58 protein-coding genes and 1 pseudogene (2 of these 59 only partly in view) are annotated in these 53,659 nt (G+C 69.4%); 27 read left to right on the top strand and 32 right to left on the bottom strand.

Annotated elements, in window-relative coordinates; all coding sequences use genetic code 11:
• Positions 1-1,979, top strand: the 3' portion of a protein-coding gene (locus DES41_RS33770; protein WP_114472008.1) for a catalase. The gene continues 457 nt to the left of window position 1, outside the view; only the last 1,979 of its 2,436 coding nucleotides appear in the window; its start codon lies off the left edge, out of view; the stop codon is at positions 1,977-1,979.
• A 42-nt stretch (positions 1,980-2,021) separates the two neighbouring features.
• Here DES41_RS33770 and DES41_RS33765 read toward each other — a convergent pair whose 3' ends face one another.
• Both DES41_RS33765 and DES41_RS33760 read right to left on the bottom strand, forming a co-directional pair.
• A complete protein-coding gene (locus DES41_RS33765; protein WP_114472007.1) occupies positions 2,022-2,552 on the bottom strand; it encodes a DUF1003 domain-containing protein in 531 nt (176 codons plus the stop codon).
• 23 nt (positions 2,553-2,575) lie between these two features.
• Positions 2,576-2,815, bottom strand: coding sequence for a hypothetical protein (locus DES41_RS33760; RefSeq protein ID WP_114472006.1), 240 nt, complete (start codon positions 2,813-2,815; stop codon positions 2,576-2,578).
• 385 nt (positions 2,816-3,200) lie between these two features.
• Between DES41_RS33760 and DES41_RS33755 the strand changes: the two genes are divergently transcribed.
• Entirely contained in the window at positions 3,201-3,887 is a 687-nt protein-coding gene (locus DES41_RS33755; RefSeq protein ID WP_147283042.1) for an alpha/beta hydrolase, read from the top strand.
• A gap of 45 nt (positions 3,888-3,932) precedes the next feature.
• Here the strand turns inward: DES41_RS33755 and DES41_RS33750 are convergent, their stop codons facing one another.
• The 3 genes from DES41_RS33750 to DES41_RS33740 are packed head-to-tail and all read right to left on the bottom strand — an operon-like array spanning position 3,933 to position 5,668.
• Entirely contained in the window at positions 3,933-4,601 is a 669-nt protein-coding gene (locus DES41_RS33750; protein ID WP_114472004.1) for a ChrR family anti-sigma-E factor, read from the bottom strand.
• Positions 4,598-5,245, bottom strand: a complete 648-nt coding sequence (locus tag DES41_RS33745; protein WP_211333139.1) for a sigma-70 family RNA polymerase sigma factor — start codon at positions 5,243-5,245, stop codon at positions 4,598-4,600. The genes DES41_RS33750 and DES41_RS33745 overlap by 4 nt, the downstream gene beginning before the upstream one ends.
• Before the next feature lie 36 nt (positions 5,246-5,281).
• A complete protein-coding gene (locus tag DES41_RS33740) occupies positions 5,282-5,668 on the bottom strand; it encodes a hypothetical protein (RefSeq protein ID WP_147283041.1) in 387 nt (128 codons plus the stop codon).
• Positions 5,669-6,111: 443 nt separating this feature from the next.
• Here DES41_RS33740 and DES41_RS33735 point away from each other — a divergent pair, with 443 nt between their 5' ends.
• Positions 6,112-8,283 (top strand): phosphocholine-specific phospholipase C, encoded by a 2,172-nt coding sequence (locus DES41_RS33735; RefSeq protein ID WP_114472002.1) that lies wholly within the window; start codon positions 6,112-6,114, stop codon positions 8,281-8,283.
• 20 nt (positions 8,284-8,303) lie between these two features.
• Entirely contained in the window at positions 8,304-8,969 is a 666-nt protein-coding gene (locus DES41_RS33730) for a PEP-CTERM sorting domain-containing protein (protein WP_245966001.1), read from the top strand.
• 25 nt (positions 8,970-8,994) lie between these two features.
• On the opposite strand, the gene DES41_RS33725 is transcribed toward DES41_RS33730, so the two are convergent.
• Genes DES41_RS33725 through hpaH form a run of 5 tightly spaced genes read right to left on the bottom strand, consistent with a single transcriptional unit; the run spans position 8,995 to position 13,319 of the window.
• On the bottom strand, positions 8,995-9,939 hold the full coding sequence (locus DES41_RS33725; protein WP_114472001.1) for a fumarylacetoacetate hydrolase family protein: 945 nt from the start codon (positions 9,937-9,939) through the stop codon (positions 8,995-8,997).
• Positions 9,936-10,811: a DODA-type extradiol aromatic ring-opening family dioxygenase gene (locus tag DES41_RS33720; RefSeq protein WP_114472000.1), complete on the bottom strand. Its 876-nt coding sequence runs from the start codon at positions 10,809-10,811 to the stop codon at positions 9,936-9,938. The genes DES41_RS33725 and DES41_RS33720 overlap by 4 nt, the downstream gene beginning before the upstream one ends.
• 14 nt (positions 10,812-10,825) lie before the next feature.
• Entirely contained in the window at positions 10,826-12,316 is a 1,491-nt protein-coding gene (locus DES41_RS33715; protein ID WP_114471999.1) for an aldehyde dehydrogenase family protein, read from the bottom strand.
• Between the two features lie 11 nt (positions 12,317-12,327).
• Positions 12,328-12,516 carry a hypothetical protein gene (locus tag DES41_RS39955; RefSeq protein ID WP_211333138.1) on the bottom strand — a complete coding sequence of 63 codons (189 nt, stop codon included), beginning with the start codon at positions 12,514-12,516 and terminating at the stop codon, positions 12,328-12,330.
• Positions 12,516-13,319, bottom strand: coding sequence for a 2-oxo-hept-4-ene-1,7-dioate hydratase (gene hpaH, locus DES41_RS33705; protein ID WP_170168374.1), 804 nt, complete (start codon positions 13,317-13,319; stop codon positions 12,516-12,518). Before hpaH ends, DES41_RS39955 begins: the two co-directional genes overlap by 1 nt.
• A 135-nt stretch (positions 13,320-13,454) precedes the next feature.
• On the opposite strand from hpaH, the gene DES41_RS33700 reads away from it, so the two are divergent.
• From DES41_RS33700 to DES41_RS33680, 5 genes and pseudogenes are all read left to right on the top strand, one after another.
• Positions 13,455-14,387, top strand: a complete 933-nt coding sequence (locus tag DES41_RS33700; protein ID WP_114471997.1) for a LysR family transcriptional regulator — start codon at positions 13,455-13,457, stop codon at positions 14,385-14,387.
• A 223-nt stretch (positions 14,388-14,610) separates the two neighbouring features.
• Positions 14,611-15,006 carry a KGG domain-containing protein gene (locus DES41_RS33695; protein ID WP_114471996.1) on the top strand — a complete coding sequence of 132 codons (396 nt, stop codon included), beginning with the start codon at positions 14,611-14,613 and terminating at the stop codon, positions 15,004-15,006.
• Between the two features lie 341 nt (positions 15,007-15,347).
• Entirely contained in the window at positions 15,348-16,343 is a 996-nt protein-coding gene (locus DES41_RS33690; RefSeq protein WP_114471995.1) for a chemotaxis protein CheB, read from the top strand.
• A 93-nt stretch (positions 16,344-16,436) separates the two neighbouring features.
• A complete protein-coding gene (locus DES41_RS33685; protein WP_114471994.1) occupies positions 16,437-17,390 on the top strand; it encodes an NAD(P)/FAD-dependent oxidoreductase in 954 nt (317 codons plus the stop codon).
• Positions 17,391-17,466: 76 nt separating this feature from the next.
• A pseudogene (locus DES41_RS33680) lies at positions 17,467-18,430 on the top strand (manganese catalase family protein).
• A gap of 82 nt (positions 18,431-18,512) precedes the next feature.
• Here the strand turns inward: DES41_RS33680 and DES41_RS33675 are convergent.
• The gene (locus DES41_RS33675) at positions 18,513-19,025 is read right to left on the bottom strand and encodes a ferritin-like domain-containing protein (protein WP_114471993.1); all 513 of its coding nucleotides are present in this window, start codon (positions 19,023-19,025) and stop codon (positions 18,513-18,515) included.
• Positions 19,026-19,277: 252 nt separating this feature from the next.
• Between DES41_RS33675 and DES41_RS33670 the strand changes: the two genes are divergently transcribed.
• From DES41_RS33670 to DES41_RS33660, 3 genes are all read left to right on the top strand, one after another.
• On the top strand, positions 19,278-20,045 hold the full coding sequence (locus DES41_RS33670; RefSeq protein ID WP_114471992.1) for a histidine phosphatase family protein: 768 nt from the start codon (positions 19,278-19,280) through the stop codon (positions 20,043-20,045).
• Positions 20,042-20,929 carry an NAD(P)H-hydrate dehydratase gene (locus DES41_RS33665; protein WP_114471991.1) on the top strand — a complete coding sequence of 296 codons (888 nt, stop codon included), beginning with the start codon at positions 20,042-20,044 and terminating at the stop codon, positions 20,927-20,929. Before DES41_RS33670 ends, DES41_RS33665 begins: the two co-directional genes overlap by 4 nt.
• A gap of 144 nt (positions 20,930-21,073) precedes the next feature.
• Positions 21,074-21,649: a DUF2934 domain-containing protein gene (locus tag DES41_RS33660; RefSeq protein ID WP_114471990.1), complete on the top strand. Its 576-nt coding sequence runs from the start codon at positions 21,074-21,076 to the stop codon at positions 21,647-21,649.
• Here DES41_RS33660 and DES41_RS33655 read toward each other — a convergent pair.
• From DES41_RS33655 to DES41_RS33645, 3 genes are read right to left on the bottom strand one after another with little or no spacing between them, the layout of a single operon-like run.
• The gene (locus DES41_RS33655; RefSeq protein WP_147283039.1) at positions 21,646-24,021 is read right to left on the bottom strand and encodes a glycosyltransferase family protein; all 2,376 of its coding nucleotides are present in this window, start codon (positions 24,019-24,021) and stop codon (positions 21,646-21,648) included. The two genes, DES41_RS33660 and DES41_RS33655, sit on opposite strands and share 4 nt — an antisense overlap.
• A 12-nt stretch (positions 24,022-24,033) precedes the next feature.
• Positions 24,034-24,858: an ammonia-dependent NAD(+) synthetase gene (gene nadE, locus DES41_RS33650; protein ID WP_245966000.1), complete on the bottom strand. Its 825-nt coding sequence runs from the start codon at positions 24,856-24,858 to the stop codon at positions 24,034-24,036.
• A 16-nt stretch (positions 24,859-24,874) separates the two neighbouring features.
• A complete protein-coding gene (locus DES41_RS33645; protein ID WP_245965999.1) occupies positions 24,875-26,011 on the bottom strand; it encodes a glycosyltransferase family protein in 1,137 nt (378 codons plus the stop codon).
• Between the two features lie 334 nt (positions 26,012-26,345).
• Between DES41_RS33645 and glf the strand changes: the two genes are divergently transcribed.
• The 4 genes from glf to malQ all read left to right on the top strand — a co-directional run bounded on the left by glf (position 26,346) and on the right by malQ (position 31,618).
• Entirely contained in the window at positions 26,346-27,563 is a 1,218-nt protein-coding gene (gene glf / locus DES41_RS33640; RefSeq protein WP_114471987.1) for a UDP-galactopyranose mutase, read from the top strand.
• On the top strand, positions 27,550-29,313 hold the full coding sequence (locus DES41_RS33635) for an ABC transporter ATP-binding protein (RefSeq protein WP_245965998.1): 1,764 nt from the start codon (positions 27,550-27,552) through the stop codon (positions 29,311-29,313). Before glf ends, DES41_RS33635 begins: the two co-directional genes overlap by 14 nt.
• A gap of 62 nt (positions 29,314-29,375) precedes the next feature.
• Positions 29,376-29,525, top strand: a complete 150-nt coding sequence (locus DES41_RS38620; protein WP_170168373.1) for a hypothetical protein — start codon at positions 29,376-29,378, stop codon at positions 29,523-29,525.
• Positions 29,522-31,618 carry a 4-alpha-glucanotransferase gene (malQ, locus tag DES41_RS33625; RefSeq protein WP_114471985.1) on the top strand — a complete coding sequence of 699 codons (2,097 nt, stop codon included), beginning with the start codon at positions 29,522-29,524 and terminating at the stop codon, positions 31,616-31,618. The genes DES41_RS38620 and malQ overlap by 4 nt, the downstream gene beginning before the upstream one ends.
• A gap of 42 nt (positions 31,619-31,660) precedes the next feature.
• Here the strand turns inward: malQ and DES41_RS33620 are convergent, their stop codons facing one another.
• Entirely contained in the window at positions 31,661-32,290 is a 630-nt protein-coding gene (locus DES41_RS33620; RefSeq protein WP_245965997.1) for a DUF4142 domain-containing protein, read from the bottom strand.
• Between the two features lie 374 nt (positions 32,291-32,664).
• On the opposite strand from DES41_RS33620, the gene DES41_RS33615 reads away from it, so the two are divergent.
• From DES41_RS33615 to DES41_RS33590, 6 genes are all read left to right on the top strand, one after another.
• Positions 32,665-33,249, top strand: coding sequence for a Csu type fimbrial protein (locus tag DES41_RS33615; RefSeq protein ID WP_114471984.1), 585 nt, complete (start codon positions 32,665-32,667; stop codon positions 33,247-33,249).
• Between the two features lie 63 nt (positions 33,250-33,312).
• On the top strand, positions 33,313-33,876 hold the full coding sequence (locus DES41_RS33610; RefSeq protein ID WP_114471983.1) for a Csu type fimbrial protein: 564 nt from the start codon (positions 33,313-33,315) through the stop codon (positions 33,874-33,876).
• Between the two features lie 8 nt (positions 33,877-33,884).
• On the top strand, positions 33,885-34,658 hold the full coding sequence (locus DES41_RS33605; RefSeq protein ID WP_114471982.1) for a fimbrial biogenesis chaperone: 774 nt from the start codon (positions 33,885-33,887) through the stop codon (positions 34,656-34,658).
• Between the two features lie 7 nt (positions 34,659-34,665).
• Positions 34,666-37,032: a fimbria/pilus outer membrane usher protein gene (locus tag DES41_RS33600; protein ID WP_170168372.1), complete on the top strand. Its 2,367-nt coding sequence runs from the start codon at positions 34,666-34,668 to the stop codon at positions 37,030-37,032.
• Between the two features lie 23 nt (positions 37,033-37,055).
• Entirely contained in the window at positions 37,056-38,015 is a 960-nt protein-coding gene (locus DES41_RS33595) for a Csu type fimbrial protein (protein WP_147283038.1), read from the top strand.
• Positions 38,016-38,201: 186 nt separating this feature from the next.
• On the top strand, positions 38,202-38,774 hold the full coding sequence (locus DES41_RS33590) for a Csu type fimbrial protein (protein WP_114471979.1): 573 nt from the start codon (positions 38,202-38,204) through the stop codon (positions 38,772-38,774).
• Between the two features lie 499 nt (positions 38,775-39,273).
• On the opposite strand, the gene DES41_RS33585 is transcribed toward DES41_RS33590, so the two are convergent.
• From DES41_RS33585 to DES41_RS38155, 3 genes are all read right to left on the bottom strand, one after another.
• Positions 39,274-39,588 carry a hypothetical protein gene (locus tag DES41_RS33585; RefSeq protein ID WP_114471978.1) on the bottom strand — a complete coding sequence of 105 codons (315 nt, stop codon included), beginning with the start codon at positions 39,586-39,588 and terminating at the stop codon, positions 39,274-39,276.
• A complete protein-coding gene (locus tag DES41_RS33580; RefSeq protein WP_147283037.1) occupies positions 39,585-39,929 on the bottom strand; it encodes a hypothetical protein in 345 nt (114 codons plus the stop codon). The genes DES41_RS33585 and DES41_RS33580 overlap by 4 nt, the downstream gene beginning before the upstream one ends.
• Before the next feature lie 132 nt (positions 39,930-40,061).
• Positions 40,062-40,268: a hypothetical protein gene (locus DES41_RS38155; protein ID WP_147283036.1), complete on the bottom strand. Its 207-nt coding sequence runs from the start codon at positions 40,266-40,268 to the stop codon at positions 40,062-40,064.
• A gap of 332 nt (positions 40,269-40,600) precedes the next feature.
• Here DES41_RS38155 and DES41_RS33575 point away from each other — a divergent pair, with 332 nt between their 5' ends.
• Complete coding sequence (locus DES41_RS33575) at positions 40,601-40,807, top strand: hypothetical protein (RefSeq protein ID WP_147283035.1); 207 nt, start codon at positions 40,601-40,603, stop codon at positions 40,805-40,807.
• A 133-nt stretch (positions 40,808-40,940) separates the two neighbouring features.
• Here the strand turns inward: DES41_RS33575 and DES41_RS33570 are convergent, their stop codons facing one another.
• Positions 40,941-41,588: a hypothetical protein gene (locus DES41_RS33570; RefSeq protein ID WP_114471975.1), complete on the bottom strand. Its 648-nt coding sequence runs from the start codon at positions 41,586-41,588 to the stop codon at positions 40,941-40,943.
• Between the two features lie 37 nt (positions 41,589-41,625).
• Between DES41_RS33570 and DES41_RS33565 the strand changes: the two genes are divergently transcribed.
• Positions 41,626-42,372, top strand: a complete 747-nt coding sequence (locus DES41_RS33565) for a hypothetical protein (RefSeq protein ID WP_114471974.1) — start codon at positions 41,626-41,628, stop codon at positions 42,370-42,372.
• Between the two features lie 580 nt (positions 42,373-42,952).
• Here the strand turns inward: DES41_RS33565 and DES41_RS33555 are convergent.
• Positions 42,953-43,537: a PEP-CTERM sorting domain-containing protein gene (locus DES41_RS33555; RefSeq protein ID WP_170168371.1), complete on the bottom strand. Its 585-nt coding sequence runs from the start codon at positions 43,535-43,537 to the stop codon at positions 42,953-42,955.
• Positions 43,538-43,781: 244 nt separating this feature from the next.
• On the opposite strand from DES41_RS33555, the gene DES41_RS33550 reads away from it, so the two are divergent.
• Together DES41_RS33550 and DES41_RS33545 are read left to right on the top strand one after the other, a co-directional pair.
• On the top strand, positions 43,782-44,591 hold the full coding sequence (locus DES41_RS33550) for a galactosyl transferase (RefSeq protein WP_114471972.1): 810 nt from the start codon (positions 43,782-43,784) through the stop codon (positions 44,589-44,591).
• A 53-nt stretch (positions 44,592-44,644) separates the two neighbouring features.
• Positions 44,645-45,313 carry a hypothetical protein gene (locus tag DES41_RS33545; RefSeq protein WP_114471971.1) on the top strand — a complete coding sequence of 223 codons (669 nt, stop codon included), beginning with the start codon at positions 44,645-44,647 and terminating at the stop codon, positions 45,311-45,313.
• Here the strand turns inward: DES41_RS33545 and DES41_RS38615 are convergent.
• Both DES41_RS38615 and DES41_RS33535 read right to left on the bottom strand, forming a co-directional pair.
• Entirely contained in the window at positions 45,310-45,486 is a 177-nt protein-coding gene (locus DES41_RS38615) for a hypothetical protein (protein ID WP_170168370.1), read from the bottom strand. The genes DES41_RS33545 and DES41_RS38615 overlap by 4 nt on opposite strands.
• 17 nt (positions 45,487-45,503) lie before the next feature.
• Positions 45,504-47,984 (bottom strand): phage tail length tape measure family protein, encoded by a 2,481-nt coding sequence (locus DES41_RS33535; protein ID WP_245966006.1) that lies wholly within the window; start codon positions 47,982-47,984, stop codon positions 45,504-45,506.
• Here DES41_RS33535 and DES41_RS39440 point away from each other — a divergent pair.
• Positions 47,937-48,557, top strand: a complete 621-nt coding sequence (locus DES41_RS39440; RefSeq protein ID WP_245966007.1) for a hypothetical protein — start codon at positions 47,937-47,939, stop codon at positions 48,555-48,557. The two genes, DES41_RS33535 and DES41_RS39440, sit on opposite strands and share 48 nt — an antisense overlap.
• Here DES41_RS39440 and DES41_RS33530 read toward each other — a convergent pair.
• From DES41_RS33530 to DES41_RS33490, 10 genes are all read right to left on the bottom strand, one after another.
• Entirely contained in the window at positions 48,554-48,985 is a 432-nt protein-coding gene (locus DES41_RS33530) for an HNH endonuclease (RefSeq protein ID WP_114471968.1), read from the bottom strand. The two genes, DES41_RS39440 and DES41_RS33530, sit on opposite strands and share 4 nt — an antisense overlap.
• Positions 48,982-49,242 carry a hypothetical protein gene (locus DES41_RS33525; protein WP_114471967.1) on the bottom strand — a complete coding sequence of 87 codons (261 nt, stop codon included), beginning with the start codon at positions 49,240-49,242 and terminating at the stop codon, positions 48,982-48,984. The genes DES41_RS33530 and DES41_RS33525 overlap by 4 nt, the downstream gene beginning before the upstream one ends.
• A gap of 190 nt (positions 49,243-49,432) precedes the next feature.
• On the bottom strand, positions 49,433-49,696 hold the full coding sequence (locus tag DES41_RS33520) for a hypothetical protein (RefSeq protein ID WP_114471966.1): 264 nt from the start codon (positions 49,694-49,696) through the stop codon (positions 49,433-49,435).
• Entirely contained in the window at positions 49,693-49,965 is a 273-nt protein-coding gene (locus tag DES41_RS38935) for a carbohydrate-binding family V/XII protein (protein WP_211333137.1), read from the bottom strand. Before DES41_RS38935 ends, DES41_RS33520 begins: the two co-directional genes overlap by 4 nt.
• Positions 49,965-50,972 (bottom strand): phage major capsid protein, encoded by a 1,008-nt coding sequence (locus DES41_RS33510; protein WP_170168369.1) that lies wholly within the window; start codon positions 50,970-50,972, stop codon positions 49,965-49,967. The genes DES41_RS38935 and DES41_RS33510 overlap by 1 nt, the downstream gene beginning before the upstream one ends.
• Positions 50,973-51,022: 50 nt before the next feature.
• A complete protein-coding gene (locus DES41_RS38610) occupies positions 51,023-51,481 on the bottom strand; it encodes a hypothetical protein (RefSeq protein ID WP_170168368.1) in 459 nt (152 codons plus the stop codon).
• 3 nt (positions 51,482-51,484) lie between these two features.
• Positions 51,485-51,817, bottom strand: coding sequence for a hypothetical protein (locus DES41_RS33505; RefSeq protein ID WP_114471964.1), 333 nt, complete (start codon positions 51,815-51,817; stop codon positions 51,485-51,487).
• Positions 51,814-53,139 (bottom strand): AAA family ATPase, encoded by a 1,326-nt coding sequence (locus DES41_RS33500; RefSeq protein WP_245965996.1) that lies wholly within the window; start codon positions 53,137-53,139, stop codon positions 51,814-51,816. The genes DES41_RS33505 and DES41_RS33500 overlap by 4 nt, the downstream gene beginning before the upstream one ends.
• Positions 53,136-53,594, bottom strand: coding sequence for a CHC2 zinc finger domain-containing protein (locus tag DES41_RS33495; RefSeq protein ID WP_114471963.1), 459 nt, complete (start codon positions 53,592-53,594; stop codon positions 53,136-53,138). The genes DES41_RS33500 and DES41_RS33495 overlap by 4 nt, the downstream gene beginning before the upstream one ends.
• Positions 53,591-53,659, bottom strand: the 3' portion of a protein-coding gene (locus DES41_RS33490; RefSeq protein WP_147283033.1) for a hypothetical protein. It continues 207 nt past the right edge of the window; only the last 69 of its 276 coding nucleotides appear in the window; its start codon lies off the right edge, out of view; it ends in the stop codon at positions 53,591-53,593. Before DES41_RS33490 ends, DES41_RS33495 begins: the two co-directional genes overlap by 4 nt.

Here is a 53,659-nt window from a genome sequence, read left to right as displayed (position 1 = left end):
TGCTGCTGGAAGACTTCATCCTGCGCGAGAAGCTCACGCACTTCGACCACGAGCGCATCCCCGAGCGCATCGTGCATGCGCGCGGCTCCGGCGCGCACGGCTTCTTCGAGTGCTACGAGCCCCTCACGCAGTACACCAAGGCGGCGCCGTTCCGCGAGGCCGGCAAGACCACGCCGGTGTTCGTGCGCTTTTCCACCGTGCAGGGCGAGCGCGGCTCCAAGGACACGGCGCGCGACGTGCGCGGCTTCGCCGTGAAGTTCTACACCGACGAGGGCAACTGGGACCTGGTGGGCAACAACATCCCGGTGTTCTTCATCCAGGACGCGATGAAGTTCCCCGACCTGGTGCACGCCGTCAAGCCCGAGCCGCACCATGCGATGCCGCAGGCGGCCAGCGCGCACGACACCTTCTGGGACTTCGTCTCGCTGATGCCCGAATCCACCCACATGCTGATGTGGGTGATGTCCGACCGCGCCATACCGCGCAGCTACGCCACCATGCAGGGCTTCGGCGTGCACAGCTACCGCTTCGTCAACGAAGACGGCGACTCGGTGTTCGTCAAGTTCCACTGGTCGCCCAAGGCCGGCACGCATTCGCTGGTCTGGGACGAAGCCGTGAAGATCTCCGGCGCCGACCCCGACTACCACCGGCGCGACCTGTGGGAACGCATCGAATCGGGCAACTACCCTGAGTGGGAACTCGGCGTGCAGGTCTTCACGGAAGAGGACGCCGAGCGCTTCAGCTTCGACATCCTGGACGCCACCAAGATCATCCCCGAGGAGCTGGTGCCGGTGCAGCCCGTGGGCCGCATGGTGCTGAACCGCAACCCCGACAACTTCTTCGCCGAGACCGAGCAGGTGGCCTTCTGCACGGCCCATGTGGTGCCCGGCATCGACTTCTCCAACGACCCGCTGCTGGCCGGCCGCATCCACTCGTATGTGGACACCCAGATCTCGCGCCTGGGCGGGCCCAACTTCCACGAGATCCCGATCAACGCGCCCATCGCGCCGGTGCACAACAACCAGCGCGACGGCATGCACCGCCAGGCCATCCACCGCGGCCGCGTGTCCTACGAGCCCAACTCGCTGGCCGGCGGCTGCCCCTTCCAGGCCGGTGCGGTGCAGGGCTTCGTCTCGGTGCCGGCGCGCATCGCGGCCAAGGAGGAACAGGGCAAGGTGCGCGCCAAGCCGGAGAAGTTCGCCGACCACTACACCCAGGCCACGCTGTTCTACGAGAGCCAGACCCCGGTGGAGCAGGCGCACATCGCGGCCGCCTTCCGCTTCGAGCTGTCCAAGCTCACGGTGCCCGCGGTGCGTGAGCGCATGGTCGCCTCGCTGCGCAACGTGTCCGAGCCGCTGGCCCGCCAGGTGGCCGCGGGCCTGGGCATGCGCGAACTGCCCGAGCCGCTGCCCCGCGCCCTGGCCAAGCCGGCCAAGCCGGAGGTGCGCAACTCGCCCGCGCTGTCGCTGCTGGCGCGCCCGGGCGAGATGGGCATCCGCGCCCGCATGATCGCCCTGCTCGCGGCCGATGGCGTGGACGGAGCGCTGCTGCAGGCCCAGGCCGCGGCGCTGGCCGACCAGGGTGCGGCACCGCGCATCGTGGGCCCCCACGTGGGCGGCATTGCAGAGGCCGACGGCGGCATGCTGCAGGCCGATGCCTCGCTCGAGAACGAACCCGGCTTCCTGTTCGACGCAGTGGTGCTGCCGCAGGGCCAGGGCGCCATCGCCGCGCTGGCCACGAATGGCCTGGCGCTGGAGTTCGTCAAGGAGCAGTACCGCCACGGCAAGACGCTGCTGGTACCGGCCGACGCACGCGTGCTGCTGGAGCAGGCCGGCATTCCATGGGAGCTGCCCGACGGCAGCGCCGACCCCGGCCTGGTGCCCGGAGACGGCAACGGCGAGACGGCGCTCAAGGCCTTCGCACAGGCCGTGGCGCGGCACCGGCATCCCGAACGCGAGACCGATCCGCCGCGGGTCTGACACCGCCACCGCGCCGCCGCACCGCCGGGTGCGGCTGGCGCTTCACCTGCGCTCTTCGGGGTAGGCCTGGTCGATCTGGCGGGCCAGGCTCTCGGGCCGGGTGGCCTGCTCCAGCGCGGCGAGGCCGCCGGAAGCGTCCTCGACGCCGAGCTTGTCGGCGATGCGCGCGAGCAGCTGCAGCGCCTTGGTGTTCTCCTGCTCGGTCAGCAGGTTGATCTGCAGGTCGAGCTTGTTGCGGCGCTCGGTGATGCGCGCCTCGTGGTTCTGGCTCATCAGCACGAAGGTGGAGAGGAAGATCGCCTCGAGCGACACCACCAGCACCAGGAAGGTGAACGGATAGGGATCGAAATGCGGCAGCATGGGCAGGCTGTTGAACGCGATCCAGCCGCCGAACCAGGCCACGTGGAGCCAGACGAACTGGATCCTCCCGCACCAGTTGGCGATGCGCGCGGCAGCCCGGTCCGCGGGGGTTTCATGGCGTGCCGCTGCATCGTCCAGATGCCGCATGGCGCGCACGTTGTGCTCGGTGAGCTCCTCGGCCGTGCCCGGATCGCGGTAGCTGGACTTGGACATCGCGGTCGGCAGCGCCGCTGCCCTCAGCTGGCCCAGCCCTTCTTCTTCGGCCGCTCCTGGGCCTGGATGTCCACCGCCTTCTTGACGACGGGCCGGTCCTGCGCGTCCCTGTCCACGACCTCCTCCAGGTCGATGTCCTTGACGTCCACGTCGGTCTTGTCCTCCAGGTCGCGGAGCACTGCGCCGACCTTGCGCTCCGCCTCGTCGACTTCCGGTCCGTCGGGCTGCTTGCTGCGGATGCCCAGGCCATTGGATTGCGCCATGTCGTGTTTCCTCAAGTTGGTGAGCTGCCCGTTCAGGGCAGGCAGGGGGCTGGCACGCCGATGGATGCATGACAACCCACTGTCACCCGTTGTACGCAGCAAGGGGGCGGGCCGGATGTCGGAAACCGCATGCGCCGTGCGTCGGCGGCGGCGCCATCGCGCCATCGTGACATCCCGCAGCCTGCCGCCGACGGAGGCTGTTCGCATCTTGACGACGCGCGGCACAGCCCCTCTCCCACACGCCGCCCGTGCACGCGCTCCGTACAACCAGACACGGCCGCCGGTGTGCGGCGGCCGACCACCACGAGGGGCCTTCATGCAGAGACCACGCGCCGCCCAGCCATTGCGCAACATCGCGCCGCCCGTTGCCCAACCTGGCTGACCCGTGCCCAGGCCTGCAGAACGAAGCCCAACGAAATCGCCGGCACTGCTGGTGCTGCCCGGCTGGGACGACGATGGCCGGCGGCAGTTCGACGCCTTGCAGTCGCAGCTCGCACCGTCGGGTTGGCTGTGCCGGCGCGCCGACATTCCGGATGCCGGCTGGCCCGCCGACCAGCGCGCCCGCATCACCCGCGACCAGGCCCTGCAACGGGTGCTGGAGGACTACATGAACCTCGCCGCCGTGCGCGGTGTCGCGCGCAGCCGGCTCGCCTTGTTGGGGTTCAGCTTCGGCGCCTACATGGCCACCTTCCTGGCCGCGGCCAAGCCGGCGCGGCTGCTGGTGCTGCGCTCGCCGGCCCTCTACCCCGACAGCGACTGGAACACGCCCAAGGAGCAGCTGGACGCGCAGGAGCTGCGGGCCTACCGCTCCGGCCCGCTGGGGCCCGAGCACAACCGCGCGCTCTGGTGTTGCAGCCAGTTCACCGGCGACGTGCTGCTCGTCGACTCCGGCCAGGACGAGACCATTCCACCGCAGCTGATCGCCAGCTATGCCGGCGCATTCCGTCGCGTGCGCTCGCTGACCCGCTACACGCTGGCCGACGCCGACCACGCGTTGACCCAGCCCGCCTGGCAGCGGGAGTACCACAACGTGCTGGTCGAATGGCTGAATGCGCGGATGCGCGAGGCCTGAGCGGCCCCGCGTGTGGTGCCACGAGCCGGTGGTGCCTTGCCTATATCAAGCCAAACCGGCCAGCTGCCCCAGCAGCCGGCCATAGACAGAGTCGAACTGCAGCCGTCCCTGCACGGCCGTCAGGCAGACGCACTCGCCTGCGGACTGGACCACGGGCAGGTGGTGCACGCCGCGTCCGGGGGCGTCGAAATCCCCCGCGTGGAACTGCGCCCGGCCGTCGTGGAACCCCCCGCACAGCACCTGGGTGAACTCGCGCCCGCTGTGCGCATGCTGCGGCAGGTACTTGCCAGGCGCCAGCCGCAGCAGGAACACGGCGACAGCGTCGTCGCCAGCCAGCCGCACACGGCTGTAGCGCATGCCACGACCGATCCATCGCCAGGGCGCGATCTGGCTGCCGGCCAGCGCCAACGCCAGTGGCCAGGCGGCGCCCTGCGGCAGCGGCGGCGGGCCTTGCAGCGGCGCTTGCCGCGCCGCATCGGCAGGCGGTGCGTCCAGGGCAGCCAGGGCCTGGTCCAGCGCCTGGGCGTGCATGGCGGCCGGCGGCGTCTCTTCGAGCAATGCGCCCCCCGCGGCCTCCAGCGCCCCGACATAGGCCGCGCACCGTGTGCAAGCTTCCATGTGGACGGCCACGACCAGCGCCAGCCCTGCCGGCAGCCGCCCTGCTGCATGCGAAAGCAGCAGCGCGTCGGAAGGGTGGTGGGTGATGCGTGTCATGGCGCGGGCCCGCCATCCTGCAGGGCGCGGCGCAGATGCGCAAGCGCCGCGCGCATGCGCGACTTCACGGTGCCCAGCGGCAGGCCGAGCGTGCTGGCGATGCGGGTGTGGGGCTGGTCCTCGAAGTAGCACAGGCGCAGCACGCGCGCCTGCTCCGCCGGCATCGTGCGCAGCACCACGCGCATGCGGGCGCAGAGTTGCGCCGTGTGCAGGCGCTCGTCCACCGGCGGGGTGTCGTCCGCCACATCGTCCAGCTCGGTGGCATCGGCATGCACGAGCGCGGCGCCCTGGCCGCGCAGGCGGTCCACGCGCAGGTTGCGTGCGATGGTGAACAGCCACGTGCCCACGCTGGCCCGCTTGGCATCGAACAGCGCCGCCTTGCGCCACAGCAGCAGCAGCGCATCCTGGGCGATCTCCTCGGCCAGGCAGGGCTCGGTCCCGGAGCGGACGAGGTAGGCCTTCACACGCGGCGCGTAGAACGCGAACAGCTGGGCGAATGCCTGGCGGTCGGCCAGCTCGGCCACCGCCTGCATCCATGCCAGGATCTGCTGCGGCGCGGCCGGCCCCTCCTGCGGCACGACATGCAGGTGGGCCCGCGCCGCTGGCGGCTGGCGTGGTGAACCATCGGGATGCGCGTCGGCCATGGGCGAATACCGCAGCGCAGGTGGGCCAGCGGGGCGCTAGGCCAGCACCGGGATGAACCGCGCGAAGGAACTGGCGGCCAGCATGGCGCCAGCGCCGAAGCCCGGCATGGCGTGGTGGCTGCGCTGCGAGAACTTCTGCGACAGCAACGGCACCGGCACGGTGCCCAGCGCCGTCGCCCGGGCCGCCATGCTGCCGCCCATGAGGGCGCCCGAGACGCCGGCGCCCTGCAGCCAGCGGCTCTGCGGCAACTGCTGCGCCCGGGCCGCCAGCGCGCCGAGCACGGTGGCCAGCCCGCTGAGATGGCGCCAACGCCAGTGCAGCCCGCCGGCGGGCGGCAGCGCGGCAGTCTGCGGCGCATGGGGTCTGTGCGGCAAGCCCATGGTGCGGCCGACCTGCTCCCCCGTCAGAAAGTGACCCCGCATGGCTTGCCCGTGTAGGGTGTTCGCGCGCCGCCATCGGCAGGGCGCCACCGTGGGTGGGCACCGGCGCGGCTGCGCAGGCGCAACCGGATGCCTGCCTGGTCCCCGCCGCTCGGCGTCGCAGTCAGCACACCCGATCAGTGCCTGATACGGACCAGCGCGCGCCGCGGACCGCAGCCGCTGCGTAGGACAAGGCGCCGACATCGCCAGCGGCGCCGGCAGGCGGCGCTGCCTGTCGCGCCAGGCCCGCACCGCGGCGGCCGTAGCGCCCAGGCCGCCAGGGGCGCCTGCGCGCCTGTGCGCGGCGCATGTCATCGGGTGTTCACGGTCGATGCCTACATTGCTCTCGCCCTGACCGGCGAATGCGCCTGTCGGCACCCCCATCGACTGGAACCTCCACAAATGCACTCCAACAACTTTGCGTTCCCGCGCACGAAGGCGCAGCCATGAGCCGCCGCGATTTCCTGCGCACCCTGGCCCAGGCCGGCGGCGCCAGCGCCGTGCTGGCCAGCTTTCCGCCGGCCATCCAGCGCGCGCTGGCCCTGCCCGCCAACCAGCGCACGCGCACCCTGCAGGATGTCGAGCACATCGTCGTGCTGACGCAGGAGAACCGCAGCTTCGACCACTACTTCGGCACGCTCGAAGGCGTGCGCGGCTTCGGCGACCCGTTCCCGATCCCGGTGAAGGACCGCCAGAACCTGTACAGCGGCAAGACCGTGTTCGTGCAGCCCAGCGTCGGCGGCGCACCCGTGCCGGGCCGGCCCAACTGGCCGACCAGCAAGCCCATCGCACCGTTCCGCCTCAACACCGAACAGGACTTCCCCGTCATGCGCGTGGCCGGTACGCCGCATTCCTGGCTGGACGCGCAGCTCGCCTGGGACCACGGCCGCATGAACGACTGGTGCGCGGCCAAGCAGAACCATTCGCTGGGCCACTACGCCGAGGGCGACCTGCCGTTCCAGTTCGCACTGGCCCGCGCCTTCACGCTGTGCGACCACTACCACTGCGCGACGCAGACCGGCACCAACACCAACCGCCTGTTCCTGTGGACCGGCCACAACGACCCGCTGGCCCAGGCGGGCGGCCCGTCGACCGACAACAGCCGCGACAGCTTCAACCCGGACCAGAGCACCGACTACCGCTGGACCACCTACGCCGAGCGCCTGCAGGCCGCCGGCATCAGCTGGCAGGTCTACCAGAACATGGCGGACAACTTCACCGACAACCCGCTGGCCGGTTTCCGCAACTTCCGCAACGCCTGGTACCTGCGCCCGGGCTACTCGCAGGCGCTGCGCGATCGCGGCGTGAGCACGCGCGACCTGGACCTGCTCAAGGCCGACGTGCTGGCCGACCGGCTGCCGCAGGTCAGCTGGATCGTCGCCACGGCCGAAGGCTCCGAGCACCCTGGCCCGTCGAGCCCGGCCTCGGGCGCCGACTACACGGCCCGCGTGCTGGACGCCCTGACGTCCAATCCCGAGGTCTGGAGCAAGACCGTGCTGCTCGTCAACTTCGACGAGAACGACGGCTTCTTCGACCACATGCCGCCGCCGGCCGTGCCCTCGTACACGGCCTACAGCAGCAATCCGGCGCAGGCCCAGCTGGCCGGCGCCTCCACCGTGGACACCACGGGCGAATACCACAACGTGCTCAACGGCGCGGACCCCCGCACCATCAACCGCCCCTACGGCCTGGGCCCGCGCGTGCCCATGTACGTGGTCTCGCCCTGGACCAAGGGTGGCTGGGTCAACTCCCAGGTGGCCGACCACAGCTCCGTGCTGCGCTTCATCGAAGCGCGCTTCGGCGTGCAGGAGCCGCTGGTCAGCCCCTGGCGCCGTGCCGTCTCGGGCAACCTGCTGTCGTGCTTCGACTTCGTGAACCCCGAGGACAGCGGCTTCCTGCAGCTGCTGCCCGCCACGGCCGCGCGCCGCGCGCAGTCGCTGGCGCTGCCCAACACCAAGGTGCCCGCCACGCCGACCACGCTCGCGGCACCCGTGCAGGCCGCAGGCGTGCGCCCCGCGCGCGCCCTGCCCTACGAGCTGCAGGTGCAGGCCCAGGTCGAGACCGGCGCGGTGCTGCTGACGTTCGAGAACGCCGGTGAAGCCGGCGCCGTGTTCCACGTCTACGACCGCCTGGCGCTGGACCAGGTGCCGCGCCGCTACACGGTGGAAGCCGGCAAGCAGCTGCAGGGCCGCTGGGCCACGGCCGCCGCCTACGACCTCTGGGTGCTGGGGCCCAACGGCTTTCACCGCCACATCACGGGCGACGTGCGCCGCGCCAGTGGCGCGGCCGTGCCGGAAGTGATCGTGCGGGCCGAGCGCGCGACGGGCGAGCTCGTGCTCGAGCTCGTCAACAACGGCGGCCAGCCCTGCACCTTCCAGCTGACGGCCAACAAGTACTACACGAACACCTTGCCAGAGGTGCGCGTGGTGGCGCGCTCGCGCAGCAGCATGCGGCTGCCGCTGGGCACGAGTTCGCACTGGTACGACTACAGCCTGCGCGTGAACGGCGCGCCGACCTGGCTGCGCCGCTTCGCCGGCCACCTGGAGAACGGCCTGCCTTCCATCAGCGACCCCGCGATGCAAGGCGCCGCCCAGCTGGACCAGTACCGCATCAACTGAACCACGAGGACTTTTCTGCAATGAACTTTCGACACCTTCTTGCCACGGCCCTGCTGGCCGTGGCCTGCAGCAGCCAGGCGGCTGCCGTCTATGGCAGCAACCTGGTCGTCAACGGCGGCGCCGAGGCCGGCACCGCCGGATGGAGCGGCTACGACGCCTACGGCAACATCCAGTCCGTGAGCTACGGCAGCAACTGGGTGCTGCCCACGCAGCCAGGGCCGGACGACCGCGGCGCCAAGATGTTCACGGGCACCGGCGCGTACGCTGTCGGCTACCAGGCGCTGGACTTCGGCATGGCCACCACCCAGTCCATCAGCTACTCGCTGAGCGGCTGGCTCGGCGGCTGGAGCAACCAGACGGACAACGCGCTGTTCTACGTGCAGTTCCTCGATGCGTTCGGCGCCGAGATCGGCGGCGCGGCGATCGGCGCCGTGACGGCCGCCGACCGCAACAACCAGACCGGCCTGTTCTACCGCGAGACCGACGGCCTGCTGCCGGTGGGCACGAGTTCGCTGGCGTTCTGGCTGTCGATGGAGCGCAACGGCGGTGGCGACAACGATGGCTATGCCGACAACCTGGCCTTCGTGCTGCAGGCGCCCGCAAGCGAAGTGCCCGAGCCGGGCATGGCCTCGCTGCTGCTGCTGAGCCTGGGCGCCCTGGGCTGGGCACGCCGCCGGGCCCGCTGAGGCCAGGGCGCCTGCGTGGCAGGCGTCAGGGCCGACGCGTCTTGCGCAGGTTGTCCTTGAAGCGCTCGGGCACGCGCTCGTCGAAGCCCAGCGCCACGCGGCGCACCTCGGGCGTGTCGGCCGGCATGTGGCCCACGCCGAGCGCCGCGGCCCGCGGCGCCTCGATGGCCACCACGGTGCCGCCGACACGGCCGATGCCCGTGATCTCGCACTCCACGAAATGCCCCGGGTCCACGCTGCGTGAATGGCAGGGCGTGCCCATCAGGATCACGTCGCCCGGCACCAGCGTGATGTGGCGCGCAATGTCGGCAATGACGTAGTGCGGCCCCCAGATGGTCTCCTCGCCGATCTGCGCTTCCTGCACGACCAGGCCATCGACATAGGTGCGCAGCGTCTGCTCGAACAGGTTCACGCCGCGCACGATGCCGGGGCCGATGGGCAGCAGCGTGTCGGCTCCCTTCACGCGCAGCATGCTGCCCTGGTCGGTGTCGCGGAAATCCTGCAGGCCCATGTCCAGCGCGGGGCAGAAACCTTCGATGCAGTCCCAGGCCTCGTCTGGCGTCACGTTGCGGCAGGTGCGGCCGATCACCACGGCGTACTCGCCCTCGTAGTTGAGGTACTTGCAGTCGGCCGGCTTCAGGATCTGGCCCTTGTGGCCATTGAGCGCCGTGGGCGGCTTGGTGAAGTAGGTCGGCGTCTCGGTCGGCTTGGGCTTGTTGCGCGTCTCGACGCTACGGGAGCTGTAGCTGATGTGCACCGCGATGATCTTGCTCGGGCTGACCGGTGGCAGGTAGGCCTGCGCATCGGCATCCAGCAGGCGGCCATCGTCCAGCCGCAGCTGGCCCGCGTCGGCGCCCTCCTCGACGATGGTGCCCCAGTAGGCGCTGCCACCCACCAGCACGCGGCGGCGCTCGACGCGCGGGCCGACCATCACCGCGGGCAACTGCCGGAGGGGAAATTCGAAGTTCATGCGGCCTCCGTGTCGAACCAGATGTGGATGTTGCCGGTGCCACGCGCGTTCTCGTAGGCCGACAACGCGGTGCCTTTGGCCCGGCATGCGGCGCCACCCATGGCGCCCAGCATCTGCAGGTAGTGGGCGCCGAAGGCCTCCCAGGGCTTGCGCCGGTAGTCCTCGTCCCAGCGCGCCAGGATCTGGTCGTGCCGGCCCTCCTCCATCAGCGCGATGGCCCGCTTGTCGCTCGCGATGTTCTCGGGCGAGGACACATTGCTCTCGTGGAAGATGCGCGGGTGGTTCGGCTTCCAGTCGATGCCGTTGAACTTGTGGCTCAACGCGCCGGAGCCCAGCAGCACGACGCGCAGGCCGCTGCGGCGGATGGCCTCGCCGATGGTCTCGCCGGATTCCAGGAAATGCTGCCAGCTGCAGTTCTGGCAGGAGCTGACGGTGACGACGGGCGTGTCCGACATCTCCAGCCGCAGGTGCTTGACCAGGTTCACGGTGGCGTAGTGGCGGCCCAGGTCGGGGTGCTGGATGGCGCGGTTGTAGCCGCCGCGCTCGCGCGAGACGGCCTCGATGTCCAGCGCCAGCTGCGGGTGGCCGCGGTAGTCGTACGGCACGCCGTGCAGGTACCAGGGCATCTCGTCGGAGAGGTACGTGCCGGTGTAGCGGGTGCCGCCGTCCACCAGGTGGTAGCCGGTGGTGAACCAGTGGCTGTCGAAGACCACCACGACATCGGGCTTCAGCCCCTCGAGCTGCTGGCGCAGCCGCGCGTAGCCGGCGATCAGGTCGGAGTCCTCGCCCGCGCCCATCGCACGGCGGAACTCCTCGCACTGCATCAGGCCGGGGTGGTGCGACACAAGGGCCGCGCCGACGATCTGTCCCATGGTGTGGCTCCTGTTCATCGCTGGCTGAAACTGGCGCGGAAGGGCTTCTTCGGCACCACGACGTCCTTGACGTCGCAGAAGAACTCGAAGCTCCAGTCGCCGCCCTCGCGGCCGATGCCGCTGCGCTTGATGCCGCCGAAGGGCGCGGCCAGGTCGCGGATGCCGAAGCTGTTGACCCAGATGAAGCCGGTGCGCACGCGCTCGGCCACCGCCGTGGCGTGGGCGGTCTCGCCGTAGCAGACACCGCCCAGGCCGTAGTCCGTGCCGTTGGCCAGTGCGATGGCTTCCTCGTCGCTGCCGAAGGTCTGCAGCGTCAGCACCGGGCCGAACACCTCGTTCTGCACGATCTCGTCGCTCTGCTGCAGCCCGGTGACCATGGTCGGCTGGAAGTACTGCGCGCCGAACGGGTGCGGCCCGCCGCCCCACAGCAGCCTGGCACCGCCGGCCACGGCGCGCTGCACGAAGCCATGCACGCGTTCCACCTGGCGCGGGTGGACGATGGGGCCGACTTCGGTGGCCTCCTCGCGCGGGTCGCCGACCACCAGCTTGTCCACATGGCCGCGCATGGCGGCGACGAACTGCTTGGCGATGTTCGCGTGCACCAGGAAGCGCGTGCCCGCCAGGCACACCTGGCCGGCATTGCGGTACATCAGCGCGCCGGTGGCAGCGGCGTTGTCCAGGTCGGCGTCTTCCAGCACGATGAACGGGCTCTTGCCGCCCAGCTCCAGGCTGCACGGCAAGAGGTTGGCGCCGGCCGCCTGCGCGATCCACTTGGCCGTGGGCACGCTGCCGGTGAACGAGATACGGGCGATGCGCGCATCGCCTACCAGCTTGGCACCGGTCTTGGCGCCGGTGCCCTGCACCACGTTGAAGACGCCGGGCGGCAGGCCCGCCGCATGCCCGGCATCGGCCAGCAGCGAGCACGTCAGCGGCGCCCATTCCGGCGGTTTCAGGATGCAGGTGTTGCCGGCCGCGAGGGCCGGGCCGAGCTTCCAGGTGGACAGCATCAGCGGCGCATTCCACGGCGTGATGATGACCACCACGCCGGCCGGGTCGTGCCTGACGATGTGCCGCGCCTGCTCGGTCTCGATGGGCCGGTTCTGCAGGTCCAGCGCATGCTGGGCGAACCAGCTGATGTTGAGCATGGCGCGCGGCACCACGCCGTGGCGCATGCGCGAGAGCAGCACGCCGGCGTCGTTGCTCTCCAGCCGGCAGAAGGCGTCGGCGCGCTGGCCGATTTCCTCGGCGAAGCGGTCCAGCACCGGCTTGCGCTCTGCCGCCGTCAGCGCGCTCCAGGCCGGGAAGGCCTGCTGCGCGGCGACGATGGCGGCCTCGACATGCTCGTCCAGGCCCTCGGCGACACGGCCCAGCAGGCGTTGGTCGATGGGACTGTGCAGCTCGAAGCCGCTTGCGGACGGCACGCGGCGCCCGCCGATGTAGTGGTCCGGCGAGACGGACAGGTCGTCGATGACGATGGGGGTGGAGGTGGATGTGGAGGTGGCCATGGGGTGGGTGCTCAGGAATCTGCGGTGAAGCCGATCTGCTTGACGATGGGGCCCCAGCGCACGGAGAGGCCGGCCAGGGCCCGCGCGCCGGCGGTGGCGCACAGCTCCGCGGTGTAGGGGTCTGCCAGCCCGAGCCACAGGCCGATCAGGGCCTGGGGCTGCGCCAGCGCCGACTTGAATGCGTTGGTGGCCCCGCCCATCACACGAACCTCAGCGAGATCGAACCGAGCGGGCCGTAGTCGGCATGGAAGGTGTCTCCCGCGGCGCAGGCGACCGGCCGCGTGAAGGAGCCGCCCAGCACGATCTCGCCCGCCGCCAGGCTCTCGCCATGGGGTGCCAGCTTGTTGGCCAGCCAGGCCACGCCGTTGCCCGGGTGGTTCAGCACCGCCGCGCCCAGGCCCGACTCTTCGATCACGCCGTTCTTGAACAGCAGCGCGCCGGCCCAGCGCCAATCGACCTGGTCGGGCCGCATCGGCCGGCCGCCCAGCACGATGCCAGCGTTGGCGGCGTTGTCGGCGATCGTGTCGAGCACCTTGCGCGGCGCCTTGGTGTTCCGGTCGAACTGCTCGATGCGCGCGTCGATCAGCTCCAGCGCGGGCATCACGTAGTCGGTGGCGTTCAGCACATCCACGAGGCTCACGTTCGGGCCCTTCAACGGGCGGCCCAGCATGAAGGCGAACTCCACCTCCAGCCGCGGCACGATGAAGCGGGAGGCCTCGACCTCGCTGCCGTCGCGCAGCAGCATGCTGTCGAGCAGGGTGCCGTAGTCCGGCTCGGTGATCTGCGAGGCGATCTGCATCGCCCGCGAGGTCAGCCCGATCTTGTGGCCGATGGCACGGCGCCCCTGCGCCACCTGCAGGCGCACCCACGCGCGCTGGATCGCGTAGCTGTCGGCGATCTCCATGGTCGGGTGGCGCAGCGAGAACTGCGCGAGCTGCACGCGGCTGCGTTCGGACTCCGCGAGTTCATGCGCCAGCGCGGCGTGGGTGTCTGTGTCAAGCACTGTTCGTCTCCTGGCCCGGCAGCCGCTGCCAGGCGTTTCATCCATGCAAGGAGCCGCAGTGTCCAGGGGGTGCAGCGAGACAACAATCAATGGATTCGCGACAGTTATCAACCAGCGCTTGATAATCGAAACACCATGCCCCTCATCCGGTTCACGCTGCGCCAGGTCGAAGCCTTCGCCGCCGTCAACGAGACGCGCAACTTCGGCGCTGCAGCGGAGCAACTGGGCATGACGACGCAGGCCGTCAGCCAGTTGGTGTCCGAACTGGAGGCCCTGCTCGGCTTTCGGCTGTTCGACCGCACGACGCGGCGCGTCGACCTGTCCAGTGCGGGGCGCGACTTCCTGGGCTCGGCCCAGACCATGCTGCGCCACGTGCAGGCGGCCGAGCATGCCGCGGCCGACGTGCGCAACCGCGCCGCCGGCATCGTGCGCATCGGTGCGCCCCTGGTGCTGGCCAGCTCGGCGGTGCCGGGCGCGATCCGCAGCCACCAGGCCACGCACCCGAAGGTGGTGGTGCATGTCCGCGACATCCCGGTGGACGCACTCGTCGATGCGGTCGCTGCGGGCGACGTCGACCTTGCGGTCGGCCCGGACCGGGCCTTCGGCAGCGACGTATCGCGGCAGGTCCTGTTCGAGAGCCAATGGGTGCTGTGGTGCGCCAGGAACCATCCGTTGGCGCGTCGCCGCGTGCTGCGCTGGGTCGATCTGCACAGCGTGGCACTCGTGGCCGCGGGCCGCGACCACGAACGCAGCGTGGCGCAGATGCATCTGAGCGCGCCCGAGGGCGAGCGCGTCACGCCGGTGGACATCGTCGACAACATCTCGACGGCATTCGGCATCGCAGCCGAGGGCATCGCCGCGACGCTGGCGCCGGCCTACGTCGGTGTGATGGCGGAGCGCTTCGGCCTCGTGATGCGGCGGGTCATCGATCCCGAAGCCATGCGCACCGTGTGCCTCTACCGCCCCACCGCGCGTTCCGGCTCGCCGGCAGCGGACGGGTTCGCCGAGCATCTCGCGCAGTGGCTCCCGACCTGGTCTGGCCGCGCCATGCCAACGCAACGCCGCTGACGGGAGGCGGCCGCTCGGCACCAGGGGCACGACCGCATGGCGGGGCACGCCCGGTCGCGCCGATCGGCCACGGACACCGGCGCGACGACGCTGGTACCGCGCGTCGGACCATGCTGACCCGCGGACAAGGAATGTTCGGATCGGCGAGGCAAACGGCCAGGCATAAGGTGCTTTCTCCGGCGCATCGAACGCCGGGATCTTTCAACTTCCTCAGGAGAAATGCATGGCTTCGAACCAGAACACCAACCAAGGCAACAACAACGGCAGCGGCAACCAGGGCGGCGACCAAGGCGGCGGCACGTCCAACCGGGGTTTCGCATCGATGGACGAGAACAAACAGCGCGAGATCGCAAGCCAGGGCGGCAAGGCGGCCCATGCCAGCGGCAACGCACACGAGTTCTCTTCCGCGGAGGCACGCGAGGCAGGCTCCAGGAGCCATGGCGGCCAAGGCAGCCAAGGCAATGAAAGCAGCCAAGGCGGCGGCAACCAAACGGGTGGGCGCGGCCAGGCCAGCAGCAACAGCGGTTCGTCGGACCGGTCTTCGAGCGGCACACGCGGTGGCAGCAGCGAACAGCATGCCGCTGCCGGCCGGCAGAGCCACAAGAACGACAAGCGCTGAGGGTGCAACCGCCAGGCCGCGCTGATGCGGCCGCTGGCGCCGGGCCGGGCCTCCGTGGGGCGCCGGCCCTTTCCTTATGGCTGAGCGCTCGCGGCGCCAGCTGGGTCCGTCGGCCGGCCTGCCGCCGGCGCAGGCCCGGACGGCAGGAATTGCCGCAACTTTTGCGTCTGCGCCTGCCCGTGGCAGCGGGCATGGATGCGGGCCCACTGCACGGCACTTCGGGCTCGATCGCCAGCAGCCCGCCCTTGCTGGTTCCGTCTCCCAAGGTCGCCACATGGATTCCTACACGCGCTGCAGCGCGCGGCCCCTAGGCTTGCCGCAAGTTTCTAAAGGTCCTTGCCGTGTCCCCTGCCGCCTACAACGTGATCGTCGTCGGAGCCTCCGCCGGCGGTGTCGATGCGATGCTCAAGATCGCCGGCCACCTTCCCGCCAACTTTCCAGCGCCGATCCTCCTGGTGCAACACCTTGGCGCACACCCCAGCGCCCTGCCCGATCTGCTGGCGTACAAGGGGCCGAACCGCGCGAAGTTCGGCGAACCAGGCGAGGTACCGGAGCCTGGCGTCATCTACGTCGCACCATCGGACAGCCACATGCTGATCGAGCATGGAAGGATCCGCGTCTGGAAAGGTCCCAAGATCCATCACACCCGGCCGGCCATCGACCCCCTGTTCCGATCGGCCGCCATGGAATACGGCGCGCGAGCCGTCGGTGTGGTGCTCACGGGCACGCTGGACGATGGCACCGCCGGCCTCAAGGCCATCAAGGAATGCGGGGGCCTGGCCGTCGTGCAGGACCCCGACGACGCGCGTGAGCCCAGCATGCCTCTGAGCGCGCTGGCCTACGTCGAGGTGGACCACCTCGCAACGCTGGACGACATGCCCGCCCTGCTGGGCACACTGGCCCTTGCCAAGCCACGGCGGACGGCCAGCGGACCGACCCAGGCGTTGCGCGACGAGCACGCTGCCAGCTTCGGCGGCGCGGACATGCGGCACCTGAAAGCCATCGGTGCGCCGTCGGTCTTCACCTGTCCCGATTGCGGCGGCTCGTTGTTCGAGCTGAAGGACCAACGGCCGGTGCGGTTTGCATGCCACACCGGCCATGCCTACTCGCTGCGGACCCTGGCCGCGGCACGCGAGGAGACCACCGACTCGGCGCTGTGGGCCAGCCTGAGGGCGCTGCAGGAAAAGGAGGCGATCCTGCGCCGCCTGGCGGAGGTCCAGGAGGCGCGGATGCCGGCCAGCGGACAGGCGGCGCTGGGCGAAGCGCAAGAGCTGGCCCACGCGATCCAGGTGTTGCGTCGGTTCGTCGAAGGGCCGCCCCGCGCACCGGTGGCCTGAGCGCGGCGCGAAGGACCGCGCCGGGACGACGCACCACGTGGCTGCCGCCCCCTGGACCGCACGGCCCGGGACCGTGTTTTGCCGGGCGGCGGGATGCCTGAATTCCCCGCCCTGCCCACCGCCCGATCGACGCCCCACGGCGAAGCGCCCACGGCCCTGGCCGCCGACGTCGCCATCGTCGGCGGCGGGCCCGCCGGCATGACGGCCGCGCTGTACCTCGCCCGCTTCCGGCGGTCGGTGGTGCTGGTCGATGCGCAGCAGAGCCGCCTGGCCGCGGTGCCGCTGAGCCACAACTACCCGGGCTTCCCGCAGGGCATTGCCGGTGCCGACCTGCTGGGCGCGCTGCGCGCCCAGCTCACGCCCTACCCCGTGGCCTGGCTGCACGACACGGCGCAGGCCGCACAGCGCACGGACGAAGGCTTCGTCGTCCGCTGCGCCAGCGGCACCGTGCGCAGCAGGCGGCTGCTGCTGGCCACCGGCGTGCGCGACATCGCGCCGCGCGCGCCGCACATGCGCGATGCGCTGGCGCGCGGCGCACTGCGCTACTGCCCGGTGTGCGACGGCTACGAGGTGCGCGACCGGACGGTCGGCGTCTACGCCGACGGCGCGGCCGGCGTGGGCGAGGCGCTGTTCCTGCGGCATTTCACGCCGCACGTCACGCTGTTCCTCGACGGTGGAAGCGCCACGCTCGGCCCCGAAGACGCCGGCCGGTTGCAGCAGGCCGGCGTCCGCCTGGCCGCCGGTGCGGTCGACGCGATCGACTACCGCGACGGCCGCATCACCGTCACCCATGGCCCGGCCCGCTCGACCTGCGATTCGCTGTACTGCGCCCTCGGCCTGCAGGTCCACCACGGGCTGGCGCTGCAGCTCGGCGCGGCCTGCGGCGAAGACGGCTACGTGCGGGTGGACGGCCACGGCGCCACCACCGTGCAGGGCCTGTATGCCGCGGGCGATGTGGCCGAGGGCCTGAACCAGGTCGCGGTGGCCGCCGGCAATGCGGCCATCGCCGCCACGGCCATCCACCGGTCGCTGTTGCGCGGGGGCTGAGACGGCATCGCGGTGCGCGCCTTGCGGCATGCCGATTGCCGGCTTGCTGCACCCCACCAACCAGGAGTTCTCACCCATGTTTTCGCACAACAAACGTCTGCAGTACACGGTCCGCGTGACCGAGACCAATCCGGGCCTCGCCAACCTCATGCTCGAGCAGTTCGGCGGCCCGCAGGGCGAGCTGGCCGCAGCCTGCCGCTACTTCACCCAGGCCCTGGGCGAGGACGACCCGGGCCGCAAGGACATGCTGATGGACATCGCCACCGAGGCTGAGCCACCTGGAGGTGATCGGCACCATCGTCGCCATGCTCAACAAGGGCGCCAAGGGCCGGCTGGCCGAAGGCGTGGAGACCGAGGCCGAGCTGTACCGCGCGATCTCGGGCGCGGGCAACGACAGCCACGTGACCCAGGTGCTCTACGGCGGCGGCCCGCCGCTGGTCAACTCCGCCGGCGTGCCCTGGACAGCGGCCTACATCGACACCATCGGCGAGCCCACGGCCGACCTGCGCTCCAACATCGCCGCCGAGGCGCGCGCCAAGATCGTCTACGAGCGGCTGATCAACCTGACCGACGACCCGGGCGTGAAGGAGGCGCTGGGCTTCTTGATGACGCGCGAGATCGCACACCAGAAGTCCTTCGAGAAGGCGCTGTACAGCATCGCGCCGAACTTTCCGCCCGGCAAGACGCCAGGCGATCCGCGCTTCACCAGCGTGTACTTCAACATGTCGCAGGGCGAAGGCGACGCGGTGCGCGGCCCGTGGAACGCGGGCGAGCGCTGGCAGTTCGTCTCGGACCGCGACCAGCAGGCCGCGGTGGACGGCGGCACGGGCCTGCCCACCGTGGCGCTCGCTGCGGCGGAGGAAACCGTGGTGCAGCAGATGGCCTCGCGCACTGCGTCGGTGACGACCGGCGACCCGCTCACCGGTGCCGAATTGGGCATGGGCGAGGACGCGGCCCTGAACGACATCACGCGGGCCGTCAAGCCGACCCCGGCCGGCGGCAGCACCGACCCCACGCCCCCGGCATCCGCCGGCCTCTGACGGCCTGCACGGTGCGCCGCGCCCGGTCGCCCGGGCTGCGGCGCAGCGCCGCCGCCGGGTGCGGGCGGCGCGGGGCTCTGCGTCAGTGCTTCGCGGTCACGTTGGGCGTCTCGTCGCGCAGCAGGAACTCGCGGGTGATCTCCGGCATCTGCGCGGCGAGCCAGTCCGCCATGGCCACCTCTTCCTGCAGGATCTGCTCGCACACGCGCTGCGTTTCGGCATCGTTGCAGACGGCCGCAGCGGCCGCCAGGATGCGGTAGCTGGCGATCTCCATGTGCTCGAACGCGTAGCTGCTCATGCTGGCCTTGACCACCTCGTCGGTGACGAACATGCCGCTCATGCCCTGGGCCATGGCGACGATGCGGCCGGTCAAGTCCTTCACTGCGGAGGTGTCGCCGCCGCGCCGTTCGATGCAGCCACGCACCAGCGTCGCCTGGCGGCGCGTCTCTTCCAGGTGCTGCTCGATGCGCTGCTTCAGCACCGGGTAGTTCTCCAGCCTGGCGGCCGTGGCGGCCAGCATCTTCTCCGCCTGCTCTTCCATCGCGTGCGCATCGCGCAACCAGTCCATCAGGTTCTCTTCGGCTCGGGTGGTCATGGCAGTCCTTCGTCAAATGGGTTGGGGGAAAGTGCGCAGAGGCAGCCGCCGAGGCGGCCCACCGGCCGGACCGACCGGCAAACCGCATTCCCGCTTCCCTGGCTCCCGCCGCTTCACTGCATGGCCAGCAGGGTCGCCGCCACGCCATCGCGCCCTGGGCGCCAGGCCGGTCGCGCCCTGCGCCAGGAGCCGCCACGACGATGCGTCCTGAACCTACAACGCCCACCCTGCTGCGCTCGGAACATCGCCCGCATGACACCAACGACACCGGCGTGGCCGCAAACTCTCTGGGTCGTGCGCCACGGGCAGAGTGCGGGCAACGTCGCGCGCGACCAGGCCGAAGCCGCAGGGCTGCCCGTCATCGACATCCGTTTCCGCGACATCGACACGCCGCTGTCCGACCTGGGCCTGGCGCAGTCGCGTGCGCTGGGCCGGTGGTTCGGCCGCATGGCGCCGGAGCAGCGCCCTCAGGTCGTGCTCTGCTCGCCCTACCTGCGCGCCATGGAGACGGCGCGCATCCTGGCCGAGGCGGCCGAGGGCTGGGATCGCTCGGTACAGACCCGCCAGGACGAACGCCTGCGCGAGAAGGAGTTCGGCATCCTGGACCGGCTGACGCACCTGGGCATCACGCAGCAGCATCCGGCGTTGAGCGAACAGCGCGCGCATGTGGGCAAGTTCTACTTCCGCCCGCCCGGCGGAGAGAGCTGGTGCGACGTGATCCTGCGCCTGCGCAGCCTGACCGAGATGGTGACCCGCGAGTACAGCGGCCAGCGCGTGCTGATCGTGGCGCACCAGGTGGTGGTCAACTGCATGCGCTACCTGATCGAAGGCCTGGACGAGCGCCAGATCCTGGCCATCGATGCCGAGGGCGACGTGCCCAACTGCTCCGTCACCTCCTACCGGCTGAGCCAGGACGAGCAGCGGCTGGAGCTGGACCTCGTGAACTTCCTGGCGCCGCTCGAGGCGGCCGGCGTCCAGGCCACCGTCGCGCCGGACACGCCGGCCGCGCCGAAACCATGAGCCGGCAGCCGCCAGAGCCCGTCGATCTCAGTGCAGAGCTGCTGCGCGGCTGGGCGCTGCCGTCCCCTGACGCCGAGGGCGACAAGGAGTCGCGCGGGCAAGTGCTGGTGATCGCCGGCAGCCGCGAGATGCCGGGCGCGGCCCTGCTGGCGGCGCGGGCAGCGCTGCGCGCCGGTGCCGGCAAGTTGTCGATGGCCGTGCCGCAGAGCGTCTCCCAGGGCATCGCACTCCGGTTGCCTGAGGCGCGTGTGGTCGCGTTGCCCGAAACCGACGCAGGCGGTCTCGCACCGCATGGCGCCGAGCTGCTCGAAGCCGTGGCGCAGCGCACGTCCGCCGTGCTGGTCGGGCCCGGCATGCTGGATGCCGCCAGCGTGCCGGACTTCCTCGCTGCAGCGCTCGCGCATGTTCCGCAGGCGGTCGTGGTGCTGGACGCGCTGGCGATGGAAGCGGTGGGCAGCGGCCGCGGTTTCAGCCAACCCATCGTGCTGACCCCCCATGCGGGCGAGATGGCCGGCCTGACCGGCATCGACAAGGAGACCATCGCGGCCGACCCGGCCCGGCATGCCGACGCTGGCGCCCGCCGCTGGGGCGCACTCGTCGTGCTCAAGGGATCGACGACCTGCATTGCGGCCGCCGACGGGCGCGCCTGGCGGCACCAGTGCCGCGTGCCGGGCCTGGCCACCTCGGGTTCGGGCGACGTGCTCGCGGGGGCATTGGCCGGGCTGGCGGCACAGGGCGCATCGCCCGAGCAGGCGGCGGCCTGGGCCGTGGCGGCGCACGCGCGGGCCGGGACCCACCTGGCCGCGCGGCACGGCACGCTGGGCTACCTGGCCAGCGAGATCTGCGATGCGCTGCCGGGCGCCCTGCGCGAACTCTCCGGCTGAGGCGCGCCCGGTGCACACCGCTGCCAGCCGCGCAAGTCCGGCCCGCTCGAAAGACACGGCCTCGGATTCCACCCGCAGAGCCCGGGCACGCGCCTTGCCCCCAGGCCATGACCATCGCGCTCCCGCGACCACCAGGACAAACGAATGAAAAAGCCAAGCAAGCCGCAGCCCAGCCATGCGCCACAGCCTCTCGGGCCAGGCGATCTGACACCGGCGCCCGCGCCAGGCGCAGGGCAGCCGGCGCGCCGTGCACCTGCCGACGCGCCGACCACCGCCTACGAGTACCCGGCGGGCGAGCGCGGCGCCCCCGCAGCCCAGCACGAGCGCATGCAGCGCGAAGCGCTGAGCGGCCCCTCGCGCGACGACGCCGCGCGCGGCCAGCCCCGCCGCAGCCCCACCGCCCTGCCAGCCAACGAACCACACGGAGACGCCATGCCGACATCCAACCCCTCTCCCACACCTGCCGACCTGCAGGACGCCCCGGCGACGCTGCCGGATGGCCCCAATGTGGCGCCCAGCCTGCACGAGCACGAGGCCGCGCAGGGCCAGACCGGGGACGGCGCAGGCGCCTCCGACGGCCAGGCCGACGGCCGCGAGGAACGGGTTCGCGCGGCCGCCTACGCGCTGGCGGCTGAACGCGGCTTTGCGCCCGGCCGCGAGGTCGACGACTGGCTGCAGGCCGAACGCCAGATCGACGGCGGCGGCAACAGCGCGCCCTAAGCCAGGTCCGCCGCGGGCTGCGGCGTCCGCGTCGCCGGCAGGCCCCGCAGCAGAGCGCGCACAGCCTGCGCGCGGCCTTCCCAGCTGCAGCCCGCCAGCATGGCCTGGATGCGCGCCCGCGCGTGCGGCTCGCATGCGCCCGAGCGCTGCAACGCCGCCTCGCAGGCGCGCACGAAGCCGGCAGCATCTTCGGCGGTGTCCACCATGCCGGCGTAGAGCGCCTGCACATCGGGCAAGGGCACGCTGACCAGCGGCTTGCCCGCGGCCAGGAATTCCAGCAGCTGCGGCGGATGCGCCAGCACGGTGTGCGCATCGCGGCGCCAGGCGAGCAGGCCCACGTCGAGGCGCGCCAGCAGGGCCGGCAGCAGGCTGTAGGGCTGCGCCCCCAGCCAGTGCAGGTTGGGCCGTTGCGGCAGCGGCGTGCCGTCCGCCAGCGCCACCGGACCGATCAGCACGATCTGCCAGTGCGGCCGCGCGTCCGCGATGGCGGCCAGCAGCGCCAGGTCCACGTGCGTGCCGATGCGCCCGACATGGCCGATGCGCGGGCCGGAAAGCCCGCCCAACAGGCGCGCCGCCTCCTGCGCCTCGCTGGCGCCGGGCGCCACTGCCGCCGGGGCGAAGTGCGCGGCATCCACGGCCTGGAACAGGTGGTCCACGCGCCGGCCATGCGGCGCCAGTGCACGCGCCAGCGCCGGGCCGGCCGCGCAGACCAGCGCTGCCTCGCGCAGCAGCCGCGCCTGCAGCAAGCGCCAGCGCGGCGCAGCGGCGCCCAGGGGCGGGCCCTCGGCGCAGTCGTAGACGGCCGGGCGCAGCCGCAGGGCGCGCAGCAGCGGCAGGGCCAGGGGCGTGCAGGCCCAGGCCAGCGCATCGGGCCCCAGCGTCCTGGCCAGCAGCGCGGCCATGGCGTGCGGCGGTGCGCCGTCGAAGCTTCCGGTGCTGCCGGGCACGAGCGGCTGCAGCACCTGCACGCCCGGCCAGGGGCAGCTGCACAGCAGCCGCGCCGGCCCTTCGGCGTGCACGGGCGGGTCGATGAACAGGATGCGGTGGTCGGCCGCCAGCTCCGTCATGAGGTGCAGCGTGCGGTGCTGCAGCAGGTCCCAGGGGCGGTGCGAGAACACGGCCAGCGTCGGCCGCCCGGGCACGGCGGCCGGCGCCGGCAGGCGCTGCTGCCACAGCGCCAGCGCGCGCGCATACGGGCGGTGCAGCAGACGCTCGAACGGCTGGTGCGCCTGCGGCGGCTGCGCCACGTCCCACAGGCCGCTGTGGTGCCAGGCGCGCGCATCGTTCCAGTCCGGCCGATCGACCAGCGGGTACAGGCACAGGCCCAGCAGCGGCACGCCGGCGGTGCGGGCGTGCAGCGCCTGGCAGGCCACGTCGCTGAGCCAGGCGGCGCGGCCTGCGCCCACGTGGCTGGTCTCGGTCACCAGCAGTGGCCGGCCGTAGCGCTGCCAGGCGTCGTGCAGCAGTGCATCCAGGCCGCGGCGGCGCGGGTCGCGCGCATGCCACCACAGCCGCTGCTCGGTCTCCACCTCCCACTGGCCGCTGTGGTAGTGGTTGGCGCCCAGCAGGTCCAGCATCTCGGGACCACCGCCCAGGCCTGGTTCGGCGCGGCCGGACAGCAGGTCCCAGGCCTGCCACTGGTAGCCTGCCACCAGCGCGGCCTGCGGCGCCAGCTCGGGCCGGCCATGCGGCGCCACCACATGCACCAGCGGCTCGATCTGCAGGAAGCGCGCCTGCGGATCGATGCGGCGCACGGCCTCGGTGGCCGCGAGCGTGGCGCGCACCAGGCGGCGCTTGATCTCGTAGCCGCTGGCGCCGCCGCCGGGCTCGCGCGCGTCGCCGCCCCGGTAGCCCCCGAGCATGTTGGTGTGCGCCGCGGCCCAGGCCAGGAAGCTGATCTCGTTGACCAGGGTGTAGACGGGCGGCTCCTCGCCCTGCCCGCCCAGCGCGCGCGCCACCGCCGCGGCGAAGGCGGCAAAGCGGTCGATCAGTGCGTCGTCGCGCAGGTCCACGTCGGGCGGCGTGCCGTAGTGCATCACGGTCCACAGGATCTGCAGGCCATGGCGGCGGGCGCAACGCGCCATCTGCAGCGGGCGTGCCAGATCGAACACGCCGGGCCGCGGCTCGCTCAGGCGCCAGCCGATGCTCTCGCGCACGGTGCGCAGGCCGGCCGCAGCGGCGCGGGCATAGTCTTCTTCCAGATGCGCCAGGTGGCCGTGCGCGCGGGCCATGTCGAGCGGGCGGTTCTGCGGGTCCAGGTGGTCGGCCCCCTCGAAGCCGCCCATCCAGAACGAGCGCAGCGCCACCGGCTGCCACGGCCCGCACTGTGGGAAGCTTCCGCCGGCAGCCTCCCTGCCCCAGGTCTCCTGCATGCGGGCGCCCCGCTACGCCGGCCGGCGCGCCGGCGCCCGCTTGTGCGCCGTCGCCAGGTACTGCGCGACGATGCGCCGCTCGGCCGCAGGATCGATGGGCAGCCCTTCGAGGTAGTCGTCGATGGTGTCGTAGGAGACACCGAAGGCCTGCTCGTCCGGCTTGAGCGGCGCCAGGCTTTCCAGGTCGGCCGTGGGCACCTTCATGACCAGCTCTGCCGGCGCACCCAGCGCCAGGCCCAGCGCACGCACGCGGCGCTTGGAGAGCCCGGCCAGCGGCAGGACGTCGGCCGCGCCGTCGCCGTGCTTGGTGAAGAAGCCCATCAAGGCCTCGGCCGCGTGGTCGGTGCCGATGACCAGCCCGTCGCATGCGCCGGCCGCGGCGTACTGCGCCACCATGCGCGCGCGGGCCTTGATGTTGCCGACCAGGAAGTCCGCCGTGCCGGCATCGCCCAGGTCCACGCCGGCCGCCAGCAGCGCAGCGCGCAGTGCGTCCACCGTGCATTGCACGTCCACCTCGTGCACGCGGTCGGGCGCGATGAAGGCGATGCAGCGTGCCGCCTCGGCCGCGTCATGCTGCCGTCCGTAGGGCAGGCGCATGGCGACGAACTCCGCGCGCGTGCCGGCCGCGCGCAGCCGCGAGACGGCGCGCTGCGCCATGGCGCCGGCCACCAGCGAATCGACACCGCCGCTGATGCCCAGCACCAGCGCGCGCCGGCCGCTGGCGCGCAGGTCCTCGGCGAGGAAGGCCACGCGGCGCTCGAGCTCCGGGCCGGGGTCGAAGTCGCGCAGGACCTGCAGTTCCTGCAGCACCTGGGCCTGGGAAGGGCGTGCATCCATCACAGCTGCCGACCCCTCAGGACGTGAGCGCGGGCGACGCATCGACCTGCTCCAGGCCTTCCTGCGGCTCGAAGCGCGCCAGCAAGGCCTCGATGCGCTCGACCTGGCGGTCCCACGAGGTGCTGGCCACCCGGGCGCGGGCGGCCGCGGCGAAGGCCGCGCGCTCGGCCGCCGACCAGGCGAGGATGCGCTCGCACGCCGCGACGAAGGCCGCCGGCCCGTCGGCGATGGCCACCTCGGGGCCATAGGCGCGGGCCACGTCCCGGATGCGCGTGCTGACGCAGGGCCGCCCCGCCGCGAGGTACTCGAACGTCTTGGTCGGGCTGATGAAACGGGTGGAGGCATTGAGCGCGAACGGCAGCAGCGCCACGTCCCAGCCGACCAGGTGCGCCGGCAACTCGGCATAGCTGCGTGCGCCCAGCCAGTGCAGGTTGGGCCGGCGCGGCAGCGTGGCCGCGTCGATCTTGACCACCGGGCCGACCATCACGATCTGCCAGTCGGCATGGGCATCGGCCAGTGCGGCGACCAGGCCCAGGTCCAGCCGCTCGTCGATCACGCCGTAGTAGCCCAGGCGCGGATGCGGCAGGGCCGCCTGGCTGGGATGCTCCGGCGGTTGCTGCGCGAAGTGCGCGGCGTCCACGCTGCTGGGCAGGCAATGCACCTCGGCATGGCGCTCGCGCTTGGCCTCGTACAGGCTCCGCCCGCCGGTCAGCACCACATCGGCCACCTGCAGCAGGGCGCTCTCGCGCTCCAGCATCTGCGGCGGCGCCCCGTCGAAGGCCGACAGCTCGTCCATGCAGTCGTACACCACGCCGCGCGGCCGCAGGTCGGCGGCCAGCCCCAGCGCCATGGGCGTGTAGAACCACAGCAGGTGCGTGCGCAGCGCATGGTCCTGCACGGCCTCCTGCACCATTTGCCGCAGGACTTGCAGGTGCGCGTCGTCGAAGCCGGGCGCCTGGCCGCACACGTGCGGGCGCAACACCGTCACGCCCTCGGGCGTCTGCGCATGCGCGAGCCAGGGCCGCTCGGCCCCGGTGACGGGCTCCTCGAAGAACAGCACCGGCCGGCGCGCGGCCAGCCGAGACAGCAGGTGCTGCGGCCGCTGGTAGACGAACTGCCAGCGCAGGTGCGAGAAGACGAGCAAGGGGAGCACGGCGTGTCCTTGTGACGGGGTGGATGGGAAGAGGTCGAACCTGGGCGGCCGGCCGCCGTGCGCGCGGGTCGGCCGTGCGCTGGCCCGGGGGCCGGTGGTGGTGCGGTGAAGCTGGTGGCTGCCATCGCGGTGCCTGGGGCAAACGGCTTGCCCGGCCTGGTTCCGCCATCGGCCGGCCGGTCGGCTGCGCCCGCCACCGGCCACCACGGCGAACGCCATGCGCGTCGCCACCGGTGGATCGTGGCCGGGCCATGGGCGCGCCAGCCGCGCGGGAAGCGGGCATGCCGGTTGCCCTTGGCAGGGGGTCCCCCCTCTCCCCTCCACAAGGAACACCATGCCCGCCACGTCCCACGCCCCCGAGACCTTCGACTACCTGATCGTGGGTGCCGGCTTCGCCGGATGCGTGCTCGCCGAACGGCTGGCCAGCCAGCTGGGCCTGCGGGTGCTGCTGATCGACCGGCGCGACCACCTGGGTGGCAACGCCTACGATTTCCACGATGCGGCCGGCGTGCTGGTCCACCGCTACGGGCCGCACATCTTCCACACCAACGCGCAGAAGGTGCTGGACTATCTCTCGCAGTTCACGCGCTGGCGGCCCTACGAGCACCGCGTGCTGGCCGACGTGCAGGGCCAGCAGCTGCCGATGCCGATCAACCTCACGACCATCAACCGGCTCTACGGCCTGTCGCTGGACAGCGCCGGCGTGGCGGCATTTCTTGCCGCACGGGCTACAGCACTGCCCGAGCTGCGCAGTGCGCGCGATGTGGTGGTCAGCCAGGTCGGCGAGGAGCTGTACCGCACCTTCTTCGAGGGCTACACGCGCAAGCAGTGGGGCCGCGACGCGACGCAGCTGGACAAGTCGGTCACCGCCCGCGTGCCCACGCGCACCGACGCGGACGACCGCTACTTCCAGGACCGTTTCCAGTGCATGCCGCTGGAGGGCTACACGCGCATGTTCGAGCGCATGGTGGACCACCCGAACATCCACTTCCTGCCGGGCACGGACCACGCCGACCTGGGCGGCGCCGTGCGCTGGCGCCACCTGGTCTACACCGGCCCGGTCGACGAGTACTTCGGCTGCTGCTACGGCCCGCTGCCCTACCGTTCGCTGCGCTTCGAGCACCGCACGCTGGACCAGGAATGGCTGCAGCCGGTGGCGGTGGTGAACTACCCCGCGCCCGAGGTGCCTTACACGCGCATCACCGAGTACAAGCACCTGACCGGCCAGCGCCACCCGCGTACCAGCATCACGCACGAGTACCCCACCGACAAGGGCGACCCGTACTACCCCATCCCCGCGCCCGAGAACGCCGCCCTCTACCAGCGCTATGCCCAGTTGGCCGAGCAGACGCCCGGCGTCACCTTCACCGGCCGCCTGGGCACCTACCGCTACTACAACATGGACCAGGTGGTGGCGCAGAGCCTGGCGCTGTTCGCGCGCATCGCCCAGGCAGCCCAGCGCAGCGCCGACTGCACGGCCGACCCCTGCGGGCAGCAGGCCTTGCTGCCCAGCTTGCTGCCGCCGCAGCTGCCCGCCGTTGCCGGCGGCTGAGGCGCTGCTGCCGGCGCGCCCGGCGGCCTTCCTGTGGCACTACGTGCGGCGGCGCCCGCTGCTGTTCGGCACGCTGGGCCTGCTGATCGTGGCCGGCGCGGCCTGCTCGGTCGGCGTGCAGTACGGCATGAAGCTCATCGTCGACGCGATGGCGCTGGGCGATCGGCACAGCCGCGCGATCTGGGTCTGGCTGGCCCTGTTCATCGTGCTGATCGCGGCCGAGAGCCTGTGCTGGCGGCTCGGCGGCTGGCTCGGCTGCCACGCGGTGGTGGCCACCGGCGTGGACGTGCGGCTGGACATGTTCCGCCACCTCTCGGGCCACTCGCAGGACTACTTCTCGCGGCACATGGCCGGATCGCTGGGCAACCGCGTCACGGCCACGGCGGGCGCGACCGGCTCCATCCTCGGCACGCTGGTGTGGAAGATCCTGCCGCCCTGCGTGGATTTCGTGGGCGCGGTGGTGGTGCTGTGGACGGTGGATGTGCGCATGGCCCTGGCCCTGGCGGGCTTCGTCGCCGTCATGGGGGTGGTGCTGGCGCGCTTCGGGCGGCGCGCCCGGCCGCTGCAGCAGCGGTTCGCCGAGCAGGCCGCGCAGGTCGGCGGCGAACTGGTGGACGTGGTGGCCAACATCTGGACGGTGCAGGCCTTCGGTGCCCGCGCACGCGAGCACCGCCGCCTGCAGGCGGCCTTCGGCCTGGAGGCGCAGGCGCAGCGGCGCAGCTGGCTCTACCTGGAAAAGGTGCGTGCCGCGCACGACCTGTGCCTGTGGCTGATGGCCGGCGGCATGCTGGCCTGGGTGGTGCAGGCCTGGCGGGCCGGCGAGGCCATGCCCGGCGACGTGGTGGTGGTCAGCGCGCTGACCTTCCGCATCCTGCATGGCTCGCGCGACCTGGCGCTGTCGCTGGTGGATGCGTCGCAGCAGTTCGGCGTGATCGCCGACATGCTGCAGGCCGTGGCCGTGCCGCACGAGGTGGCCGATGGCGCCGGCGCCGCGCCGCTGGCCGCCGGGCCCGGGGAGATCCGCATCGAGGCGCTGCGCTTCGCCTATCCGGGCCAGCCGGCGGTGTTTCGCGGCCTGGACCTGCACATCCCGGCCGGGCAGCGCGTGGGCATCGTCGGGCCTTCGGGCGCGGGCAAGTCCACGCTGCTGCGGCTGATCACCCGCACGGCCGATCCGGACGCGGGCCGCATCCTGGTGGACGGGCAGCCGATTGCGCAGGTGCAGCAGGCCTCGCTGCGGGCGGCCATCGGCGTGGTGCCGCAGGACGTCAGCCTGCTGCACCGCTCGGTCATGGAGAACCTGCGCTACGGCCGGCCGCAGGCCACGGACGCAGAGGTGCTGCAGGCGGCGCGCGACGCGCATTGCGACGGCTTCGTCCGCGCGCTGGCCCAGGGCTATGCCACCGTGGTCGGCGAGCGCGGCGCGCGGCTGTCGGGCGGGCAGCGCCAGCGCATCGGCATCGCCAGGGCCATGCTCAAGAACGCCCCCATCCTGCTGCTGGACGAGGCCACCTCGGCACTGGACAGCCGCTCGGAAGGCGAGATCCAGCGCGCGCTGGACCGGCTCATGCGGGGCCGCACCGTGCTGGCCGTGGCGCACCGGCTGTCCACCGTGGCCGGCTTCGACCGCATCCTCGTGATGGCCGAGGGCCGCATCGTCGAGGACGGCCCGCCCCAGCAGCTGCGCGGGGCCGGCGGCCTGTACGCCCAGCTGTGGGCGATGCAGGCCGAAGGCCTGGAGACGGGATGAACCCGGGCACGGCGTTTGCCGGCCAGCGCACCGCCACACCGCGCCCACCAGAGGAATCCGCCATGCACGCCAGCCATCCCATGCCCTTCGGCCTTCCGGTCCGCTGCGAGGGCGGCGCGGGCTTGCGGCGGTGGGCGCCAGCGGCGCGCAGCGGCGCGGCCTGCCGCGGCCTGGCCGCGCGCTCGCCGATCGGCCGGGAGACCGCGCTGTGAGCGCCGGCGCATCGCCCGAGGACTGGGCCCGCTGCGCCGCCGCCGCCGGCGTGCTGGAGCGCTACGAGGCCTTCGACGGCAGCGAGCGCCGGGTGCCCGAGGCGGCGCTGCGGCGTGCGCTGGCCGCCATGGGCATGGCGCCGGACGGGCCCGGCACGCCGGCCGGCCTGCCGGCCTGCCACGTGCTGCGCGAAGGCCAGCCCTTGCAGCTGCGCTGGCAGGCCACCGACGACACGCCCGCGCAATGGGAGCTGCAGGACGAAGAACTGGTCGGCGCCCCGGCACTGGCGCACGGCGCCGTGGCCTTCGCTGCTGGCACGGCCAGCATCGCCCACTCTGCCGCGCTGGCGCCGGGCTACTACCGGCTGCGCGTGCGCACGGCCGCGGGCCGCCAGCAATGCCGCGTGGCCGTGGCGCCCGCGCGCTGCTGGGCACCGGCAGCGCTGCAGCACGGCGCGCGCTGGTGGGGCTACACGGTGCAGCTGTACGCGCTGCGCTCGGCGCACAACTGCGGCATCGGCGACTTCGGCGACCTGCGCCGGCTGGTGGACCTGGCGGCCGCCCAAGGCGCGGCCTTCATCGGGCTGAATCCGCTGCATGCGCTGTTCCCGCACCAGCCGGAGCGTGCGAGCCCCTACAGCCCCTCCAGCCGGCTGGCGCTGAACCCGCTGTACCTGGACCTGGAGGCCGTGGTGGCCGCCAGCGATTGCGCCGAGGCCCGCGTGCTCTGGAACGATGCGGCCTACCAGCAGCGCCTGCAGGCCCTGCGCGACGGCGAACTCGTGGACTACGCCGCCGTGGCCGCCGCCAAGGAGGAGCTGCTGGCCGTGGTCTGGCGCCATGTCGATGCGCAGCACGCCTGGCCTGCGGCCGGCAGCCGCGCCTTCCGTGCCTTCCTGCTGGAGCAGCGCGCGCGGCTGGGCATGCACGCAATCTATGAGGCGCTGCAGGCGCACCTGGCACAGCGCCACAGCGGCATCGGCGGCTGGCAGGACTGGCCCGAGGACTACCGCGACCCGCAGGGCGCGGCCGTGCAGGCCTTCTGCGCCATGCATGCGGACAGCGTGCGCTACCGCATGTGGCTGCAGTTCCTGGCCGAGCAGCAGCTGGCCGATGTGCAGGCGCATGCACGCCGCGCCGGCATGCCGATCGGCCTGTACCGCGACCTGGCGGTCGGCGTGGACCCCGGCGGCTCGGAAACCTGGCTGCGGCCGCAGCTGTACGCACTGGACATGCGCATCGGTGCGCCGCCAGACCTGCTGCAGCCCTCGGGGCAGGACTGGGGCCTGGCGCCGCCCACCCCACCGGCCCTGCGCGCGACCGGCTACCAGCCCTTCATCGACACGCTGCGCGCCAACATGCGCAGCGCCGGTGCGCTGCGGCTGGACCATGTGATGGTGCTGATGCGGCTGTTCTGGACCGGCGCCGATGGCGGCGTCTACGTGCGCTATCCCGCCGAGGACCTGATGGGCCTGCTGGCGCTGGAGAGCCACCGCCAGCGCTGCCTGGTGGTGGGCGAAGACCTGGGCACGGTGCCGGCCGAGATGCAGACGGCCATGCAGCAGGGCTGCGTGCTGTCGTACCGGCCGCTGATGTTCGCGCAGGACGCGCAGGGCCGCTTCACGGCGCCGGCCGGCTTCCCGGCCCAGGCCTTTGCGGCTTTCGGCACACACGACCTGCCCACGCTGGCCGGCTTCTGGCAGGGCCTGGACCTGCAGCTGCAACAGCAGCTGGGGCAGCACGTGGACCTGCCGGCCGCCCAACGCCAGCGCGCCGCCGTGCGCCAGGCCCTGCTGCAGGCGCTGGCCCAGGCCGGGCTGTGGCCGGCCGCTGCCGATGCGCCGGCGCAGGTGGACACCGCGCTGCTGGCGGCCGTCCACGCCTACCTTGCGGGCACGCCGTGCTGGCTGCTCGGCGTGCAGCTGGAGGACGCCACGCTGCAGCCGCTGCAGGTCAACCTGCCCGGCACGCGCGAAGACCAGTTCCCGAACTGGCGCCGCAAGCTGGGCCCGGCGCTGGAGGCGCTGGCCGACCACCCTGGCCTGCAGGCGGTGGTCCAGGCACTGGCCCGGCGCAGCTGGCGCGCCCCCTGAAGGGCGCGCCGGCCGGCAGAAGTTGCCGCCGTTTCTACACGCTCAACGCTTGCCGTGGCCTTTGCCGGCGTCATGGGCGGCCGGCAGCTTTTGCGCCATGTCCAGGTGGCCCTGCAGCGCTGGAAGCGTCTTGGTGGCGAAGGCCTTGACTTCGGGGTCGCGCGCCTCCTTGGCCGCCTTCTGGAACAGCGCGATGGTGTCGCGGTGGGCGGCCAGGCCCATGGTCTCGGCATAGCGGCGGTCGAAGTCGGCACCGTCGGCCGCCTCGAGCAGCTTGAGCTTGGCCTTCTGCATCAGCGAGGGCCCGTCCGGCAGCTCCACACCCTTGGCACTGGCCAGGGCGGCGAGTTCCTGGCCGGTCTTGCCGTGGTCGGCCACCATCTGCTGGGCAAAGCCCTTGACCGCCGGATCGCTGGCCTTCTGCATGGCCAGCTTGCTGCTCTCGATCTCGGCGTGGTTGTTCTCGGCCGCCTGCTTCATGAAGGCGGTGTCGGCGCGCGACAGCTGCGACGCCGCACGGCCCGCGCGTTCGCTGCCGGCGCCCTGCCCGGCCGCGGTGCCGCCCTGTGTGGCTGGGCCGGTCTGTGCCGCCGCCGCCAGCGCCAGGCACAGGGCGGTGCCGCCCATGCCCAGGCGCAGTGCCAGCGGTGTCTTGCGGATGATGCCTGTCATGCGTGTTGCTCCTTTGGATTGAAAGACCTGGCTGCCAGGGCAAAGGGCGTTCCCGCCCGCGGCAGTGCGCGAGTGCGGCCCGCTGCACGCGTGAAGCCGCAGGCGAGCGGTCGCCGGTCTCTCTCAAGCGGTCAGCGTGGCACCAGCAGCGCATGGCGCTGGCACGGCGCCGCGGCCTTGCACGGGGGCGCGAAGGACCCCCAGGCCACCCGCCGGGCCGCACGCCGGACCGGCCAAATGTGGCGCGACTGTGTCGTACTGCGCCACAAAGCGCCACCGTTGCTCCACGGTTGCAGGGCACCCGGGTTGAACAATTCAACCCATCGGATCACAGCGATCCGCCACCCCCACAACCCACCGCAACGAGGTTCACCATGCAACGCACCGCCACCAAGATCTCCCTGGCTGCCCTGTCCGCCCTGGCGGTGCTGGCTTCGTCCAATGTGATCGCCGCCGGCTCGCTGGCCGGCCAGCTCAACGCCCAGATGACCCTGCAAGCCGGCTGCATCGTTTCCGGCGCTCCCGGCGCCGGCGCCACCGGCGTGAACTTCGGCACCCTGGACTTCGGCACCCAGCCGGCCACCTTCACCGGCATCCTGGCCGCGACCTCCTCGGGCGGTGCCGGCGGCGCCGGTGCCACCCAGATCCTGTGCTCGCCCGACGTGACCTCCCTGTCCATCACCGTCAGCGGCGGCAACAACGCGGGCCAGGGCGGCTCGGTCGGCATCGGCTCGCGTGCCATGAAGCTGGGCACCTCCAGCTACCTGCCCTACGAGGTCTACAGCGACGCCGGCATGACCAGCGCCTACCCGACCAGCGCCAGCGCTGTCGGCGTGACGCTGCCGGGCACTGGCGTGGCCCTGCCACTGCCGATCTATGGCCGCATCAACAAGACGAGCCCGGCCGCACTCGTGTCCGGCACCTACACCGATGTGCTGCAGGTCACACTGGCTTGGTGACGTATTCACACATTCGGGCGATCCCTAGCACGAAATTAGGGGGGATTGGTTCAAAATTCGGCCATGTTGCAAGGAATGGATTCCGTGCAGATGGCGATGCGGCTTGCCGCGCTGGGTTGTGGCGCAGTGCTGGCCCTCACGGGCAGTGGCCCGTCGCGCGCCAGCACGAAGGTGCCCACCACCGCCAACTTCCTGGTTAGCGCGACCGTCTCGTCGGGCTGCTGGGTGGTGGGCAACGTCTCCCAGACGAGCGGCATCGGCTTCGGCAAGCTCGATTTCGGCAGCCACCCGGCCGTGCAGGCGGGCAACTACGACGCCGCCATCGGCATGGCGGCCAGCCCCGCGCAGGTGCAGTGCACGCCGGGCGCCACGGTCACGATGACCATCGACGGCGGCCAGAACGCCGTGGGCGGCCAGCGCCGCATGCGCTACGGCAGCTCTTACCTTCCTTACATGCTGACCACCCAGCCCGGTGGCGGCGCCGTCGTGGCGCCGGGCGTGGGAGTGTCTGTGGATGCCAGCGCCGGGCCCACGCTGGTGCCGGTCTACGGCCGCGCGAGCGCACCGGGCGCCGGCTTGCCGGCGGGCAACTACACCGACACGCTGCAGGTCATCTTCAGTTGGTAGGAAAGCCGATGTCGCGCCCCCACCGCCTGCAAGCGCTGGCCCTGGCGGGCTGCCTGGCCACGGCCCAGGCACAGGCCCAGTCCTCGCTGATGATCTGGCCGCTCGACCCGGTCATCGAGGAGGACCAGCGCGCCGCGGCCCTGTGGCTGGAGAACCGCGGCCAGCAGCCGATGTCGCTGCAGATCCGGGTGCTGGCCTGGAGCCAGGCCGACCGGATCGACGGCTACGCGCCGCAGGAAACCGTGATCGCCAGCCCGCCCATGGCCGTGGTGCCGGCCGGCCAGCGCCAGCTGGTGCGGCTCATGAACACCCGGCCTGCGCCCGACGGCACCGAACTCGCGTACCGCGTGCTGGTGGACGAACTGCCGAACGCCGACGGCGCCGAGGATGGCCAGCGCCAAGGCAGCGCCATGGGCATCAAGCTGCAGATCCGCTACTCGGTGCCGCTGTTCGTCTCGGGCAAGAACCACTGGACCAAGCCGCGTGCCGACAAGCCACGCGACCCTGCGACGGCCGCCAGGGCCGAGTTGCGCTGGCGCACCGAGCGCGGCATGGACGGGCACTACCTGTTCGTGCGCAACGACGGACGCGCCCATGCGCGCCTCACGGCCGTGCAGTGGGTGCGCGGCGACAGCGTGGTCACCGTCAACCCCGGCCTGCTCGGCTATGTGCTGCCGGGCGCCGAGATGCGCTGGAAGCTCGACCAGGCACCGCCGCCCGGCCATGTCCCGCAGGCGCGCGTCAACAACGCCGAAGCCGCCACCGCCTTCGTGGCGCAGTAGCGGCACGATGCATGGACTGGCGCCCTCCATCGCTCTGGCGGCTGCGGTGACGGCTTGCGCCTGTGCCTGCGCCCGGGCCCAGGGGCTGCCACCGCCGCCGCAGCCCGGCGCCGCAGCCACGCTGGGCGGGGCGACGCTGTATCTGGAGCTCGTGGTCAACCAGCAGGCCACCGGCCAGGTCGTGCCCGTGTTGGTGAAGAACGGCAGCTACCACGTGGCCGCCGACACGCTGCGCGCGCTGCATGTGCGCACGCCCGCGACCGGTGCCGAGCTGGTGGCGGTGGACCGCATCGACGGCCTGGGTGTGCGCTACGACAGCGTGGCCCAGCGGCTGGAGCTGATGCTGCCGCCCACCTGGCTGCCCGAGCAGCAGCTGGGCGCAGGCGGCCCGGTCGACCGGCTGCGCCCGCTGGTGGGCCGCGGCTTCCTGCTGAACTACGAGCTGTACGCCAGCAACCCGGGCCGCGCCGAATCCAGCACCGCGCTGTGGACGGAGCAGCGCTGGTTCGGCCGCTCGGGCCTGTGGTCCAACACCGGCGTGGCCCGTCACACACGGTCCGGCGCCAGTGGCAACTTCTCCGGCAGCCAGGGCTACCTGCGCTACGACACCAGCTGGCGCTACTCGGACACCGACGCCGTGCGCACCGTCACCGCCGGCGACCTCATCACGGCCACGCTGCCCTGGGGCAGCGCCGTGCGCATCGGCGGCATCCAGGTGGCGCGCAACTTCGCGATCCGGCCCGACCTCGTGCCCTATCCGCTGCCCACCTTCTCGGGACAGGCCGCCGTGCCCTCGGCCGTGGACCTGTTCATCAACGGCCAGCGGGCGGGCCGCGAGAACGTGCTGCCGGGGCCTTTCACGCTCAACACCATGCCCTTCATCACGGGCGCGGGCGAGGCGGCCGTGGTGACCACCGACGCGCTCGGCCGCCAGGTGCTGACCACGGTGCCGTTCTACGTGGCCAGCACCTTGCTCAAGCGGGGCACGGACGACTACGCGGTGTCGGCCGGGGCGCTGCGGCGCGGCTACGGCGAGGACAGCTTCGGCTATGGCCGTGCCGTGGCCAGCGGCAGCTGGCGCTACGGCTGGAGCGATGCACTGACGCTGGAGGCGCGCGGCGAACTGGCGCGTGGGCTCACCGTGGGCGGTGGCGGCGCGGTGGCCACGCTGGGCCGCTACGGCGTGCTCAACGGCGCGCTGGCGCACGGTGGCAACGGCGTGCAATGGACGGCGGGCTACCAGTACAACGCCCAGCGCTTCGGCCTGGCCCTGCAGCACACGCAGCGCAGCGCCGGCTGGCGCGACCTGGCCGACCTCGACCGGGACGCCGGCGCCAGCGCGGGCCGCAGCAACACCCAGCTGACCACCAGCCTCTCGCTGGGAGCGCTCGGCGCGGTGGCCATCGGCTACTTCGACGCGCGGGCGCGTGACGGCGCGCGCAGCCGCGTGGCCACGGCCAGCTATTCGCGTGCGCTGGGCAGCAGCAGCTTCGTGTCGATGAACCTGAACAAGGCGCTGGGCACGGACGACTACCTGGTGCAGCTGCAATGGACGCTGCTGCTCGGCGATCGCGGCGCGATGAGCGTGGTGGGCACGCGCGACCGCAACGGCTTCGGCCGCCAGCTGCAGTACAGCCGCACGCCGCCTCCGGCCGGTGGCCTGGGGTGGAACCTCTCGTACGCCAACGGCGCCGGCCCGGACGACTACCGCCAGGGCAGCATGACCTGGCGCGGCGACCACCTGCAACTGCAGGGCGGCGCCTACGCCCAGGGCGGGCGCAGCGCCACCTGGGCCGGTGCCAGTGGCTCCCTCGTGGCCATGGACGGCGGCTGGTTCGCCGCCAACCGCATCAACGACGCCTTCGCGCTGGTCGCCACCGGGGTGGGCGATGTGCCGGTGCGCTTCGAGAACCAGGTGATCGGCCGCACCGACGCGCGCGGCCACCTGCTGGTGCCCGGCGTCAACGCCTACTACCCGGCGCGCTTCGAGATCGATCTGCTGGACCTGCCCGAGGACCTGCAGGTCGCCCAATCCGAGCAGCGGGTGCTGCTGGGCGCGGGCAGCGGCGCGCTGCTGCGCTTTCCGATCCAGCAGGTGCGTGCGGCCAGCATCACGCTGGTGGATTCCGCCGGCCAGCCGCTGCCGGTGGGCATGTCGGTGCAGCTGCTGGGCTCGGGCCGCAGCGCCACGCTGGGCTGGGACGGCCAGGTGTACCTGGAGGGCCTGGCCCAGGACAACGAGCTGCTGGTGCGTGGTGCGGGCGTGCCGAGCTGCCGCGCGCGTTTCACGCTGGCGGAGCAGGCCACGGGGGTGGCCCGGCTCGGCCCGCTGGTGTGCCGCCCCCTGCCGCCCAACGCGCAGCAAGGGCGCTGACCTTGAACCAGCTGCACCCCACCATGCGACGCCCGCCTGTGGCCCTGCTCCTGGCGCTGGCTGCACTCAGCCCGCTTGGCGCGCGGGCCTGCACCATGGCAGAAACCGGCGGGCTGCTGCCCAGCGTGGCCACGCAGCGCGTGGCGGGCGGCCCCACGGTGACGACATCGGCCCTCTTCAACTTCAGCTGCACGGGCGTGGTGCTGGCCCTGCTGAACGGCACGCCCACGCTCAAGGGTCAGCTGCAGGCGGCCACCACCGGCCTGACGCTCAAGAACACCACCAACAGCAGCTACCAGATCCCCTACCAGATCTACAGCAACACCGGGTACAGCACCGGCTACAGCAGCGGCGCGCTGGTGGTGGATCTGAACGGCGCCAACCTGGTCGGCCTGCTGGCCTCGGGCAGCAGCACCAACGTGCCGCTGTACATCGCCACCACGCCGGGGCCGAACATCCCGGCGGGCGTGTACACCGACACCGTGCAGGTGACCTGGACCTACGCCAACATCTGCGAAGGCCTGATCGGCGCACTCGGCCTGTGCGTGGGCATCGCCAACACCGGCACCAGCGTGCGGAACCTGACGATCTCGATGACCGTCAGCAACGACTGCACCATCACGGCGCCCCCTGTCGCGTTCGGCAGCGCACCGCTGCTTGCCGGCTTTCCCACGGTGTCGCAAAACGTCAGCCTGCAGTGCAGCCGCAACATGGTCTACACGGTCGGCATGTCGCCAGGCAGCTACGCCAGCGGCGGCCGGCGCCGCATGGCGTCGGGCACCTCGCGGCTGGCCTACGACATCTTCAAGGTGGACAACACGGTCTGGGGCAGTGCCGACCCCGCCACGCGCGCGCCGGGACCGGCGCCGGCCACGGGCAACAGCGTGCAGACCATTCCGTACAGCGCGCGCATCTACCAGGACCAGGCCAACCCCGCGCCGGGCACCTACACCGACAACGTCGTTGTCGACGTGAGTTTCTGAACCGCCCAAACTGGGCGCGCCGAAAAGCTCCTGAAGGTCCGGACTGCTGGCAGCGGTGCGGTGTTGGCGCACGCCGAGCCGCTTGTCGTCACAGCGCCATCGAAAAATGTGACAACTTGCGCTCCGCTTGATACAACAGCGGCGGAGAATAGCCCGCTAGCCGAACAAGTGCGGCGACAAAGCAGCATGAAGACCCTGAAGTTCGCCTTATTTCTCGTTTCAATCTTGCTGATTGCTGCTAACGCTGCCCAAGCGGGAGACGTCGGCGGCCAGCTCATGGCGCAGATGACGTTGACGGGCGGCTGTGCCGTTTCGGGCGGCGGCGCGGGCACCGCGGCCGGCGCCAACTTCGGCATGCTGGATTTCGGCGTGCAGCCTTCCTCCTTCACCGGCGTGCTGCTGGCCACGCCCACCCGCGGCGCCGCTGGCGCAGGCAGCACGCAGATCGTCTGCTCGCCCGACGTGTCGGCCATGTCCGTCAGCGTGAACGCGGGCAACAACCCGGGTCAGGGCAGCAGCATCGGCGCCGGCACGCGCGCCATGCGCCAGGGCGCATCGAGCTACCTGCCGTACGAGATCTACAGCGACGTGGCCATGACCAAGGCCTACCCCACCAGCGGCGGCGCTGTCGGCGTCTCGGTGGCGCCCAACGGCGGCGCCTTCGCGTTGCCGGTCTTCGCCCGCGTCAACAAGACCGCGGCCGGCGCCATGCCAGCGGGCACCTACGTCGACACGCTGCAGGTCACTCTGAGCTGGTGATGGCGTGACGCTGGCGTGTGCAGTACGCCGCAGGCACGTGAGCGAATTTGGCCATGACTGGCTGAGGTGCGCGCGGGCACAACCTGGTCGGCAGTCTACGGTGCTGCGCTGACGCACAGGCAGCGGACAGCGGACAGCGGACAGCGGACAAGACTGCGGCGTGGCACCCGAAACTGGCACCGGCGCAGAAAAGAAAAAAGCACCTGGCGATTTCTCGCAAGGTGCTTGTTTCACGACTTAATTTTGGTGGGCCCTGAGTGACTCGAACACTCGACCTACGGATTAAGAGTAGTTGATGCGGTGCTTCTCGAACATGATCAAATGTGCGAAAACTCTTTTGCATCAACTACTTGTAAGCAAAAACGCCCTTCTCGACCTTCTCGCGCGTTCCCTTCTTTTGTGTAATTTTCTCGGCAGGATTACACGAGAACTACACGAAAGACCGCCCTGCCGTTTCTGCTGTCGTGGCCGCGCTTCTTGGGGTTGCGACCGTTGGCCATCAGTTCGCATCGCAGAGCTTCAGGATGCCAATGATCCCGGGCACGATGGCCTCCTTCTGCATGCCGTCGATGCAGCCCGCCCTGATGCAGGAGTACTCGCCAGCGGTATCGCGCATCACGAGCATCGCGCCAGTGAACTCGCCACGGATCGCCCGGCTGCGGATGTTGGTCAGGACTTCCAGCACGTTCTCTTGATCGCGCCAGACCGGACGAACCGGCAGCATCACGACGTTGGCGGGGCGGGCCGCGCGCTTGGCTCGGGGTTTCTTCGGTGCAGGTCTGGCCGGAAACTGCAGGACGGTGGCGGCACTCATGCTGCACCTCCCAACTCGCCTACGATGTGGATCAGGCGCTCGCGCACGTGCCCCACGGCGCGGCTCATGCCGCCGTCCAGCAGGTCGGGGCTACGGTAGGGGACTGCGTTGGTCCTCAAGGCCTCTGCCACGGAAGGTGTGGTATCCGCCACCAGGCGGAGACCCATCAGCGCGATCTGAGCGTCGGAGATCCAGCCCAGCAGGTCGATGTACTCGATCGCCTCTGTGGAGAGAAGGAGGCGCTCTTCGGGCGTCGGGCCTGCTGCTGGCGTGCTCAACACCTGTCCAACGGATTGCGGATGCGTGGGTGCCCCTCCCGGGGCGACAATGCGGGTAGCCATGGTGCACGTCCTTTCACGGTGTGTGCGTTGTGGTCAGACGGTCGGGGTGGGTCCAATCACCTCGGCCGTCGTCTTTTTTGCCTCAGATCCCGATGCCGGATTTCCGACATCGGCCACCCTGAGGCGCGGCGGTCATTCCTTCGGCTCGGGCGCCTTGTCGATCTTCTGACGCACCCATGGTGCACCGCCGAGCCGCTGCAGCTTCTCTTTCTGCATGTCCGACAGCTTCACCGTGACTGACTGGGTAGCCGGCGCGCCCGCTACCTTTGGCTTGCGGCCAGCACCAGGTCGGGCGCCGCCAAGGGTCTTTTTCTCTTGCATAAAGAAATAGTACCCCAATTCATCTGAATTGGGGTACTTTTTTGCGGGCGCGTGACCGATGTCCTTGCCGCAGGGGTGGCTACCCGGCTAATGCGGCTAACTTGGCTACCGTGGCTAAGCGAGGCCGCGAACAAAGCGAACTAGCGAACAATGAGCACTGGCGCGGCCTGCAGCCTGATTCCTAAGTTCGCGAACTATGCGAAGTAGCGAACAAACGCGTTGCTGCACAGGGACCGCGTTTTCACAAAGCCCCAGGTAGGACAACGCTCACAGAACCGCACAGGGCGCCTATAGTCCGCCCCATGCTTACACCGGGCACCCGAGCTTGTCTGGAGGAATGTCGCGCTGTCGTGGCAAGTGCCGACGTGAACGACGAGCTACGGCAGCTGGGCAGCGATCTGATCTGCCATCTGCTAGCCATGCATGCAGACGGGCGGCTCAATCCCCAGATCCTCCTACTTGCGCTGCAGAGCCTGGAACTGGTGCCCGGCCTAGAGGATGCAGTGAGCAAGCTGCGCGCGACGGCTGCCCGCGAGCAGGCACAGGCTAGCGAATGAAGCCGAGGCGGCACCTGAAGCGGCATTTTGCAGAGCGCGATTTCGCGTTCTGCTGGCAGATCAAGGGCTTGTGAGCGTGAGACGGTTGTAACCGACCTGGGGCCGCCAAGTCGGTATGTCCAGCCGTGGACTGTTAGAGCGTCATGGCGTGAAGCTTGGCGAAGTAGCCGTTGACTATCTGCTGAACCTTGTTGCTTGTGTCGTTGATTGCCCTCTCAAACTCTTGAACGCGCGAATAAAACTGTTCAGCGTCAGAGGTTGCTGCACTGAAGATGGCCTGCATGCACTTAGAGGAAAGCTCCTCGAGAGCACGTACTTCGCCTTCGGACACAAATGGGGTGATAAGGCTGATCGCCTCACTCAACTCGCGCTGTCCCTCACGCATGTTCCGCATCTTGGATGCATCGGCCGGCACCTTCCTCAGCGCAGACACAACAATGACGGAGGTCACATTGCTTGGATGCCTCGAAACGATTTGATGCAGCTTGTCCAGGGCCGCAAAGCGCTTCTGCGCAACTAGCAGTGCCAACGATTTTTTTACTTCCTGTCCTGCCTTCACTGACTCAACTTGAGCGATCAGCGAGGTCCGATAGGCTTCCAGTTCGCGTTCATATTGGGCGCGCCGCTGAGCCAGCTCGTGCTGGTGGTCAGCTTTGACTTGCTCAAGATCCCGATTCAGCCAGTGCGCGAGTTGAGCTCTGCCCATGTAGCCAGCAATGCCGACCAATGCCGCCGCCATGGCACCGCTGCCCAGCATGCTCCAGATCCATTCCCATGCCATCGTTGTTCCTCCTAGGCGGCGAGGATATCCTTCCGGAATGAGCGAACAGCCGCAAGCGCAATTGAAGTTCCGAAACCGACGTGCGTGGATCGGCCTGCCACTGACGGGCCTGTACCTGTTCGGTCTTGCAGCCCACGTGTACATGAGCGGTAGCAACCCACTCAAGCTTGATCTCAACGAGTTGGGCGACTTCCTTGCGGGCGTGTTCGGACCGCTCGCGTTCCTATGGCTTGTGCTGGGCTACTTTCAGCAGGGCGAGGAGCTAAAGCACAGCACGGATGCGCTTGCCCTGCAGGCTCAAGAGTTGGCAGCCTCTGTGAAAGCACAGCAGCAGTTGGTTGAAGTGGAGCTCAAGCGGATCGAGGTGGAGAGTTCGCGGCACGCAGCGGAGCGGAAGCGCCAGAGCGATGCAATTCAGCCAAGGCTCACCATACATGGCGCCTACGAAGGGGACCATGAGAACGTGGTCACATGGTGTTTGACAGTCCACAACGCTGGTCGGCACTGCACCCAGTTTCAGATGGCCAATTTGGGCGGAGAAGGGTCGAGCTCGAAAACTTTGCTGCTACCGCTGCTCCGTCATGACGAAACCCACGACCTTGCAATCGATACCGACAAAACAGTCGGTGTCAGAGCATTTGTGGTGAGCTACACAGACGAAGACGGCGTCGAACAAGCGCAAAGTTTCATGGCGCGTGAGGCGTCTGATGAGGACGAGCATCTATATCTTGTCTTCGATCCGTTGAGCAACGTGTTCAAGCCCGATCCCCGCCCAGCGATGTAGCTCGGAAAGTTGCTCAGCATTTACTTCGCCTCCAGCTTCTCGATGCGCTCGCTGAGCTGCACGATGTGCCGCACCAGGATGCCCAGGCCAACCCCGACGATTGTGGAGGGCATCGGCACGCTGGGGCAAGATCTTGCCGTTGGCATCCGCCTGGACCTGGTCAAGTAGACCCAATGCGGGCAGGCTAAGCCATGGCTAGAAAACCGCATCACCCAACAGAACGGCTGTCCCGAGCGCTCATGAGCATTGAGCACGCCGCTCGGTTGCTCGAATCAGCCGCGGACGAGCTGCGAAGCTGTGGCCCGGCCTTCGCCGGAGCCACTTCGAGTGCCCCTGTCGTAAGCGCCAGGTTTGTGACTATCGAACTGGCGTCTACTCTCACCGGCTTCACCCGAAAAGCCATTGAGTCGAAGATCTATCGCGGCGACTGGCTAGAGGGCCGTCTTTGGGTGAGGCGTGACGGTCGCATCCTGATCGACATGCGGGGATATGAGGCTTGGGCATCGAACAGCGGCTAGACGATTTTTTCGACACCCCACGGGAGATGCGAGTACATAACAAACCCCGTGATTTCGCCCGGCTATGCCTGCTCGCGCGCGTCCTTGCGCCGGCGCACCCAGATCAGCCCGGCCAAGCCGGCGCCGATCAGCGCGACGGGGGATGGCTCCGGAATCATCTGGTAGGTGAAGTCCACCGTGACCGCCTGAAAAGCGCGGGCGGAACTAGACATGTAAATCTGAAAGTCAGTGCCGAGCCCCGACAAATCAAACCACTGAGTGAGCTGGTCGCCAGCGACTTCGAACCTGCTTGTGCCCGAGCCCGTGACCCACGCGACGACGCCGCAGTCATTCCCAGCGTCAAGAGAACTTATAGCGAAGCCGGCGCTGGACGTGCTGTAGCGCGAATAGCCGTATTCACCGCCGCCATAGCAGCCGTACTTTCCGTCTACCCACCACTCCGCCCCCGTCTTGCCGATGCCAGTGCCCGGGCCTTCGAAGTAGGGGCCGTTGTTGAGCGTCCCAGTGTCGACTTCGATGTACGCCCAAAACGGCACCAAGCGGTCGTCGGAGTCGTACGTCGTCCCCTTGAAAGTCCAGCCGACTGTGGCCGCGTTCGCACCGAGCGCTGCGCCTGCGAGCACAAACGCCACTACTGATTTATTCATCTCGTCTCCTGCTACCGGCATCACAGCCTGCCGGGGTGGCCCGCAAAGTGTGTTGTTGATGTAAGGCGCGGCCACCGCATCCTTCCACCAAGTTGCGTAAGTTTTTCTGGCAACACAGGCTGGAGTCGCTGCGGCAACTGCTCAGCCAGCAACGAACAGCGCGGCCCCGCGACTCATTAATTTTGCGGACGCGCTCCCCGTCCGTGCGGCTTATGCTCGTGCAACGAAATATTACGTTTGCAACATGGCACTCCTGACCTTCGTGATTCCGATCCGTCACCCGGCCAATGCCTTGGACTGGGGCGCATTGACGCGGCGGTTGATGGCCACCATCGCGTCCATCAGTGCCCAAACGTGCGCGGATTGGAGCTGCGTGATCGTCGCCAACCGAGGTGCCAACCTGCCGTCACTGCCGGGTGGCTTCACGGTCGAGTGGGTGGACTTCGCGCCAAACCCAGTCCACGAGAAACGCGAAGGCGTGTCGCAAGAGGAGTTCTTCGACGCCGTGCGGCTGGACAAAGGTCGCCGGGTGATGGCCGGCATGCTGCGCGCGCGTGACAGCCGCTACCTGATGGTGGTGGACGACGACGACCTGATCAGCCGGCGCTTAGTAGCGCACGTGAAGGAGAACGAGGGTGGAAACGGGTGGTTGGTGTACAACGGGTTCATGTGGGGCGAAGGCTCACGTATGTTGATGCACATGCCGCACTTCAACAGGACTTGCGGGTCGAGTCTCGTCATCAGAACGGACCTCTACAAATTGCCCGCCTCGCTTGCGGTTGCAGACGCCGAGCACATCAAATCGATGTTCGGCAGCCACTACAGGACGCACGAGACGCTTGAGAAGGCCGGCACACCGCTGGCCCCGTTGCCGTTCGATGGAGCCATCTATCGAGTCGGCCAGCGCGGGTCGCACAGCAAGCTGCCATCCGTGCTGTCCGGCTGGATCTTCAACCTGCAAGCGATCCAGCAGCCTCGACTGTTCTTTTGGCGGTTGAAGCACCTGCGCTGGCTGAGCAGCGACCTGCAGCGGGAGTTTTTCGGACAGGCCTAGCTGGCCTCGCGGGCTCGGCGGCTGAGACCGCTACAGTGCGCGCCAGAGGAAACATGGACGAAGCAACAGGGCAGACCCTTGCGCAAGTTGCGAAGGCACTACAACCGCAGGCTGATGAGTACTGCCTGCTGTGGATCAACTGGTGGGCTACGTGTCTCACCAAGAGCGAGTGGGCAAGCTGGGTGCAGGCAATAGGTTCGGTTGCCGCAATCTACTTTGCGGGACTATTCGCGCGTAGGCAGTGGCGCCAGCTTGTCCAGCGCGAAGATGCGCGCGACAAGGCTCAGGAATGGCAGCGGATGACCGTGCTCATCGAGCTTGCTGACTACGCCGTCGCCTTACTGGAGCTCGTTCCTGACCCTGCGAATGAGCAGATCGGCAAGCAGGAAATGCTGGACTATTTCAAGCAGTACAGACATTGGGCGTTCGAAGAGACAGCCGATTCGCTCAAGAGGTTCGGACCGGAGCATGTACCTGACGGCAGAGCGCTCATCCACACGTTGGAGATTGTTCGCTGCTTAGGGGACATGAAACACCCACTTGAAACAGTACATTCGTTCGCGAACGGCTCTGAGCCCCGGAAGCAGGCGATATGGCGCAACGATGACCTGCTACACAAGGTGGCAGGGGTACAGACTCGAGCAAAGGCAGCAAGCGCTGCGCTGCACGAGATTCGATCCACGTACGCGAGGGTCCACCTCGACCGCAACGATGTGACCTAGCGCAAGGTTTCCAGCTGCTCGACCCTCTCCTGCAGCGCCAGCAGGTGCCGCATCAGCACTCCCAGCCCAGCACCAACCATCTCGGCCGGCATGGGCGGCAAACCGGGATCTCCAGGCGCCACCATCAGCATGGCCAAGTGCATCTCTTCGGACAGTTCCTGCGCGACGGTCATGGACTGGTCCGGCTGCATTAGCGACGCCCCACCGAACGGGCGAACGAACCGCCTCGGTTAGCCTGGCCCTGTACCGCCGCAAGTGCTTCTCGAACGATCTCCGGCTTCATCGCTCGAATGCGCTGCTCGACACCAGCATCAGCGCCGCGTGCGTCGATGTGCTGCGTCAGATACACGTTTGTCCCGCCACCACCCTCCATCGCTACAGGGATGCGTCGGCCGTCAGGAAGCGGTACGAAGGCCTCGGCCTGCCGACCTTCTCCGAACAGGGCAAGCTGCGGTGAACTGGCGACGCCGCCACTGGCGTACTTGCTGAGCGGCAGCGCTCCAGCGGAACTCATGACACCGCCCTTGGCGAACGAGAACAAGGAGTCGTAGCTGCCGGCGCTCCACCCAGACGAGGACGAGGAAGCCGAAGCGCCCGCGCCCGGAATCAGCGCCGACAGCAGGCCGGATATTCCCTTGCGGGCCTGCATCCGGGCGAAGCCAGCCAGAACCGAGTTCACCAGGTCCTTCATCGACAGCTTGCCGGTCGTGGCGAAGCGCACCCACGCATCCTCTGCGGCTGACAGGCCGTTGCTCCACATGCTGGCGGTCTGCGATGCGGCGTTGCGGCTCATCTCCATGTAGTCGGCGATGGCTTCGGACTGGCCCTTGCCGGTGGTGGCCTCCAGGCCCTGGCGCTGCGCATAGTGCTTGCGGAAGCTCTCGATGGACATGGCCTGGAATGTCTCGATGATCCCGAAGCGTTCCTCGTACTGCTTCCTGGCCTCGGCGGTGAAGCGACCCTCCATCTCCAGGATGGCGCGGCTGTTCTGCAGGTCGCGCTTTTGGCTGGAGTAGCGGTCCTCGATCTGCGACACACCCGAATCGAAGTTGCGCCGTGCCTGGCCTTGGCCGTAGCCTGCGAGCTCGCGCTGTTGCTGGCGCTCTGTCGTATCGTAGTAGTCCTGGGCTGCCTGCTTGGCCGAAAGGATGGACGCCGCGTACTGGTTGAGGGCCTTGGTGGCTTCCGTGTCGAGCACCTTCTGCCCGGTAGCAGCGTCGGCCATCAGTCGGGCGATGCGCTGGCCGTTCTCCAATACCTGGCGGTCGCGGTTCAAGCCGTCGGCGGTGTTGAGCTTCTGCTGCGCCAGGCGCTCGTTCTCTGCATTGAGCGCATCGACCTGGGCCGCGGTCGTCTCGGCCAGCAGCTTCTTCTTCTGGTCGTAGTAGGCCGACTCACTGACCAGACCGGCCGAGCGCTGCGCTTCAAGCACGCGCTCGGTGTTGGAGTAGGTGCTGGTCAGCTCGGCGGCGCGGGCCTTGAGGTCGGCGATGTCGAGATTCGCTCGGGCTGACGCATCAGCCCGGGTGGTGTCGCGGGGTTGCGGGCCCTTCTTGGCGTACTCGGCACGGATGGCGGCAACACGGTCCGCGATCTCCTTCGGGCTGGCATTGGCGGCCAGGCCTGTCGTCCGTGCGCGCTCGATCTCCTTGGTCATCTTGACCTGGTCGGAAAGGTACTTGGCAGAGTCCTTGTCGAACTCGCGGCGCGCCTTGGTTTGGGCGGTGCGTTCACCGTCCGCCTTGGCAAGCGCAGCCGACGACGTGACGGTGGCCGACAGGGTCGCCTCCAGCGCCTTGGCGGCAGCAAGCTGGCCAGTCAAATCGCCCGTTGCCGAGTTGCGCGAAAGGCGGCTTGCGACCTGGCCTTCGAGGTAAGCGATGTTCTTCCGGGTGGCCGACAGCTCAACTTCGGGCAGCTTGGCGCGGCCGATGTTCTTGAGGGCGTCGATGGTGTCGCCGATGGCGTCCTTGATCCCGTTCCATGCGGTCTCGATGCTGCCCAGGTTAGCGGTGATCTTGCCGGTGCGGTCCTCGATGGTGTCGGCGAAGACGGTCTGTGCGAGGTTGGCCGCCTTCATGGCCTGGCCCTGGCCTTCCAGCGCCTTGATCTGCTGGAGAACTGTCCCGGTCAGGTAGTTCATCGACGAGTTCAGCTTCTCGCTGGCCGCGACCGGGTCTTTGCCCAGCTCGGAGAACTGCTTGACCGTCTCCGCCACAGACTGGCCGGTGGCCTTCTCCAGCTTCAGGGCCAGTGTGGCGAAGCGCTCCAGGTTCTTTGCCTGCACGTCGCCCGCTGCTGCGAAGGCTGTCAACGCATCGGCAGCGCTCGCCTGCGTGCCAATGACAGCGTCGATGTTCTTGGCCATCTGCTGCAGCTGGCCAGCCGTGGTGCCGCTGGCGTTGCCGGTCAGAACGAGGGCCTTGTAGTACCCGTCTGCCTCCTTGCTGCCCAGGCTGTAGGCGTAGGCCAGCGCACCGGCCGCACCCGCTGCCAAGGTGAAGGGGTTGACCAGGCCAAGGACGTAGCCGCCCAGCGCTTTGGCCGCGGGACCGATGCCGCCGAAGGTGTCCTTGAGCTGGCCGCCCTGCTGCAGCAGAACCGTCAAGGGCGCCTGGCCGCCTTGCAGGCTCGTGATGATGTCGGTGAACTGGGCCGGCACCTGGCGCATGGCCGCGGCGGTGGCCCGAGCGGACATGCCCACGTTGTTCAATGCCGGCGCCGTGGCTGCGAGCGCAGCTTCTGCGACTTTCTGCTTTGCCGTCACCGCGTCCAGTTGTGCGAGGTACGGCTTCAGCACATCGACATTGACACCGCGCTGTGCTGCCAGCGTCTCGAAGTACTTGGAGCCCGAGCGGCCGCCGGCTTCCATCGCCGCGGTGGTGCGCTGGATCGAGCCGATCAGGTTCTTGGTCGCCGAGTCCACACGGGCAGCAGCGCGGTCGCCACCTTTGCCCACGCCGTCCAGGCCGTCAGCCGCCCGCTTGCCCTCGCTGGCCGCAGCGGCGCCGAGCGTGGCCAGGGACTTCTTGGCCTTGTTGACGCCGGCTTCAACGCCAGAGGCGTCGGCGCTGATTTCGAGTTGGGCTTTGAGATCGCCTGCCATGTCGTTCCTTTCAGGTGGGAATCAGCAGCAAATCAAAGGCCGGAGAGCCAGCGTTCATGCGGGTTTGCAGGCGGTTTTGATTCGTTGATTAAATTCAAAGGGGGATTTTTTTTGCGCGTGCGGTACAGGGCGGTCTAGGAACCTCGCCCCTGCCGAAGTCGAGACGGCCCCCCCTGGGGTGGGTAGTCCGTGCTGGCCCCTGGATCGACCGGCCAGCCGTCCGTGCCGATGCCCTGATGGGTGGGGCTGCCTCGCTCCTCGCGTGCCTTGGTGACGTCATGGCATGGCTTGCACAAGGACTGCCACCGGCTTTCGTCCCAGAAGATCTCAGGGTTCCCGCGGTGCGGCACGATGTGATCGACCACCGTTGCGAGTTCCACGCGGCCCGCTCGTTCGCAGTACACGCACAGCGGGTTGTTCCGAAGGAAGCGGGCGCGGGCCTTCTGCCAGCGATACCCATAACCGCGCTCCGTGGTCGTCATGCCCGACGTGCGCCAGGTCTGTCCCATGGTGCGCACGGCAGGGCCGACGGTGCGCAGCGTTGGCTTCAGGGTCTTGAGCTTCATTGCGCCTGGTACTCGCCGACTTCACCGCAGCCGCAGCCAATGGCCTGCTCGCCGCAGCATGCGCACCGCTCAATGCAGCAGGTGACGACGTGCAGCTGGCCGCGCTCAACACCGCAGTCCCTGCACTTGCGGCCGGACCCGTTGAACTCGTCGCCGTAGGGCACACGCGCATAGCGCTTGCCTGCGATGGTCTCGTGCGTGTGTTCCTGGGCCTCGGCGATGCGCTTGGCCCATTGGCCTGCGGTGGGCTTGGTCATGGTGCTTTCAGGTTTTTTCTGGACGTTTTGGAAAGGACGACGGACCTTGCGGTCTAGGAATGGACACCCTGGGCTTGGGCACTCCCCCCCAAGCCGCAGAGGTCGTCTTTCCAATTGGAGACGTGCGCAGAACAGGAACTGGGCGGTCAAGGTTTGCATGCCTGGCGGCTCCGAGCCCACCCCCCGAACGTCAGCCATCGCTGTGGCATCCTTGAATCGCACGGCGGACCTCAAGCAGCGCGATGACGCCAGCACTGACGGCATCTGCCACATCGCCAGCCTGCGTGTGCTCCAGGGCTGGCACGCTCAGATGTTCAAGGTGGCCGGTGCTAAATTCCATTGCGACGCCGACATCGCAGCCTAGGTCTGGATCACGGTAGCCGTCCGCTTCGATCAGAACCGCGCTGAGGGGCAGGCTGGCGACGACGCGCTCGATGCACTGCTGCAGATTCATCGCCCGTCCTTTCCGCGCTTGACTGCCAGCGTCCAGGCTGGGCCGTCACCCGGGCGGCTGGCGGTCTTGTAGTTCGCATGCCAGAGACTGCCGTCGGACGTGACGAACATGCCTCGTTCATAGACCTTGTCGGTCTCGTGCGGGCCGTCGTACTTGAACGGCACCTGCTCCAGCAACTCGATGCGCTTGAGCAAGGGGGCAACGGCGTCGCGGATCTGCTCGCCCACGGCAGTGCCGAAGGCCACGGGGTCGAACTGCGCGGCGGGCATCAGTACGCCACCCCGGTCAGCGAGGCAGCCGCGCCCGCGCGCAGTAGTTGCCAATTGACGCTCACCAAGCCCATCAGCGCGACCGAGTCGGTCTGAAACACGGACACCCGTGCCGGTGCGCCGGTGTCCGGTGTGTTGCTCATCAAGATCGTGGCTTCTCGGGAGACGCGCAGCTCTGCTGAGTCGGCGCCTGCGAGCTGGACAGCGGCCCCATCGACCAGTGCAATCACGGTGCCGGGTACTGCGGACGACAGCAAAACCGGCATCCCGAACAACAGTCCAGTACCAGCCTCAATGTCAATCCGGACGTTTACATCGTTCGGCAGCAGCAGGGCTATGCGCAGCGCCACACGGGGGGTCATCATGAACACGCCGGTCCCGAGGTCGCCGGTGTAGATCGCAATCAGCGCCTTGATGTCGGCGCGGACGGCGGCAGCGTCAGTGCCGGATGCTGCGACGGTCGGCTGGCCATTCGTGATTGCCGCCGGTCGCTCGTCGGAGACTGCTGCGCTCGTCGGGTCAACGAAGCTCGAGTCCATCATCGCGACCGAAGCAGCAGCCAGATCGCGCAGAACAATGGCTTCGCCGTCAGAGCTGCGCGCCAGCTCTTCGCTTACAACCGAAACTGCTGCGACCTTCCGCATCGGCAACGACTGCAATTGGCTGAAGGTGGACATTTGCACCGGGACGTTTCTTGTCTCGGCGACCCAAAAGCCAGTGGCGCCGGCGATCTGGACTATCGACCGCGTGCGGAATGGCACCCTACGGATGTGTTGCAAGCGCCCAATCAGCGTGCGCGGCCGGACCAAGGCCATGTAGTCCTGGCCAATACTGGAAACAAGCTCGGGCGCAGTGGCGGTGGTGACGCCGCCGACCGCAGCCTTGAGGACTTCGCGCTCCTCCCACGGCAAGCTGTCGACAAACGCTGCCGCGCTGAGCCGGTCGCGGGTGGCGGCGAGGGACTTGAGGTATCGGCCTGCAAGTCGGCCGGGTGGGACTAGAGACATGTGCTTCCTTCGTGCGTGCAATACCACGATAGGAAGCCGCATCTCTTTGCCTATGACGTGCAAGACCTCTTCCTGGCGCGACTCAGCGCGTCCTGCGACGTCGGCGCATTCAAGGCCTTGAGGCGGCCCACGATGTCGGCTACGTGGTCCGGTGCGGGACATTGACCGCGCAGCATCTCCAGCGCCTTGGCGTCGCCACCAACCTGCACCGACAGCCGCAGCAACAGGTTGTCTACCTCGTCGCGCCGCACACGTTCCTGCGGTGTGGCCCGTGAACCGCGCGGCGCACGCACTCCGAGCACCGCATCGAGTTCGCCGCCAGACGCGAGCCAGGTCTGCAGGCGCTCGCCGACCCATCGAGCTTCTCGATTGCCGTCAGCTAGCAGTCGGCCGGCCTGCCGTCGCAGGAGGTCGATGCGCTCGGCTCGCGATAGCTGGCCCGGGTCGGCCAGCACATCGCCAAAGGCATTGAAGCCTGGGCGTAGTCCCGAGTAGGGATGCCTGTTCATGGCTCATGCCCCGCGTCCGGGATGGGCTTGGCGCAGATGGGCCAGCAGGTCCGAACGAAGGTGCGGCGGCGTGTCGGCGATGTCGCGCTTCCAGTCGTCGCGGGCTGCGTGACTATCGCCGTGGTGGTCGCTGCTGCGCATGGCGGCGGCCAGGAGCCCCGCGGTCATGTCCTCGACCTCGCGCAGGTAAGCCAGTAGCGCCGGCTTATTCTCGACCAGGAGGGCGCGCATTGCGGGTTTGAGCCGCTCGGCCGGCGTCAGCACGAGATCGTGGCCGTCCGCGTGGATCGTCATGCCGGCGTCGAACACCTGGCGGCAGATGTCGGCGGGGGTCATAGCCGTGCTCCCTCAACCGATGCCGGCTCCGAAGATGCCCCGAAGGTGCCCAAGATGCCCACGTTTGAAAGTTGGGCACCTTGGGCATCTTCGAGGGCATCTTCGGTCTGGCCTATGGCTTCGAGCCATTCCGGCTTCGGCTTGAACCCGTCCGGCAGCGACCAGTACCAGCCCGCGCCCATCCCGCTTTTCTGCGGCTTGACGAACATCTTCTCGCGGGCGGTGCGGATCTGCTTCTTGGTGTAGCCCTGGCCGACCAGCGACGACTCCACGGCCTTGCTGGACACCGGACCGTCCTTCAGCTCAGCCCACATGAGCATTGCCAGCTCGCTCTTTTCGGCCGGCGTCTCGCCCTCGTCCTCGTCGGGATCGGTCAGCAGTTCGCGCGCTGTGCCATCGACCGACCGACCCCAGGCGATGCGCGATGCAGGAATTCCGGGCAGCGGCTCGCACTGCTCAAGCTGGTACTCGAAGCCGCCATCGTCCGGGCCAATGTTCGACTTGGCACGGGCCAGGATGCGCACGTCTTGGCCTTCCTCCTCGGCCTTGACCTTGGCTGCGACCATCACCACGCGGGCCACGGCGGTGAAGGCTACGGAGCCGACAACGCGCTGTGACGGGTCACCGCCTTGGCCGCCTTTGGAAAAGTGCGTGATGCCCAGCACCGCGCAGTTGCAGGCGTCTGCCAGGTCCACCAGCGGCTGCAGTGCGCGGCGTACTTCTCCGTTCTTGTGGCTGTCGCCTGTCACGGCCGACACCACCGGGTCCACGACCAGCAGGGAGACACCGCCGATCTGCTCGATTGCCTGCCGCAAGCGCGCCAAGTCGCGGGCGGGGTCGAAGGGTACAACCTCGCCATCAACGCGCGAGCCCTGCACGAAGTAGCAGCGGTCCCGGTCTGCGCCGGCCGCCAGCAGGCGCGGCAGCAGCGTGTCGGCCGGGTCATCCTCGCCCGACCAGAACAGGATGTTGGCCGCGTCGCAGCGCGTGCCGTCTGGCCATCTGCCGCCAATGGTCACGGTCGCGGCCATCGCAATGGCCAAGGTGGTTTTGCCTTGACCTGGCGCGCCGGCCAGGATGTGAAGCTTCTTCAGGGCAAGCCAGAATTTCCACAGCCAGGCCACCGGGACCGGGTTGAGGTCGGTGCCGCGCGCGAGGATCACGGCGTCGCCGAGCATGTGGGCCATGCCCCGGTCGAGCCCACGCGGGTTGGCCTCGTAGTCGTCATCCAGCGGGGGCATCACCGGTTTGCGCTCGACCGGACGGGCCGCGATGTCTGCATCCAAGGGTCCAGCCAGTGCGTTAATTTCGGCCGGCGTCATGCGAAGGCCTCCACCAGACGCGTGATGCGGTTCGATGCCGTCATCAGCCTGGCCAGGTCGGTATCAGCCAGCGCGACGCCGCGGGCGACGTTGCCGGCCGCGATGGCGACGAGGTTGCCTTCGGCGGCCAGCACCTGCAGCGCAGCGCGCGGACTCAGCGGCGACGGCTTGTGCTGCTGGGCCGGCTTGCCGTCATCGATCCATGCGCCCAAGGCTTTGGCGGCGTCGATGAACTCCAGGCCGTGGGCCTCGATGTGGTACGCCAGCACGTCGCCGCCCTTGGCGTTGCAGGCCATGCAGCACCAGCCGCCGGTCTTGGTGTTGATGCGCATGGAGTCGCTGCCGTCGTGGAAGCGGCATGCGGTGGTGCGCCAGGCGCCGCGGCCGGTCAGCTTCAAGCCCTCGGACTCGAAGTAGCTGATCGGGTCGGGCAGGCGTTCGCGGTCGAAGCTCATTGCGCACCGCCGATCTGGATCTGCGCGAGGAAGGCGCGCGCCTCATCAAGGTTGCCCAGCTCGCG

Source organism: Pseudorhodoferax soli (genome assembly GCF_003337555.1).
Classification (GTDB): domain Bacteria; phylum Pseudomonadota; class Gammaproteobacteria; order Burkholderiales; family Burkholderiaceae_C; genus Pseudorhodoferax; species Pseudorhodoferax soli.
Note: the sequence above shows the minus strand (reverse complement) of the source record. Positions and strands in the feature narration are given on the sequence as shown.

Bases quoted from the DNA above. Each gene is read 5' to 3' on its own strand.
- DES41_RS33765 (WP_114472007.1), bottom strand. From the start codon at position 2,552: ATGTCCAAGTCCAGCTACCGCGATCCGGGCACGGCCGAGGAGCTCACC.
- DES41_RS33760 (WP_114472006.1), bottom strand. From the start codon at position 2,815: ATGGCGCAATCCAATGGCCTGGGCATCCGCAGCAAGCAGCCCGACGGA.
- DES41_RS33750 (WP_114472004.1), bottom strand. From the start codon at position 4,601: ATGACACGCATCACCCACCACCCTTCCGACGCGCTGCTGCTTTCGCAT.
- DES41_RS33745 (WP_211333139.1), bottom strand. From the start codon at position 5,245: ATGGCCGACGCGCATCCCGATGGTTCACCACGCCAGCCGCCAGCGGCG.
- DES41_RS33740 (WP_147283041.1), bottom strand. From the start codon at position 5,668: ATGCGGGGTCACTTTCTGACGGGGGAGCAGGTCGGCCGCACCATGGGC.
- DES41_RS33735 (WP_114472002.1), top strand. From the start codon at position 6,112: ATGAGCCGCCGCGATTTCCTGCGCACCCTGGCCCAGGCCGGCGGCGCC.
- DES41_RS33730 (WP_245966001.1), top strand. From the start codon at position 8,304: ATGAACTTTCGACACCTTCTTGCCACGGCCCTGCTGGCCGTGGCCTGC.
- DES41_RS33725 (WP_114472001.1), bottom strand. From the start codon at position 9,939: ATGAACTTCGAATTTCCCCTCCGGCAGTTGCCCGCGGTGATGGTCGGC.
- DES41_RS33720 (WP_114472000.1), bottom strand. From the start codon at position 10,811: ATGGGACAGATCGTCGGCGCGGCCCTTGTGTCGCACCACCCCGGCCTG.
- DES41_RS33715 (WP_114471999.1), bottom strand. From the start codon at position 12,316: ATGGCCACCTCCACATCCACCTCCACCCCCATCGTCATCGACGACCTG.
- DES41_RS39955 (WP_211333138.1), bottom strand. From the start codon at position 12,516: ATGGGCGGGGCCACCAACGCATTCAAGTCGGCGCTGGCGCAGCCCCAG.
- DES41_RS33700 (WP_114471997.1), top strand. From the start codon at position 13,455: ATGCCCCTCATCCGGTTCACGCTGCGCCAGGTCGAAGCCTTCGCCGCC.
- DES41_RS33695 (WP_114471996.1), top strand. From the start codon at position 14,611: ATGGCTTCGAACCAGAACACCAACCAAGGCAACAACAACGGCAGCGGC.
- DES41_RS33685 (WP_114471994.1), top strand. From the start codon at position 16,437: ATGCCTGAATTCCCCGCCCTGCCCACCGCCCGATCGACGCCCCACGGC.
- DES41_RS33675 (WP_114471993.1), bottom strand. From the start codon at position 19,025: ATGACCACCCGAGCCGAAGAGAACCTGATGGACTGGTTGCGCGATGCG.
- DES41_RS33670 (WP_114471992.1), top strand. From the start codon at position 19,278: ATGACACCAACGACACCGGCGTGGCCGCAAACTCTCTGGGTCGTGCGC.
- DES41_RS33665 (WP_114471991.1), top strand. From the start codon at position 20,042: ATGAGCCGGCAGCCGCCAGAGCCCGTCGATCTCAGTGCAGAGCTGCTG.
- DES41_RS33660 (WP_114471990.1), top strand. From the start codon at position 21,074: ATGAAAAAGCCAAGCAAGCCGCAGCCCAGCCATGCGCCACAGCCTCTC.
- DES41_RS33655 (WP_147283039.1), bottom strand. From the start codon at position 24,021: ATGCAGGAGACCTGGGGCAGGGAGGCTGCCGGCGGAAGCTTCCCACAG.
- nadE (WP_245966000.1), bottom strand. From the start codon at position 24,858: ATGGATGCACGCCCTTCCCAGGCCCAGGTGCTGCAGGAACTGCAGGTC.
- glf (WP_114471987.1), top strand. From the start codon at position 26,346: ATGCCCGCCACGTCCCACGCCCCCGAGACCTTCGACTACCTGATCGTG.
- DES41_RS38620 (WP_170168373.1), top strand. From the start codon at position 29,376: ATGCACGCCAGCCATCCCATGCCCTTCGGCCTTCCGGTCCGCTGCGAG.
- DES41_RS33620 (WP_245965997.1), bottom strand. From the start codon at position 32,290: ATGACAGGCATCATCCGCAAGACACCGCTGGCACTGCGCCTGGGCATG.
- DES41_RS33615 (WP_114471984.1), top strand. From the start codon at position 32,665: ATGCAACGCACCGCCACCAAGATCTCCCTGGCTGCCCTGTCCGCCCTG.
- DES41_RS33610 (WP_114471983.1), top strand. From the start codon at position 33,313: ATGTTGCAAGGAATGGATTCCGTGCAGATGGCGATGCGGCTTGCCGCG.
- DES41_RS33605 (WP_114471982.1), top strand. From the start codon at position 33,885: ATGTCGCGCCCCCACCGCCTGCAAGCGCTGGCCCTGGCGGGCTGCCTG.
- DES41_RS33600 (WP_170168372.1), top strand. From the start codon at position 34,666: ATGCATGGACTGGCGCCCTCCATCGCTCTGGCGGCTGCGGTGACGGCT.
- DES41_RS33595 (WP_147283038.1), top strand. From the start codon at position 37,056: ATGCGACGCCCGCCTGTGGCCCTGCTCCTGGCGCTGGCTGCACTCAGC.
- DES41_RS33590 (WP_114471979.1), top strand. From the start codon at position 38,202: ATGAAGACCCTGAAGTTCGCCTTATTTCTCGTTTCAATCTTGCTGATT.
- DES41_RS33585 (WP_114471978.1), bottom strand. From the start codon at position 39,588: ATGAGTGCCGCCACCGTCCTGCAGTTTCCGGCCAGACCTGCACCGAAG.
- DES41_RS33580 (WP_147283037.1), bottom strand. From the start codon at position 39,929: ATGGCTACCCGCATTGTCGCCCCGGGAGGGGCACCCACGCATCCGCAA.
- DES41_RS33570 (WP_114471975.1), bottom strand. From the start codon at position 41,588: ATGGCATGGGAATGGATCTGGAGCATGCTGGGCAGCGGTGCCATGGCG.
- DES41_RS33565 (WP_114471974.1), top strand. From the start codon at position 41,626: ATGAGCGAACAGCCGCAAGCGCAATTGAAGTTCCGAAACCGACGTGCG.
- DES41_RS33555 (WP_170168371.1), bottom strand. From the start codon at position 43,537: ATGAATAAATCAGTAGTGGCGTTTGTGCTCGCAGGCGCAGCGCTCGGT.
- DES41_RS33550 (WP_114471972.1), top strand. From the start codon at position 43,782: ATGGCACTCCTGACCTTCGTGATTCCGATCCGTCACCCGGCCAATGCC.
- DES41_RS33545 (WP_114471971.1), top strand. From the start codon at position 44,645: ATGGACGAAGCAACAGGGCAGACCCTTGCGCAAGTTGCGAAGGCACTA.
- DES41_RS38615 (WP_170168370.1), bottom strand. From the start codon at position 45,486: ATGACCGTCGCGCAGGAACTGTCCGAAGAGATGCACTTGGCCATGCTG.
- DES41_RS33535 (WP_245966006.1), bottom strand. From the start codon at position 47,984: ATGCGCCAGGTGCCGGCCCAGTTCACCGACATCATCACGAGCCTGCAA.
- DES41_RS33530 (WP_114471968.1), bottom strand. From the start codon at position 48,985: ATGAAGCTCAAGACCCTGAAGCCAACGCTGCGCACCGTCGGCCCTGCC.
- DES41_RS33525 (WP_114471967.1), bottom strand. From the start codon at position 49,242: ATGACCAAGCCCACCGCAGGCCAATGGGCCAAGCGCATCGCCGAGGCC.
- DES41_RS33520 (WP_114471966.1), bottom strand. From the start codon at position 49,696: ATGAATCTGCAGCAGTGCATCGAGCGCGTCGTCGCCAGCCTGCCCCTC.
- DES41_RS38935 (WP_211333137.1), bottom strand. From the start codon at position 49,965: ATGCCCGCCGCGCAGTTCGACCCCGTGGCCTTCGGCACTGCCGTGGGC.
- DES41_RS33510 (WP_170168369.1), bottom strand. From the start codon at position 50,972: ATGTCTCTAGTCCCACCCGGCCGACTTGCAGGCCGATACCTCAAGTCC.
- DES41_RS38610 (WP_170168368.1), bottom strand. From the start codon at position 51,481: ATGAACAGGCATCCCTACTCGGGACTACGCCCAGGCTTCAATGCCTTT.
- DES41_RS33505 (WP_114471964.1), bottom strand. From the start codon at position 51,817: ATGACCCCCGCCGACATCTGCCGCCAGGTGTTCGACGCCGGCATGACG.
- DES41_RS33500 (WP_245965996.1), bottom strand. From the start codon at position 53,139: ATGACGCCGGCCGAAATTAACGCACTGGCTGGACCCTTGGATGCAGAC.
- DES41_RS33495 (WP_114471963.1), bottom strand. From the start codon at position 53,594: ATGAGCTTCGACCGCGAACGCCTGCCCGACCCGATCAGCTACTTCGAG.